This window comes from Mucilaginibacter gossypii, from assembly GCF_017569325.2.
Lineage (GTDB): Bacteria > Bacteroidota > Bacteroidia > Sphingobacteriales > Sphingobacteriaceae > Mucilaginibacter > Mucilaginibacter gossypii.
Genome location: NZ_CP071878.2, coordinates 6,107,916 through 6,165,586 on the forward strand (window position 1 = coordinate 6,107,916; position 57,671 = coordinate 6,165,586).

Sequence of the window (57,671 nt, forward strand, 5' to 3'; positions counted from 1 at the left end):
ATCACCGAAAAAGTGACCACTAATGCCCCAAGCGTTGTAAAGTAATTAGCGGTTTTACCGGTTATATTGAAATTTCCAGGATACAACATCCACCACAACCCTATAGCTGTGCACAACAGTAAACTCCAGGGCAGGTTCATTCCCCAGCCCATAGCCGGAAGTGTTTTGGAAATCGAATCCGTAAATAGCGGAGTGCGCACATCTTTACTGCCGCCTTTAACCGTGTCGCCCATCCAAAAAGTACGCCAAAAAGGCTTGCCTTCTTTTACCCGTCTGGTTAAAAATTGGATCATAGCTACCACTTCATCCAGTGTAAGGGGTATCATTACGACCATAGCGACAGCAGTTGTAAGACAAATAGTACACCAGTGTCCAACGGAAACCGGCTGCAATGTAATCAACACGATGCTGATCACACCGAGCGGAATGACCAGTATACCAAAAAAGCTGACCATCCATGGCATCGTACGCCACCGGTTCGACATACCCATATAGCCCATCAGCGCTTCTATGGTATAGGAAAGGTTACCCAGACCGGCATCAGATATAGGGAAAGATTTAGAAACCGAGGAGGTTAAAACCTTTTCAGTTCCCATGCTAAAAAAAGGGTCCCAGGCGTGATGGATATAGCCTAATTGATAAGCGGTTAAATAGCGGGAACAAAAAAAACCGATCCAGCCCAGTATGATAATGGGAGTGCGTTGCAGCCAGGTTGAAGGATTGTACGACCAGCCCGGCGGCGTATCTGGCCCCGGAGGCATCGTCATCATCATCTGCATCATACCAGGCATTTCCGGAATAAGCACCGATAAACCGATGGCAAAGACACCGGCTATACTATCAGTTATGTAAGCTGTCGCGTCGGGTGACCAAAAAATCAGCGGAGCGAACAGGAGCCATACACCAACAAACGCAGAAGCCCATGGTGCCCAAAGGCGGAAAGGGTTAGCCGAAAGTAAACTAAAGATAACCAGAAGCACCCCGCTGATAAGATCGCTATAGGTCATTGCGGCACTTTTATAACCAAACGTAAAAGGTGCTGCCATAAGAAAAAAACCGAGCAGGACATTCGTAACGTGTGTCCAATACAAGTTATTGTAATGTTCAACGATCATTTTTGTTTGATCTGCCAGCTGCTTTTGGGAAAATGGTTCACCTTGCGGCGACATGGAAGAATCATCGTGCTGCTTCATATAATTAGAATTTGGTTAAACCATAGTGGGGTTATTTTTTTAGTTTATTTACCTTATAGAACTTCTCTGGGTTTGCTTTTAGATTTTTAACAATTTCTGGCAAGGTATCGCTTAGCGCATGTTTTGGCCTCCAGTCGATCACCTGTTTTGCTTTCGTACTGTCCAGCTCGAAATGATCATCCGCCAAATCGATCATCCAGGGCTTTATAAATGCCTTGCCAAAAAGATTTAACATAAATGCGCCGGTTTTGGCAAACCACTTCGGTATCCGAATGATGTCTGATTTTTTGCCATTAATTGCTTTAGTGATGATATCCTGTAGTTCCTGATAAGCTAAGGTTTCGTTATCTCCGATATTCAAGATCACTTTTGGAGGCAACTCTTTCCTTTTGTCTATGACTTTAACAATAGAATCTACCAGATCATCAAGGTGAACATACGTACTGCCATGAGATATATCGCCAGGGTAAAGCCTTGCACTGATCTGCTCTTCATAAATACGCTGTATCTGGTTAGTAATGGGTATTGAATTGCCCTGTTCGTCATAAACGCCTGCTATACGCATTATCACGACCGGAATTTTACCTCTTTTCTCGTTCAGAACTTTTTCAGTTGCCACTTTTGACTTAGGGTAGTCCCACTTAGGCTTCAGCGGCCATTCCTCGTCCATTTTTACGCCCGGCGATGATGGTTTATATACAAGCATACTACTCGAAAATAAAAACTGGTCTACCTTAAATTTCTGAAGATTTTTTAATAACCTTTCCGTCCCTTTGACCGTTACTTTATCATATAAGTCAGAAGGCTTTCCTAAAAAATCGTAATAAGCTGCCAGATGTACTACAGATGCAATTTGGTTTCCGTAAGCATACCGAATCCGTTCAAAAGCAAATTCGACGCTTTGATCAGAGGTAAGGTCAACACAAATGCATTCAGCTTCGGCAGGTGGAAAAGGATAACCGGCGTTGTCTAATCCTGCAATAAGAAATCTTGAAGCCAGCTTTTCAATAAGCGCGGTACCTATCAACCCGCTGGCACCTGATACAACGATCAGTTCCTTCTGTATTGCACGGGGTTTGTTTGTCCTCTCTGTTTGTTCTTTTTCCATCTGTTCTACCAATTTAAATAGGTGGTTTTTTAATTTAAGCAATTCAGCCGCGAAAGTATATACTGACAGGCTTGCGCACATTCCGCGCAAGCCTGACTGCATTCACTGCTATGTTCAATTCCCATGCCGCAGAGCCTTTCGAGTTCTTCTCCGCAGGAAGTACAAATAAATGCACAAACCTGGCATAAATGTGGGGTAGTGATGTCATCCATTGTCAGCTCTAACGCCATTGCCCGGCAAACAGACGCACAATCCAAAGTCATGCGTATTCCCGTTTCCAACTCAGGTAAGGAAGCCTGTTGCATATTTTGAGCGGAACAGTATCCACAAATCTCAGCACACCGCTCAAACTTGTGGATAAGTTCCTGTTGATATAGATTGGACATCGTTTACTTTAAAATAATAATCGGCATAATCTCACCTTGATTTCTTTTTGACGAAACATTTGCTGCAATAATGTCAAGCGTACCAAAAGTGTCATTTCATAATCAAACACTAGTAGCCATTTGTTCACAGGCTTCAGCGCATTTGCGGCATGTTTCCGCACATTCGCTACAGTGTTCCATGCCCATCTGCGCATGTTTTTCGCATTCTTCCGCACATGCTTTGCAAACATCGGCACAGATACGGCACATATGCGCGCTATACTCACTGCCTAAACTCATCAACTCCGCCGCTGAACGGCAAACGGTCGCACACTCCAAATCAAGTTGAATACACCTTGCCATCATTTTGACTTCTTCCTCATTTAAGCATTCTGTAGCGCAATGGCTACAAGCAACCGCACATGCTACACAAGCATCAATGCAATCTTTGAATTTTTGATGTGACATAATTTTTCGATTATATGGTTAGAATTAATGAATGATGAAGTTATTTATTACCATTTGCCAGCAGCCAATCCTGAAACTGACCGATCTCTTTGGTTTGGCTGTCTATAATACTTTGGGCCATCGTTTTCATCGCATTTTCCGAACCCTTCAAAAGTTCTAAGCGTGAATTTTCAGTTGCCGTTTGGTGATGCCCAATCATAAGTATGGCGAAATCGTGATCGATCCTTCCATCGATAATCTGTAGATCGGCTTGTTTCATGCCTTTTTGCATATCCATCATCTGTTGCATGTCGAAATCCGGGTCGTTGCCGTGTGCCGGATGTGATTTTAAAAACGATGTCAACTGGGCAATCTCTGTCTGCTGAGCTGTAATGATGGATTGAGCCATTTGCTTCATGGTTGCATCAGTTCCGCTTTTTAGTTCAAGGTTGGCCATGTCAATTGCCCCCTGGTGATGGATGCGCATCATCAGCGCGAAGTCGTTATCCGGATCCTTGGTCATTTTTAACGTATCCATTTTCGCCATGGTAGCGTGCATGATCGCCATCATTTGATTTTGGTCATGCGCCTGTAATTGCAATTGGTTGCTGTTGTCTTTCTTACATGCACTGCATATCGCCATAAAAGCAGTTAAGATTGAAAGTTTAAATAGAATTTTCATGGTAATGTGTTTATATTAAATTATCGATTTTATCCTTTATGATTGGTCTTCCATTGCTGGAACGCTTTGATATCCTGGCTTTGCTGCGGAATGGATTTTTGTGCCATTGAACGAAGTTTGTCTGTTTTGCTGTAGGCTATTATACTTTTTGCCATTTGAATGCCGTCGGTATGATGTTTAATCATCATGTCAGCAAATTCATGATCCACCGAGGACATCGACATATGGCCCGGTTTTATCATAGACATCATATCATCTTGCATCGCTTTTGCCGGTCCTGAATTTTTTTTCATGGGATCATAGTTTTTCGGGGCGCTTTGCAAAGAAGCGATCAACTTATCCAAGTCTGAAACTTCCTTCGTTTGGTCATCAATGATCTTTTGGGCCAGTGTTTTCAACTTGGCGTCTTTGCCGTCCTGAAGTTCGATTTTGGCCATATTAATGGCTCCCTGGTGGTGGATTTTTAACATCGACGCGAAATCGAGGTCGACGATGCCTTTCATTGGCTGCGACTCCATATCTTTCATCATCTTATTCATTACCTCCATTAATTCGTCACCATGGAGCGCTTTTTTAATTTCAGAGCTTGAAATATTAAGCACTGCATTTGCCGGTAACCGGCCAGTCCCGATAACTGATCCATTAGCGTTGTTTAAGCTTATTGCATTAATTGTCAAAAATGGGATGATTAAAATTGCTGTTTTCATAGTTTTAGTTTTAGTTTTATTTGTTTTATGATTACATGATAGATTTTATAAGATGATGGTCAGACCTCCGCCAAAACCATATTGGTTATCGTAGCTTGCCGAAACCGCAAAATTTTTGGTAAGGATATAACGCGTGTCGACCTGGAACTCATTATCTGTATTATAAGAGGAGCCCATGTACAGCCTCGTAGTAAGTGGTATGTCCTCCCGGCTAATCGTGAAGCGAAACTGCCCTTTACTGCTGATACGCGCATCTGTTTGTAAGAAAAGCGGAAGAAGGTAGCGCAAACCAACTACCGCGCTGTTATCGCCGTTACGACGAAACAGCCTCCCCTTTTCTGTCTGCTCAAAGTTGCCCCCCACATAAGCAGCCAAATACTGGTTATTATCCAGGTACCGCTGGAAACGCGGGTCAATTTCATAACGTCCGTCGTAGCTGAACCTGTAATTAGCGTTGAATTCATACCGCGTATTCGATATGAAAATGGACCCGACACTGGTTTGTGAATGAAAGGAGGCCATGCCCCAGGTATACCACCGGCGATCATCTTTTAAAAGGGGGTTATTTTTCTGATAGGGCGCAACCTCGGCATTGCTGGGGTTATCTTCATAACGGACTACTCTGGCCATACCGGACATCATATGATATAAGGTATGACAGTGAAAAAACCAATCATGCGCTTCATCTGCTAAAAATTCAATCGTCTTAACCTGCATAGGTTCGATACTGACGGTATGCTTCAGCGGCGCGGAATCACCCATAGCATTCAGAACCCGGAAAAAGTGCCCATGCAAGTGCATAGGATGCTCCATCATCGTGGTATTATGTAAAACAAACCGTACAACCTCGCCTTTTCTGATCAATAATTTGTCTGCTTCCGATAGAGCTTTATTGTTGATCAGCCACGTGTAGCGAATCATACTGCCGGTAAGATAAAGGTGGTAAGTCCTGACCGTATGGTTCCCTTCTATGGCTGTGGAACTGTTGGCCTGAAGCATATCGTAGGTCAGTATTTTCCCTTCACCACCTAATCCAAGCAGCATAGAACCACCCGGCCCCATCTTTGTGCCCTTACCGTCATCGGTCATATTCATGCTTCCCATGTCTCCCATATCCATGTTACCCATGTCTTTCTGCTGGCCGCCCATACCTGGTTTCGTGTCTTTCATGGGCATTTTTTTCCCTTTTTCGCCGACCATTTTTTTCATGCTTGAATCGCCCTTCATGTCCATGCCGTTCATCTTCATTTCAGGCATAGGCTTAGCTGCTTTATCATCCATTTTCATGTCACCCATATCCATGCCATCCATTTTCATTTTGCCGGTACTTTTGCTGAATTCCAGGCCGTCGTTTTTTACTTTTGAGTTGGGCACGGAATTCATAGACATATTCATCTGGCTCATCATCCGGTTAAAGGTGTGCGTCAATTTATAATACGGCACGGGAGGAATGTCTTTCACTTTAACTTCGGCACCAGAACCAAACCAGGCCGACACTTTCCCTGAGACATCCTGATAGGTCGCACGGAATTCATATTTGCCTTTTAAGGGTATTTTGACAAGTACGTCATAAGTTTCTGCCGTTCCGATCAGGATCTTGTCAACCGTCACAGGTTTTACAGCCAGGCCATCAGCCGCGATCACCGTCATCTGGCTTCCGGCGTAATTCAACCAAAAGTAACTGGAAGATGAACCGTTGATAATGCGCAACCTAACGATCTCGCCCGGTTTGAATTTCGACAACTGCTGATCAGTATAGCCATTGACCAGAAACCGGTCGTATTTGACATCCGCCAGATCCATGGCCGGCATACGCCTCCAGTCCAGCTTTAATTTATCGCCCAGGTAACCTTTTGTGATCGCTCCGCCGTAACTGAGTACGCTTCCTTTCTGAATGGAGAACCAGTCGGTTCCACGTTTTAACATCCTTTGCACTTCTTTCGGTTTATAATCCGTCCAGTCGGAAAAAAGCATCACTTGTTCGGGGTATTCTTTGCTTTTCATTTGAGGATGTATCACAATGGAGCCGTAAAGACCAGACTGTTCGTCCAAATCTGTATGTGAATGATACCAGAAAGTACCGGTTTGCCTGAGAGGTATAATAAACAGATGGGTGGAATCCGGCATGATCGGCACTGTGGTCAGATAAGGCACACCGTCGTACTGATTGGGCACCAAAACACCATGCCAGTGAATAGACGTTTCTGTTTTCATCCGGTTGTGAACACGAATATAAGCAGTGTCTCCTTCCGTAAATGATAGCGTGGGGCCTGGTATATGGCCGTTTATCGCCATTGCTTTTACCGGTTTTCCGGTATAGTTAGCAATAGTATCCGTGATATAGAGGTCGTAGTTTATCCGTTTGCCGGCATGAATAAAATGATCATTCAGGGTAGAGGACATACTGGCTATAGTGTCCTTTCCCTGTTTAGTCATCGCTTTCATAGGCATACCCGGCATCCCGTCACCCATTTTCATTTGTTTCTGCATATCCATTTGCTTCATGCCAGTATCTTGCATCTTCATTCCGGGCATTGCCGTTTTGTCCTTCATATTCATTCCGGGCATACGTTCCTTGCTCATTTTCATCCCTGGCATTCCCGTCTTTTCCTTCATATTCATTCCGGGCATACTTTCCTTGCTCATATTCATCCCTGGCATGGCCTTACTTCTTTTTTTAATGCCCGAACGCTTACCTGAACTGCCCTCCATTTTCATCCCTGGCATCCCCGAAGTATTTTTTGAAGGCACATGATGAGTCACCGCAGTCGACTTTGCAGGTTTTTTTATGACATTTTTTGAGGCAGGCATCGGCATTTTCATGTGCATGGTGGTGTCGCCCATACGCATTTTTTTTTGTTGACATTGGGCTGAATGACCAAATCCAAGCAGTAAGATGATTATTAAGTTAATGGTGATTTTCATGAGCTTAAATTTTATCCAGTGGTTTCCTGTCGCTTTTATTGATTGATTTATATTCACTTGGAGTCAAACCAGTGATGCTTTTAAATTGATTAGACAAATGTGCATTGCTGCTATAACCCATAACATTAGCTATTTCATTCATATTCAGCTCACCATATTGCAGCAATTCCTTCACCTTTGCTATCTTTTGCTGAATGATGAACTTTTCGATAGTTACATCCTCGTGATCGGAGAATATACGACTCAGATATGAATATTCCATTTGCAGGGATTCGGCAAGCATACTGCTGAGGGTTTGATGAACATCGGTCAGGTCGGAATGGTGAATCAGCTTGATAACGGTATTTTTGATCTTTTCTACCAGCCGGTCACGTTCCTTATCGATGATCTCAAAACCCAGGATCTTTAACGAGGAAGCTATCTGCTGCATCTGTGCCTCGTTAGGTTCGGGATGGAACTGAACCTCACCAAGGCTGATGTCAGAGATCAGAAAATTATGATTATCAATTTGTTGTTTGACGACCATAATGCAACGGTCGCAAACCATATTTTTTATATGAAGAAGCATATTCGATTTTCAAGTGGTTAATGATTGAACATTAAAATACCAGCCGCGTGGGGTGCGGCAGCTAAAAATCAAATGAGGATGGAACGATTTAGAATGTATATAAATGGCTTCGAGGCATCAGGCGGTGCTTTAGAAATAGGCCATTTGAATTGATCTGTGCGTGTCTGAACAACAATATCCTGGCAATATGAGACGCCGTGAAGTGGAGGTTGATACACCTCCAAATGTAATTCTGATGATCCGGCAATATTTTCCTTGATCACCGATAAGTTCTGCTGGTTGCAGCAAGTACAATGTTGACTTCTTATTTGATAAGCGGAGTCTTCCGATGGCTCGTCACAGCAATGATCGTCGTCACAAGAATCAGTTTTAGACAATGCGGCCCCCTTGTTAACATAGCCGGGGCCTGCATCGGCACAACAATGAAAAAAGCAGGCTGATACCCCTGATGTTAACATCAGGTATAAGGCCGCCAAGATCAGTGCACTAAACTTCTTCATTCCTTATTACTACACAAAAAAGTTACAATTGTTCTTGGCTATATATTTTTCTTTTAAATTAAAATCCCGCTGACATCGCAGCAGGATTTCTGTCTGCTAGTTTGCTAATCAATTCTTTGTGCAAAATAGCCTTTTGCCGTCACGCTTTCGATGATCTGTTCGGCAGTCAATCCTTCTGCCTGCACGGTAAGCACCTTGTCGCGATTGGCTGTATCTACCTCCCATTTATCTATACCCTTTAAATTGTCTAATGATGGGGTTACAGCTGCTATGCAGCCACCACAGTTGATATTCGTTTTGAATTTGAAAGTTTCCATGTTATTGATTTATATTAAATGTTAATTTTTGACAATTTCAGCCGGAGGCTATTGCTCACCACAGATACGGAGCTTAGTGCCATAGCCGCCCCGGCGATCATCGGATTCAATAGGAATCCATTAAAAGGATATAACAATCCCGCCGCAATAGGTATGCCGATCAGGTTGTAAACAAATGCCCAAAACAAATTCTGTCTTATGGTACGGACCGTCAGCCGCGAAAGCTTTAACGCTTTGGCGATCTGCGTAAGATCGGGCGATATTAGCGTGATCTTAGCAACATCCATTGCGATATCTGAACCCTGTCCCATCGCGATGGAAAGATTAGCTTGCGCGAGCGCCTGGCTGTCATTGATACCGTCGCCGACCATAGCTACGACCTTTCCATCGGCTTGCAGTTGTTTAACAAAGTCTGCTTTATCTGAAGGCAACGCTTCTGCTATGACATGATCAATTCCTGCTGCAGCTGCAATGTTGTTCGCCGTTTGCCGGTTGTCACCTGTGACCATATAAACTTCGATGCCTTGTTTTTTTAAATCTTCTACCGCCTGCGCGGAATTGCTTTTAATCTTGTCTTGAATGCCGACGATCCCCAGTACCGATGTATGATCTGCAAAATAGATAACAGTCTTAGCGGAATTCAGCCACAGATCCTGTTGCTTTTTCAAATCATCCGGTATTTTGATGTTAATGCTGTTAACCAGTTTTGGGCTACCGGCCAAATAAGGCTTTCCGTCACGCAAACCTTCAACCCCACGTCCGGTTAGGCTTTTAAAATAACTCATGGAAACAGGTTTTATAGCGAGATTTTTAAGATGTTCTACAATGGCCGCCGCCAAAGGATGTTCTGATTGCTGTTCTAACGACAGCAAAATCCCTGCAAGAAATGATCGGTCCTCTTCGGCCTCTTTTGTCCAGGCCAGATCTGTGACTTTTGGCTTGCCCTCGGTTAATGTTCCGGTTTTATCAAGAATAACAGCATTAACACGATAACCAAGTTCCAGTGCTTCAGCATCTTTAACAAGAATGCCGTTTTCAGCACCTTTACCGATTCCGACCATAACTGCGGTGGGCGTTGCCAGTCCTAAAGCGCAGGGGCAGGCGATCACCATCACCGTCACCATCGCTAATAGCCCCTGGGTGAGGGCGTGCTGCCCGCCAAACAGTATCCATGCCCCGAAACTCAGCAACGCAATTAACATGACAACCGGCACAAAAATGCCAGCAATTTTATCGACAAGTTTTTGCACCGGCGCTTTTGAACCCTGCGCCTCCTGAACCAAGTGGATGATCTGGGCCAGCATCGTTGCGCTTCCTACTTTTTCGGCCGTAAAACGAAAACTGCCTTTTTGATTTATTGTTCCTGCAAATACCTTATCACCTGCCTTTTTTTCAACGGGAACTGGTTCACCGCTGATCATACTCTCGTCAATAAAAGAGTTCCCTTCAAATAGGACGCCGTCAACGGGGATTTTTTCACCTGGTCGAACCTGCAAACGGTTACCAACCTGAACATCTGCAATGGGCGTTTCTATTTCTCCCTGTTCAGTAATTAGTAATACGGTTTTTGGTTGCAGCCCGATCAATTTTTTGATAGCGGAGGAAGTATTCGATTTGGCCCGCTCTTCCAGAAGCTTGCCCAACATAATAAAGACGATCACTACAGCTGCGGCTTCAAAATATACATGGGGCATCAGCCCTTGACGATACCAGAATTCGGGGTATACGGTATTAAAAACGCTAAATGCAAAAGCGATTCCTGTACTCATCGCGACAAGCGTATCCATATTGGCCCTGCCGTGACAGGCCTGTTTCCAGGCATTGATAAAAAAACTCCTGCCCGCAATAAATAATACAGGCGCTGTCAGTACCAACATGATGTAATTCCCATAAGGAACGTTCATGAAAAACATCCCAATCAATACAACGGGAACGGTTAATATTGAGGCCCAAATGATGTTCTTCTTTAGTTTTTCCAAATGGCTTTGCCGGGCTTCTTCTTGTTTTTTCCTCCCATTAACCGTATCAATGATCAAATCATACCCCACAGATTGTACAGCCTGTTGCAAGGTTGAGGGTTGTATCAAAGCTGGATGGAAGGCTACTTTTACCGACTGTGTAGCATAATTAACTTCCGCCTTTTCTACACCTTTTTGTGCATTGATCATTGATTCTACACTGGCCGCACATCCGGCGCAGGTCATGCCGGTCACAGGAAAAGTAAGTGTTTGAGTTGGTGCTGTCATTCTAAATTAAATATATCGTTACAAAGTTACGCCTCATCTTTTTATCACTATTACATAATTCAGGGAAAGAATTACATAATTATTTAAGTCCAAACTTTTTCTTGGTCAAAACGGGATTGTGCCGTCTTAACATAATTAGTTGCTGTTTAATGCAGGTGCGTATGGAATATCGCCCATAAAACAACAACAATTCCCGCCATGCTTAACAAGAACACAAGCGTATAGATAACTTCCTTAATTATTCTGGCGACTGTCCAGGGCCTTTTCTTTTCAGGGGCGGGCTTTTTAATTTTTTTCTTTTTAGGAATTGACATAGACAATAATTTACGGGATAGTGTAATCGAAAGGTCAATTTGTAAGCTCTTACTTAAAAGTTAACGCTCGGCAATGTTCTTGTCTGTTACTTTAACGAATGACGCAGCAATTAAAGATGTTCCGGTCTGTTTATGGCAGGTCTGCCACTTCGCTGATAATAGGCTGATAATTCGCCCATTTCCGTACGTAAACGCTTTATTAGCTTTTTAGAAAAAGCCCCCAGTTCCTTATCATGCCCATACTTCGATAATAGCTTGGCCATTTTTAAACCTTGCTGGTCGAGGTCAATCATCAGCAGCACAAACTCCTCGTCGGTTGTTAGCCTACTTGGAAAAGTGTTTTTTGTATGCTGGGCAAACGAATCTATTTGGCGGCTTATGCCGGTTTCTTTATGTCCGGAATCATAGTTTACATGGAAATTCACTTTAACCAGGAAATTATTCAATTCTAAAGTTTCATGAATACGGTCAGTTATCATTTTCCGGACATTCCGGACCAACAGGTTGTTTTTTCCCTTTTGCATCTCCAGCATTTCCATATCGACAGCACCAAGATTGCTTACGATAATTAACATGACAATATCCCGGTCAGTATTACCCGTCATGAGCAACTGACCGAATTGCACATTCATCTTGTCAATAATACTATTGAAACTAACTGTGGTATCCTGATTATCGAAACCGGACGAGACGTATCTATTCCTGCCATGACCATGAACGGTCACGGCATAAAATAAAAATAACGCAAAAAATCCAAGTGTCTTGTGCCTCATCGGAATTGATCGTATTAGTTGGCCGCATGCTGCCTGATTAGCGGGAAAGCCGGTTATTTCATGGTGGAATCCATCTTCATCAGACTATCTTGTTTGCCGGATTTCGCATGTTCTTTACCCATATCATCCTCTTTCATCAAATATCTGCCCATTGGCCCTACACCGGCGATATGCGTTAACCGTGCACCGTGATGGCCAGCAATGGACAAACAAATAGCAGCAAGTGTAGCTGATACCAGAACGACTGCATTATATGACCTGGAATAAAATTTTGCAAAAACACCTATTGCTTTTAAAAGCAACGTGATGCCCGATAACCATAAAGTGTACTTTGCATACTTCTCGTGCGCTGCAAATATTGCCATAGCAGCCTTAGGCGTATTATCAGCTGGATCAGCATGGAACAAAGTGCTGGCCGCTAATGCGGAAAGAAAAGCCGCGGCCATGATCGCCAATGTGGCCCACCTAATTTGATGCCATTGCGGCTTCGCAACAATAATGACCTGGAAAGCAAATGCCATTAAAATCAATACAATAGGAAAGTGTATAATTAATGGATGTAACGAGGGAAATCCTGAAAACATAGTTTTAATATTTAAGATTTGATATTTGACCGGTTCAAAGCGATACCGGACTCCATAATGAAATAAGCAGGCATTGCTAAAAACAATGGCGCTTAGCAATAACCATTTTCAAGGCATTCCACCAAACATTAACTTTGACTGATGGACGATAAAATGGCCAAAAAAGTCACGGGTCAATTATTCCTTCGAATGATGAAAAGGAAAATTATTGGAGTTTATCAAATCTGGAAACGCTGGATAGCTATCCGCATCGTCCAAGAGGGCGGCCATTGGGAAACCTTTTTACTAGTTTTAATCCGGGGCAATAAACTGGTAATCTTGACGATATGTGGGACACAAGAAAAAAATATTTTCTGAGGTGCGTCAAATGAAATCCTGTTACCTTGGGGTGTTTCTTTGGCCAACGAGTTGAATCGGGACGTGCCGTTCTGACAGCATGCATCTTCCTCGTTTTGAAAACTAGGAGGATGATTATTTTTTTCGTTTAAGGAGCGGTAAACATTAACCTTATTAACTATGGTATGAAAACCATTCTGATGTTCATGATGATCAGGCAGATCCTGAAAAGTCTGGTGCAAAGTACAACCAAGCCCAATAATAGAGTTGAGCAAAAAGATAAATAACAGAAGCGCCGCTTTTTTTCTCATTAACTATCTAAGTTAACATTTTTATTGTTATTTTGTTTCGTAAACCTATACTTTATTGGCCTTTGCTGTAATTGCTGCTTATCAGTTGTTAAAGTGGGGCAATTTATATCCGTGTTCACTTATTACTCCACGCAAATTTGCTCAAGGTCAGCCAAGTTTGTACAGGTCTGCCTGGTTAAAGTTAAAAACATTATTACGGCGAGCTATACAGAAAACTTTTACAGTAAGCTAATACTTGCATTTGTAAAGTGGCAGAGTCGTTACTTTAGAACAGCCTTGGTACAGGTGCGCTTCAGTGGATAAATAAATATATTACGTTTAATGTTTATTTCAACAAAATGAAGAAAAAGTCCGTGTTATAGTGCAGAATCCGGTCATTGTCGAATTGTTTTCCTGATATGCGAAGATGAAGGTTATGAGGTAAAGGTTTTAGAATAGATACGCAGAGCCAAATATGACAAGCGATTATTGACTATAATTTGATGTCATCATCCTGGATATCATCAGCCAAAGTGAAGAAGGTACATTATTATGCTTTACGCTAAAAGAAAACCCAAAAACGAAACACATCCCGGTAATCGTACCTTCGACGCATCCAAAGGTCCTGACTGCCCTTAAAGCAGTTTGCGCAGATGACTCCTGCAAAACGCTTTCACTTTGCCAATTGATACTAAATCCATACGGATTCGGTTCATGTTTTCATAGAATTCAATTAGGACAGCTGCAAGCAGATTGCTGGATTTTATGTTTGGCCGGTGATTAACTTGCTGAAATGTTGTAAAAGAGGCCTCAACTGTTAAATTAATGCGTGCGTCTACAGTTTTTTCTTTGGATTTAACCGACATAAAACAGACAAAATGGTTGCTTATTTGACTATGAAAGCGATGAAACAGTGCCGATTGTTGTGAAACGCTGTTTGATTGTCCATTTCTTATTTGGTATTGTACGATTTCATTTGCTCCATCGTACAATGCCAGCATGAGCTTAACATAGTAATTGTCGGAACCGCTTTCCACTGGTATCGCTTTGGAATTTAGCGACGCGGGCAGCAAGCAATTTGCTCAGTGGGAAGTGACTGTCTGAAAGTTATTATTTTTATGGGAATTGAATGGCCTTGAACACCTTGGTTACGCCAATGCTTCCGTAAACCAATAAAGTTATGATAGTGAATGCAGCAAGTTTAAGCTTTGTGAAAGACAGTTCATCCATGTTTTTAAATTAACTGAAGCAACTGGATATTAAGATCGGCTGTAAAATAGTCGTTGAGCAATTTATTGACTTCGACCAATCTGCTGGTATCAAGATCGATAACGGCGACACGGTCAGCGTTTCAAGAAAATTCTTGGAAAGTATCCTGATCAGCTAAATCTCTATGCAACGTCGTAAAAAGAGGGTACCGCAGAACCATACTACGCATTATACACGCAATGTATCGCCACGCCTTGTGTGGATCAAAATTATCCGTATCATTGATCATACTAAGGTATATTAATGTCACTGATGATCATTGAAGGGATTATACAGTATGTCCATGTAATGAGGAAGCACTAACTTATTGTTTTATCAGTACTCCTGCAAAAAGAATTGTGTTTGTGGGTTGAAAATAGGTGTTACCTGAAAGTGTAAAATGATTTCGGGCGAAAGAAACCAGGAGAGAAACGCTATGTGTTATTTCAAATGCACCCGAAAGGCCATAAATAAAATAGTTTGCCTGTCCTTTTTCATTTTCTTTCTTCTCATTGATTGTTAATAGATTGTATCCAAAATAGGGGGCGAGTGTAATAGAGTGTGCATCTTTGTTTAAAACAATGTCATTCGACAAATGAAAAGCATATTGGGAAAAATTAATTTTATCTGTACCGGTGTTCCCCGATCCTTCAAATTGAAAAAACAAGGATCTATATAGGCGAAAATACGTCCCTATCTGAAATCCGTATTTTACAAAACTTGAAATGTGCGTTGATGAGTTTGCAATATTGACAGGGAATTTTATAAAAGTTAACGAATAATGAAAATTATCCTTCGTAAAATAATTTAACCAACTGCTTTTTTGCTTTACTGAGTTCCTGTTTGTTCGTATGGTATCAGTTATATCAGCAGATAATTTACTCAAATAATTGTATCGCTCAGAATGGCTAAGTAGTGTGTCAGCTTTAAGCCAAATTGAAGAATCGCCTTGTTTTGAAATGTTTTGAGTTACATCATTTTCTTGAATTATATCCCCATAGGCAAATGGCCCGATGTTAGATGTGTCTGTTTTTGAGGTAATATAATTGGTTGTTGTAGTGGGATTTTCCTTTTTATAAATGGTATTACCTTTCATATAGGCCTCTTGTACGTACCAGCGGTTACCTAAAAGACGGTAAGCAATATGGTACTGAAGCTTTGACTTGGGCAAAGTGCCATAACGCGTGACGTTAAAGTAACTGATGTCAGCGCCAACAAAAGCATAAGTGGCTGTATCTATATATAATGTTCCACTGGTTGCCTTTTGCTTTTTAGTAGAATCTCTTTGCGAGAAGTTGATGACATAAACATTCCTATCATGATACAATCTTTTTTGCATCAACTGATATTGAAATTCTTTTACTTTCGACGCTGTAATAAAAGGCGCACGGTTATGGATGATGTCAGCATGAGGCACTGTTAAATATCCTCCAATCCATTTGATGAAAATTAAAGATTTGTCAGTAATTGTATCGATTTTATTTTGAATCAGTTTTACTTCTTCATGCTTATTTTCATAATATGAGGGAACATATATTTGTACAATTGCATCGCTATTGAATAAATCTGACCGATTTTTTAAATATTGTAGCCGCATCGCGCCTGTTAATATATAAGGTTTTTGTGGATAATTATCCGGAATACGACTTATTGCCTTTTTTAAAATAGCAGACCCTGTACCCATAATTCTAACTTCAGCAAGTTCAACATAGCTTGCCCGCAATTCTATGTCAAAAGCGTAATTACCAGTAAAGTTTAGAAACAACTGTTTGTACCCGACACTTGTAAAACGAATACCCACTTGTTTAAATTGCGAAAGCTCAATCGTAATTTTGAATTTCCCTAATGAGTCAGTGGCGATACTAGTCTCGCCAACCCGAACTGTAACACCCTGTAAAAAGTTTTTAGAATCAAAGTCCCGGACAATTCCACTTAAGACAATGTTTTGAGCGTTGCAATATATAGTTATAAAGAGTGGCAAGACAAAGACTAAACATTTCTTCATTTTATGAACCAATAAAAGATGATTTGAATCGACATCTATTAAACCAGCGCTGAAATAAGCTTTTTGATATTCAATTGTTTTCTACTCTCCAGAATCTGTTGTCCGTAACCAGTATGATACCGGTGTTTGCTCATCATCCCAATATTCTGTAAATCCCAATCCCGATCAGTAAACCTTTGAGCAAGATTGACGACCATTCTGCCCGGAGGCGAACGGCATAATCATTGTAGTTCTTCTTCGATAAGTGATAGAGATCTGCATCGCAAATGATCTGTTCCAAAAGACCATTGGGTTGTTGCGGGAAGCGGGTTGACCTTATACATTTTATTACTTTTTCAACGAAATCCCTGCTACATGCTTCGGAGCTTAAAAAACCATCGGCAATATTAATACTTGAGTTTTCATGTCCGTCATATTCAAAGCAATAGCCGGTATCGTGAAACCATCCGGCTACCTCCAGAACAACTATATCCTCGTGAGTAACAGCGCTAACCCTGCCAATTTCCTTCACCGCCTCAGCGACATCCTGAGCATGAATTTCGTTATGAAAGTATATATTATTCGGAAGATTTTCAGAGATAAATTTCCTGACGAACCTTTCAGATCTTGCTACAATATTCATTGTCGTTTATTTAGCAGGTCAATCAATGCGTTTTGCTTTTTAATACTATCCCAAGCTAATTTTTTTAAACGCTCGCTTTCACCCATTGATATAAACGCAACACTGATCTGATCCATGTTTTCATAAAATTCGATTAACAGTGCTGTGAGAAGGCTACTTGACGTTTGGTTTTGTTGAAACTCAAACCGGCTGAAATGCTGTAATGCAACATCGGCCATAGCTTTAAAACGCGGATTGACCCGGCTCTCATGTGATTTAACCGCCAGAAAAGCTACATATCGATTGCTCATTTGATCATGAAATCTTTGAAATAATAAGGATTGTTGCGAAACATTGGTATCCGATATTTTGCCAGCCTGCATTTTTATCATGTCGTTTGCGCCGTCATATAAGGCGAGCATCAGCTTGACATAATAATTATCCGTTCCGTTCTCCACCGGTATCGCTTTAAACGTGGATATACGTGTTTGCAGCAATTTGCTAATGGAAGTATCTGATGGAAAACAATAATGTAGCGTTTTTACAGCAGCCCGGACTTTATCAATCGGCCCACAAGCGGAATAGCAAATCAAAAAGGCAACAAATATACTTTTCATGATAAATAATTAAATGATCAGCCGGGCAATGTCAATGTAACATACATAGATAGCGAGAAGCACAATTATGATTAACCCGCTAATCTGAACATAGGCCAGGACCGTCGTGTTCATCGGTTTTCCACGGACTGCTTCGATCCCAATAAACAAAGCTTGACCGCCATCCAGAACCGGCAAGGGCAGTAGATTAAAAAAAGCAATGGCTGTTGAAATCAAAGCAAGCAACCGCCAGAATCGTAGCCAGTCCAGCTTTCCTCCAAAAAGCATTGCGATCCCTATTGGGCCGGTAATTGCGTCGGCGACCTTAACCTTACCCTCCATAATATCCTTTAATCCCTTGGCATTATCGGAAAACGAAGACCAGGTGCGTGTCGCCCCGACACCTAAGGATTGCGGCAAAGTTACCTTTACGGATTTTAATTTGGGGTGAACCGCCTTTAGCGAAAACCCAATATGGCCGTCCTTATCTTTATGGGCAAGTACCTGGCTGGTCTTGCCATCATGAATTACGGTAAGCAATATCTGCTTTTGCTTATTCTCCTGCAGTCTTACCATGAAGTCATCGTACTGATGCAGTGGTTTTCCGTCAAGCGCTACCACGCGGTCATTTTTCTTGATGCCCGCGTTGCGAAGCTCACTGTTGGTATAAATGGAATCGAATTTAAAAATGGTACTCATACGAAAGAATTCCGTTGGCGCTTTATCTGCCAGCAAACGCATGATCTCCGGCGAGATCTTCAGGTGCATATGTACCTTTTCATCCGCTTTACTTCTGATGACCGTTAATATGGTATTTCTTTTAAGGATGCGCGTGCTCAATAATTCATCCTGATAAAAGACGGAGTCGCCGTCAATGGCGACGATCTTGTCGCCGGGCAATAACCCTGCCTTTAACCCAATTTCACCAGGCGTTATTCCGTAATCTGATTTAAGGCGTTGAATGTATCCTTTACCATAGATCGCCGTTTGCACGGAAAAGATGGAAAACGCCAATAACAAATTTAGTATAATACCCCCGGACATGACAATTAACCGCTGCCAGGCGGGCTTAGTCTTATACGATCCGGCTTCCGTTTCAAAATCAGGGACGCTGCCCGGGTCTTCATCTTCAGGCTCGTGAAGTCCAGCCATTTTAATATAGCCTCCCAAGGGGAGCCAGCCTATGCCATACAACGTTCCTTTATACTCAAATTTGAATAAGCTGTAGCCCCAGGCATCAAAAAACAGGTAGAACTTTTCTACTTTTATCCCAAATGCCCTGGCGGCAATAAAATGTCCTAACTCGTGTACCGTCACCAATAAAGAAATACCCAGCATGAACTGAGCTATCATAATCACTACTTGCATACCTACCTATTCATAAATTCTGTCGACCGCACTGCATAGGACATGCCCGATCAGGATATGCATTTCCTGAATACGGGCTGTAGTTTTGGAATTCACATTCAGTAACACATCTGATAATGTAGCTATTTTGCCGCCACCGTTACCTGTCAGGCCAAGTGTATGGCAATCAAGGCCTTTCGCTGTGATCAAACCTTGTAGTACATTTTCGCTGTTGCCGCTTGTTGATATTCCGATAGCCAGATCGCCGGGTTGTGCCAACGCCTCCACCTGACGGGCGAAAACTCTGGCAAATCCATAATCATTGCTGATCGCGGTTAGGGCCGATGTATCGGTTGTTAACGCTATGGCGGGAAGGCCACGCCTTTCTTTAACATATCGGCCGGTAAATTCTGCGGCAATATGTTGCGCGTCACTGGCTGATCCGCCATTGCCGAAAACCAGTATTTTTTTCCCTGCCGCAATTACACTCGTAACCAATCTGGCAGCCGCTGTTATGGAACTTAGTAGTTCCGGATCGGTAAGCGTTGCTACGGTGTCCTGATGTTCGCGGATCTCCGCCAGTATTAAATCATTATTTTCCATATTATTCCTCATCATTTTTTTCAGCGCCGTGTTTGGCTTGCATTTCTTTCTTCCATCTGGTGTACCATGACTGATGGTGCAAAGCCAGCAGCGCATAAAGCGCACCTGTTGCAACAAAAGCAATGATCAGCATATTCAGTCCTATTGCCACGCCTATACCAGCCGTGCACCAGATCGTGGCCGCCATTGTCAATCCGCTGGAGCTATTGGTGACGTCATTTTTATAAATAATTCCCGCCCCTAAAAAGCCGATACCAACCAGGATATTGGCAATGATCCGTGACGCTGCCGCCAGGTCGCCCATGTGCTCACCGATAGCCGTGAATAAAGCGGCGCCCAGACAAACGGCGGCATAAGTCCTGATGCCTGCGCTTCGGCCATGCTTTTCGCGATCCAGCCCAATCACGCCGCCGAGGATGACTGCCAATAATAGTTTGAGCACTATTGTCCATTCACTTTCATCATTTATTATCATACTATTTCCCCTGTTCATTGTGATTAACCACGGTTATCTTATGTGCTATATCCCGGATCGATTTTATTAATACTGTATCATAATAACCGGAACATTTTCCGCAGAGAATATGAATAAAAAGTTCCTTTTCGAGTAAAAGTTCCGGCAGGTAAGGCGTTCGCTGGGTTGACAAAAAAGCGTGGAGATCTTGTTCCGAACCTGGTTTAAGCGCGAATATTGTGATCGGCGTAGCGGTATCGCCAAAAGTATCCTCGGGAAAACTTTGCAGTGTCAGCAGGTCGTTAAGCGGAAAATAAGCACTTTGTTCTTTAACGATATTGCCGTTACCCGATCTGTTGGACTGACTGAATCCAAGATCCTTACCTAATCCCTCAAAATCATCTGACTGTAAATGATAATGCCAATCTGTTGTGTGTACGAGCTTCAAAACATCCGTTAAGAAAGGAGAATAACGGGTAAGTATGTAACAGTTTAGCCCTGATGTTAATTGCTTAGCAAGGGACAGGTAATGGTGCAAATGCCTGAAATACCGCGCCGAATCATTATCGGTGGCCGCCTGTTTAACGAATAAATAACTGAAAAGTCCTTCACTCGCTGTTTGTTTAAAGGTAATTTCCATTTTAACCCTCCATATCTAAAAACCATTCCTGTGCCTGCTTGATCGCTTCCGGTACAATAGATAATTCCGACACTGTCCGCTCTTCTTTCATTTTGTTGGCGATCTGGATCGCTTTTTCTCTTACGTGAGGTTCCAGGTCATTCATTTCAAAGGGATAGTGCTCATTATTCCAAACCATAGCTGTTGTTTTTAATTGTTACTATTCATTCTATTTTTGCATTAAACCGGCAACCACATTAATACTCAATGCAACAATAACGGTGTTAAAGCTAAACGATAACAAACCGTGCATGAGCGCAAGCCGTCTGATCTTTTTGGAGGTGATCTGTACATCGGAGACCTGAAAGGTCATGCCGATCACAAAAGAAAAATAACTGAAGTCAAGATAGTCGGGTTTGTCTTCATCCGGGAACTGTAAGCCGCCAGGTTTAAGGTTTTTACCGTCAGCATCCTGGTCTATATCGCAATAATAAAAATGGGCATAACGGAAAGTAAATATTGTATGTACCAGTACCCAGGAACTGACCACGCAGGCCAAAGAAAGCAAGACATGCAGGGTTAGCCGCTGGGTAGTATCACCGCCCGTTGACCTCAATAGTACTAATATGGCCAACAGGCTGGCCAAAGAGGCGAACACGGCAAAAACAAAAACGATCGTACGGCTGGAATCCTGTGCATGAGCTTCCCGGTGCACATCGGCAGGATGGATGTTAAAGATCGTCAAACCTGATAATGTCAATGAAGCGACCGCATAGGTAAGCCAGGTCACCATGAAATGGACGGAACCGGAGATGCTGCCGAGCGTCGAAAAGAAACATATTGCAGCCAGACCTAAAGAAACATAGACCTTATGGTTGGCATCCACGCGGTTGATATTGAATTTTTTAGTTGTGATCATATTGTTGATAGGTGTTTTTGCTCCTGGTTAAATACCATTCCCAGGATCATAAAAATTAAAAAGCCGCCAAAAAAGGCAGCGGTGTAGAAAGGCGAATCCTTTTCTTCATGCGCTTCAACCAGTAGTTCTTCAGTAACGAGAAACAAAAGTGCGGCCGAACCAAACGATAAAATCAATTCCAATACTTTATCACCTGCGGCGTGTAGTAACAGTAAGCCGATCAAAGCGCCAACAATAAACAGCGAGCTCAATCCAGCTAAGATGCCGATGACTGTTTTTTTCGATAAGGAAGACTCCAGCAAAGTAGTTACGGTAGCCATCCCTAAAGAAAAGCATTCCAGGGCGAGCGCTAAAGCGAGCAGCACACCTTCTTTTGCACCGGCTGCAAAGCCAATACCCAACAAAATGCCATCCAGTAAAAGGTCAACGCCGATAGCGGTAAGTATTCCCCAGGGTAGTGCTTTACTTTTCTTTACATCGCTTTCTTTATTCGCTAGTTTCTCGGTATTATGTTTGATCAACAGCATTGCCGTGATACCTAAGGTAAAGCCGATAATAATAGACTTCGCATCATGTATCTTAATCATATCCGGCAAAAGCTCAACAGCTACGACCGAGAACACCACACCAGCAGCAAAGTGAAGCACAAAACTTTTTAACGCAGCACCGGGCGGACGGTATAAAGCAATTAAGCCGCCGGTGAAAAGCAGCAAGACCGGGATTATCGAAAATAAGATCTCCTTAGCGTTCATATTTATATTTTAAATTCTTTCATCTGCTTCTAACTTTTTGAACCCAACCCGGCAGGCAAATGCACAGAGTAGCCCGGTGATCATACCAAGCGCTAAACTGGCTGGCAGGTCATCACCAGCATAGATCAGATTGTAAATAATGATCAGCGCAAAAAGCAATAACAAAACTTTAATTATAACGAATTTTTTGCCGAGGTAAAGGCTTACGAAAATAGCTGCGCCAAACGCAAGGGTAGCATTAAGGCAAACCAGTGAACAATCCATAGGAATAAGAGCTGTATATTTATAATGGAAGCCAGCACAGTTTTGCAAAAAAAGCCTTTCGCCGATGCTGTCCAAACCGTAGGCTGTCACACCGGCAATGACAAGATAGACAGTGATCAAAACGCAGGTCTTCAAAAACTTTACGCGATCAAACCCGATCAGCAGGAGGATCACGGAACAATAGAAGGGTATCCAAAAGGAATAACTACCAAAGTGCGGCGAAAGCGAGTCCATAAAGGTAAACCTTGTACTGTTGATCGTTTGACCGACCTCCCGGTTGATCGAGGTCAATTGAATTAAGAGCGCGGTATTGGCCATACAGGTAAAAGCGATCAGTCCGAAGAAGACCAAGCCAACCAAGATCACCGGAAATCGCATATCTATCGCCTTTATCATCATTTCCAGAATTGCAGGTAAACCAGGAAGACAGCGCCCGCTGTCATGACGAGCAGGCAAAGACCGCCCAGGGTATTAGACAGCCATTTATTGGTATAATCCCCCATTACCTTTTTATTGTTCGCAATGTGAAGTACAATAGCAATAATTACGGGGCAGGTGATCCCATACAGGATAGCCGTATACAGCAGCGCATTAATCGGATTGATCCCGAAATAGTTGATGCTTAGGCCGAGTAAGACCGAAACGATAAGTATACCGTAAAATGCTTTGGCCTTTTGAAACTTCTTATCAAGGCTGCCTTTCAAGCCAAAGGTTTCTGTTACGATATAAGACAATGATCCGCTCAGAACCGGGATAGCCAGGAAACCCGTGCCAATAATACCGACCGCAAAAAGCAGATAGGATAATTTCCCGGCTACAGGCTCCAAGGCCTTTGCGGCCTGTTCGACAGTGTTGATATCCCTTATCCCGTGGCTGTACAGCGCAGTTCCTGTTGCCAGGATCGTAAAAAACATGATCATATTAGACAAGAACATGCCCAGGTTCACATCAATGCCCATTTTTTGGATGAGCATGGATAGCAACTTTGCCTCACGTTTTTTTCCGTCATCAGGAAAATCATCGCTGAGTGTCAGTAAGCGTTTATTGATCATCACCTGTCTTTTTAGTGCCCTTACATCTTCGGCTTCCATAGCGGTTTGCCAGAAAAAAAGATAGGGTGATATCGTGGTTCCCAATATGGCGACCAGGACACCAACAAAATCCTTATTCCATTTAATGGTCGGCATCAGTGTTTGCTTTAGCACTATACCCCAGTCCGGTTTTGTAAAAAACGGAACCGCTATATATAATAACAATGTAAGGCACAGATACTTCAGTACTGCAACGAACTTTTGATAAGGCAGGTAAATAATAAAAAATAACAGCAAACCGGTAAACAGAACACTGAAATAAAATGACGGCACTGCAGGAACGAGCAGGTTCGCAACGGCACCCATGGCGGCAATATCTGCGCCTATATTCAAAATGATCGCCGGAACGCTGAAAAGCACCATGAGGTACAACACCGGTTTGCCATAATGCTGTTTTAAGGTTGTCGTGAGCCCGGCCGAGGTGATCAGACCGATCCTGGCGCACATTTCCTGGATAGCGGCCATCAGGGGGAATGTAATGAGCACTGTCCATAAAGTGGCAATGCCGTACTTTGCACCTGCCTGTGAATAGGTCGCTATACCTGATGGGTCATCATCGCTCGCACCTGTTACGATCCCGGGGCCTAACGCGCCGAAGAACTTTTTGACTTTTTTAAACATCCTTTTTGGTTTTCGATTTAGCTATATTTTTATGGTCATTGTCATAGGCCAGCAAGCGGAGGGCATTAAAGACGACCAGTAAGGTGGAACCTTCATGAGCAATCACAGCAGGTCCTATTGAAGCGATGCCCAAAACAGTGAGCGGAATAAGCACTGCCACCATTCCCAGGCTGATCCAGAGGTTTTGTTTGATGATACCTTTCGCTTTACGGCTCAGTCCGATAGCAAATGGCAGGCTTTCCAATTTGTCGCCCATCAAGGCGATATCAGCAGTTTCTAATGCTACATCAGAACCTGCGGCTCCCATAGCGATGCCCACCGTACTTTTAGCCATGGCTGGTGCATCATTTACACCATCTCCGATCATGGCCACCATTTTTTCAGCTTTGTCCAGCTTTTGAACTGACTTTACCTTGTCCTCAGGCATCAGGTCGCCCCAGGCTTCGGTTATGCCTATTTGTTTTGCCACGGCATCTGCCACCTGCTGGTTGTCACCGGTGAGCATGACCATTTTTTTAATGCCGAGATTGCTTAGCTCTGAAAGTACATGTTTAGCTTCTTTGCGGGGCACATCCATCAATGATAACAGCCCGATGAAATCCTTTTCCCTTTTAACCAGCATGGTGGTATGCCCTTGCTTTTCCAGTTCTTCAACCTGTTTAAGAACCTCAACGGGTATGCTTTTTTCAAATAACGCTTTGTTCCCGATCAGCACTTTTTTCCCGCCGACCTCGGCCTGAACGCCGCGCCCCGTAATGCCTTTGACATTATGGGCCTCGGGTATATGGGCTTTCTTGAGTTTTTCCATTGCGCCTTTAACAATTGCTTCAGCAAGCGGGTGGTCGCTGAGTTTTTCCACGGCTACGGCAAGGGTAAGCAATTCTTCTTCTGTGATCTTCTCGAAAGGTATGGCGTTGGTCAGTTGTGGCTTGCCTTCGGTTAGTGTTCCAGTTTTGTCGAATGCGATAGCATTCAGGGAACCCAGATCCTCCAAGGGTCTCCCGCCTTTGATCAGCACTCCACCGCGGGCGGCCCTGGCTACACCAGCAAGGACGGCACTCGGTGTAGATATGGCCAGCGCGCAAGGGCTGGCTGCTACCAGTACGGACATCGCCCGGTAGAAGCTTTTACTGAACGGTTCATCGATCACCAGGTATGCGAAGCATAAGGCAACTACCAGGATCAATACGGCCGGTACAAAGTATTTTTCGAACTTATCCGTAAACAGCTGCGTCGGCGATTTTTGTTTTTCAGCTTCATTGACCATCTTGACAAGTCTGGAGATGGTAGAATCTTTAGCTTCTTTAATGACTTTTACTTCCAATGCCGATGCGCCGTTGATCGTTCCGGCAAATACCCTGTACTGCGGTTTGATCGTCGCTTCATTGGCGAAGTCTTTGCTGGCATCGGGAACGGGGGACTTATCGACCGGTATGCTTTCGCCGGTAATCGGTGCCTGGTTAACGCTGCCTTCACCTTTGACCACTACGCCGTCAGCAGGTATTTTGCTGTTGGGTTTAATGATAATGATGTCACCCAATATCAATTCCTCGATACGCACTTCTTCCTCCTTTCCGTCCCTGGAAACAAGGGCTGTGGGCGGGGCGAGACTGGTAAGCGCCGCAATCGACTTCCGGGCTTTACCCATCGCATAATGCTCCAGGGAATGGCCGAGGCTAAACAGGAAAAGCAATAACGCTCCTTCAACCCACGCGCCGAGGATCGCCGCACCGATGGCAGCTACAAGCATCAGGAAGTCAATTTCAAATCCACCTTTTAGTATGGTTTCGACAGCTTCTTTAGCCGTAAAAAAGCCGCCGAAGAAATAAGCGACAATGTATAAGGACAAACTTACCCATGAAGGCAAGCCGGTAACAAAAGACAATCCCCAACCTGCGCCAAGCGCCGCGCCACATATGATCGCAAAGATCATTTCCGTGTTCTTTCCAAAAATGCCGCCATGCTCGTGGTCGTGGCCTTCGCCTTCCTCATGGTCATGACCTTTCTCTGCATGGTCATGGTCATGCTTTTTATCAGGATGGCCGTCTTTTAACTTTTCTTTTTCGTCAGGTTGCCGTTTTTTTGTGTTTTCCGCGGTAGGGCCTGCTTTTTTCTTGACCGGCTGTTCATTTTTAACCGGCTGTTCATCATTCTTATTTTTCATAGTTTGAGATATTAAATATTTAAACAGGCCCGTCATACGGACTATTCTTCTTCGCTGTTTTTCATTTTAGATAAAAGGTCATATGCACCTTTTAATACGATCCTGCCTTTCAAAGACTGGTCGGCTGGCAATTGAACTTCAGTAAACCCTCCATCGGATATACCGGTGGTGACTTCTGCCATTTCAAAATGAAAAGATTCGCCTGCCGCCTCTTTAACACTCTCTGCTTCGCTTTGTTCATGCTGGTGGCTACTGCTTTGCTTCACCTCAGTGTGTACAAAAACGTATTTTTTCCCCTGAAAATCAACAATCGCGGTTTCCGGTAATGCGGTGACCTGACTGCTGCCGGTTTCTATATAGGCTTTCAGATAAGTTCCCGGGATAAATTTGATACTGCCTTCGGCAATAGCATGTACCGTTATTGTTTTATCCGTATTGACCTCTCGTCCCACCAACTGAACAGTGGCTACCCGATCCGTCGAATCATTAGAGAGGTTAAAGCGCACCTTTTGTCCGGGTTTAACTTTTTCGGCATCCTTTTCAAAAACATTCAGTTCGACATGGAGATTTGAACTATTGACGATCTCAAACATCACGTCGTTCGGTGCAACGAATTTTCCGGTGTTCACGTTCACTTTGGTCACATAGCCGCTGATGGGGGCATAAATATTGACTGAGCTTCGGATATTCCCTGCCGAAAGTCTTTCAGGGCTGATGTTGATCAGCCGGAGGCGTTGCGTCAGCGCATTTTCCCGGGCCAGCATGGTTTGATATTGTGCTTTGGCTTGCTGTAACACCTTTTGTGAATTCACGTTTTGCTGGGCTAAAGTTTGCTGCCGTCTGTATTCGGCATCACTTAGTTCCAGCTGGCTTTTGCTTTCCAGATAATCTTGCTGTAGCTGCACGTAGTCTTGATTTTGCAGGACGGCAATAACCTGGCCTTTGCTGACACTGCTTCCCTGCAATAAGGGGGTAGATTTGACAATTCCCCCCATTTGGGTGGTTATGCTAACCAAATTCTGTGGCGGGACATCGATAAAGCCGTTAACTTTCAGTAATCCGGCAAGATTCTTAGGTTCAGCTGAACCCAAACTGATCCCGATCGCTTTATATTGCGCGGCGGTCACCTCTACAGTATTTTTATCTTCTTTATGAGCCGTATCCGGCTTGGCTTCGCCCGTTGAGGTCTCGGCCGGTTTGCTGCCGCAAGAACTAATGACAAATGGGATGGCTATCATAACAGCCAATTTTCCTATGGATTGAGTGGTAAATTTCATATATTTAATTAAAAGCCGCTAAGGTATTGGAGCGTGTAAACGGATTGGTTGTATTGATTAATTGCTTGCAGGTAATTAAACCTGATCTCAGAATAAGTGCGGAGCGCCTGAGAAAATTCAACATAGCCAATATCACCACTTTGGAAAGCGATCTGGCCTTGTCGCAGGATCAGGTTCGTATTAGGCAACGCACTTTTTTCGTAGTATTCAATGCTGCGCGCGTTCTTCAGTACGTCCTGATAGGCTTGCTGGTACTGGCTTTGCAGGTTGACCTGGTAAAGATTATACTGGGATTCGGAAACCTGTTTGTCAATCTTCGCTGCCTTGATCCGTGCCGCGTAGGGTTTGAAAAATAACGGTACCGAAATACCGGCTTGTATTCCCTGGAAGCGGTTCGCGCCAGTAAAGTTCCGGTCCTGACCGTTGATACTTTGTACGCCAATTATGGACTGGTTAAAATAACCTACAGTAAAATCCGGCCCGGACCGTGATTTTTCCAGGTTGATATTCTTGTCGGCAATGACGATTTGCTGCTTTTGATAGGCGAGCGATGGATTCCTTACAATGCTACTGTCTGCATAGGGGACTGCATCCGTTGTCTTAACAAACTGTACCGGTGTTACAAGTATGCTGTCCGTCGTATTCATCAAGCGCCTTAATTCAGACTTAGCAGCCACTATATCAGACTGATTTTTCATCATCTGGTTTTTAACCTCGTTATATTGCGTTTCCGCAGTGGTCTTTTCCAGCAGGTTCGTTTCACCGGTCTTATAGCGCAGATCCGCGGCCTTTAAAAACGCGCTGTAAATAGAATCCTGGCTGAAGTACAACTTTTGCAAGGCAACGAAATAGGCTAGTTGTGTGTACGCTTGCCTGACCTCGTAGGTAAGCTGGTTTTTGGTAACATTAAGACCGATCTCGGCAGCTCCGATTCTCGCATTGTACACCTCACGTTGGTTTTTATATAAGCCGGGGAAAGGGATATTTTGCTGAATGCTGATATTATTATCCCTTTTTACACTATTAATCTGGCCATATTGGATATTAAAATCCGTCTTACCAAGTTCAGTAGCGCTACCTCTAAGTGCTTGCTGCTGCGTGATCTGCAGTCGCGATGATTGCACGTTTTGGTTATTTATAACAGCCGTACTGATCGCCTGTTGAATATTGAGTGGCTGAGACGGCACATTCTGCGCCCTGGCGGGCACTCCGAATAAAACCAATACCGCAATGATGGCAGCCGGGATAGCTTTGACTTTTTTATCACGCCATTTTTCAAAATAAGTATATAACACGGGTAAAACAATTAAAGTTAAAATAGTAGAAGTGATCAGTCCGCCGATAACAACGGTTGCCAATGGCTTTTGGACTTCCGCACCTGCGGCGGTAGATATGGCCATTGGCAGGAAACCCAGTGAGGCGACTGTGGCGGTCATTAACACCGGCCGCAACCGGACTTCAGTGCCTTCCAGAACAATAGCCTTCAAATCGTTCTTGCCCGATTTTTTCAGGCGGTTAAACTCCGTGATCAGTACGATACCATTCAATACAGCCACACCGAACAAGGCAATAAAACCAACGCCTGCTGAGATGCTGAACGGCATCCCCCTGATAAGCAGGGCAAAGATACCGCCGATGGCAGCCATTGGAATAGCCGAGAAAATAAGCAAAGACTGGTTGAATGAACCGAATGAAAAATAAAGCAGCAAAACGATCAGTAATAACGCCACTGGTACAGCTACCGAAAGGCGCTTGGTCGCTTCTTTAAGGTTCTCAAACTGGCCGCCGTAAGTAACATAATATCCAGGGGGTAATTTGATCTGCTGATCTATCTTCTGTTGGATCTCGGTAACGACACTTTGAATATCGCGGCCACGGACATTCAGCCCGACGATAATGCGTCTTTTCGTATCTTCCCGCTGGATTTGGTTAGGCCCGATCTCAAACGATACATCCGCTAATTGTTCCATGGGTACCTGATTCCCGTTCGGAGCACTTACGTATAAGTTCTTGACATCATCGATACCCTGGCGATTGGCCAGGGAAAGGCGAACCACCATATCATAGCGTTTTTCACCTTCATAGACCAAACCGGCCGACTGACCGGCAAAGGCGGTATTAAGTGCCTGGTTAACGGTGCCAATGCTCAGGCCGTATTGGGCGACCTTATCCCGGTTAATTTTAACTACGATCTGTGGCAGGCCGGTTGCCTGTTCCAAATAAACATCTTTAGCTCCCTGAACAGAACTTACGATCTTGCCAATTTTCCTGGAAAGGTCAGTTAGCCCGTCAAGGTCATCACCAAATATTTTAATGCCGATGTCCTGCCGCACACCTGAGATGAGCTCGTTGGAACGTAACTGGATAGGTTGTGAAAAGCCGAACGTGACACCCGGAACCTGCTCTAAAGACTCTGCCATAAGATTAGCTAATTCTTCCCGGCTGTGGGTTGTGGTCCATTCTTTTTTATCCTTCAGAATAACGGTAAGATCGCAGGCATCCATGGGCATGGGATCAGTCGGGATCTCTGCTGCTCCGATCTTTCCGATCACCTCTTTAACTTCTGGGAATTTTTTTACCAGTATCTGCGAAGCCTGGTTTACTTTGTCAATCGTTTGCGTCAGTGAGCTGCCGGTCAATAACCGTGTCTCTACTGCAAAATCCCCTTCCTCCAGTGTTGGAATAAACTCACCGCCCATACGGGTAAAGATGAATATGCTGACGATGAGCAAAGCAACCGAGCTGCCGACAACGATCAACCGTTTGTTAAGCGCGCCTTTGATCAATGGCAAATAACGGCGGTGAATAGCGTCCATCATCCGGTCGGAAAAATTCTTTTTATGGCTTTGCTTTTTACTTAACGCCAATGACGAAACCATGGGCACGTAGGTCAACGAAAGCAAGAATGCGCCAAGGATGGCAAACGATACGGTTTGCGCCATAGGCCCAAACATTTTGCCTTCAATTCCTACAAGGGCCAGGATAGGAAGATAGACGATCAGAATAATGATCTGACCAAATGCAGCTGCGCTCATCATTCTTCCGGCAGACTGCTCCACCTGCTCGTCCATTTCCTTTTGTGTAAAAGGGCGTCCGGGATTGTTTATCGCCAGCATATGCATCGTCGCTTCGACAATGATCACCGCCCCGTCAACGATCAAACCAAAGTCGATCGCACCGAGGCTCATCAGGTTTCCTGAGACCCCAAAGACGTTCATCAGACAGATGGCAAAAAGCATGGCCAGGGGAATGACGGAGGCAACGACCAATCCTGCCCTGATGTTTCCCAGGAATATCACCAGCACGAAAATAACGATCAGTGCTCCTTCGATAAGATTTCTTGCGACGGTGCCTATCGCACGATCAACCAATGCGCTACGGTCAAGAAACGGCTCTACGGTCACGCCCTCCGGCAGGGTTTTGTTAATACGCGCGATCTTTTCTTTAACCTGCTTAACTACATTATTGGCGTTAGCGCCCTTCAGCATCATGACAATGCCGCCGACAGCTTCTCCTTCACTATTAGCTGTAGACCGGGTTAATGCACCATAACGTATGGAATTGCTGATCCCGACGGTAGCGATATTTCTAATGAGTACAGGTAAACCATTTGCATTGTTCCTGACTACGATCTTATTGATATCATCAATCGTACCAACCAGCCCTTCACTCCGAATAAAGTAAGCATTTGGTTTTTTGTCTATATAAGCTCCGCCTGTATTTTGGTTATTTTGTTCCAGGGCATTGAATACGTCGCTGATGCTTAAGTTAAGACTGCGCAGTTTATCCGGATCAAGAGCGATTTCATATTGCTTCAATAAACCGCCAAAACTGTTCACTTCTGCAATTCCGGGCGTTCCAAGCAGCTGCCGGCGGACGATCCAGTCCTGGATACTGCGCAGCTCACGCGCGTCATACTTCTTTTCATAACCCGGCTTGGCATGGATCACGTATTGGTAGATCTCCCCGAGTCCGGTAGAGATCGGTGATATTTCCGGATTACCTAAACCTGCCGGAATATTGTTTTTCGCTTCGGACAGTTTTTCATTAACCTGCTGCCGGGCCCAATAAATATCGACCTTATCGTGAAAAACGATGGTCACCACCGAAAGGCCGAACCGGGATAGCGAACGTACCTGCTCAATTTCGGGGATCGTCGCCATGGTCTGTTCGACAGGGTAAGATATAAGTCGTTCAACTTCCTGCGTAGCCAGCGAGGGGCTGAGGGTGATAACCTGGACCTGGTTATTGGTGATATCCGGAACGGCATCTATGGGAAGTTGCTTGAGGGAATAAATACCCCATCCGATCAGGGCGAGCGTAAATAGCCCGATGACCAGCTTATTGTTGATGGAAAAATTAATTATTTTATTTAACATGAGAATTTTTAATGCTTAGTTACCATATGGTAATATTTCATAGCAATGCCTATAATGGCCAGAACCATCACGATCACAATAATGATCAGTGAAATAATTCTGATAACGCGCATCCAAGTCGGTTTAGGTCTAGTCTTTCGACCGTAGTAAACTACACGGTGCTTGTTTGGCATTGCTCTTTTTTTTCGAGCCATACCTGATTAATAAATTGAAAAATAGGAATCTCATGTATTTTGCATGAGAAAGAAGCGAAATTTTAAGAAATCAATTTGGGCGGTTGCCAAATATCTATGTTCCTGGTTTTGATCTTAGATGTCGGCAAATGAGGATAAAAATGCAACACCTCTCCTGGTATAGAAAATAGTAAGGGCGTGACAGCAGTTAGTGATGGTGTATTGCAGCAGGAACACTGACAAAATGGGGAACAATGATCTTGCAGCGGGTTTGATTCTCCGTGGCCTTGTTCAAGAGTTATTTTGGCTGAGATTTTAGACGCGGCATTAGAATCTTTGCAAGGCATCAAGCCCAGCACAAGTATAACAACGCACATAACTAAACTCCCAAATTTCATTGTTGGCAAAAATACACAACTAAATTAGTAAATACAAATTCGACTTAAAGAGCAAATAGTGTGCTAAACTCATATCATCCCGCCACTTGCTAACATAAAATAGATGTACTTCGATCCTAAAATTGATACAAAGATTAAAATCAACCAAATAAAGTAGATTAGAACTGTAACATAGTTAGTGAAGCGATGGTTAATATGGCTTCTCGAAGTTTCAACTGATGATGTTTGATCTTAAGAAAGGTCCCCTCTATTTGCTATGACAAATATTTTCCTACAATAGGCATCCGCCTGCCTACCCCGAAAGCTTTTCGGCTAACGCGCAGAATCGGGCAAAATTGATTCCTTTTAAATTCCGCTGTATTGACTAACTTCAGAATACGGTCGACGACAGGTATTTCAAATCCCAGATTGATAATATCCTTCGGTCCTCTTCTACGTTCAATGTACTCATACAGAACACGATCCAATACATCGTATTCCGGAAGCGCATCCGTATCTTTCTGGCCTTCACGCAACTCCGCCGACGGCGCTTTTGTTAAAATGTTTTCAGGAATGATGTTATCCCCGCGGTTGATAAATTTTGCCAGCGCGAAAATCTGCGTTTTATAAAGGTCGCCTAAAATTGATATGCCCCCAGCCATGTCCCCATATAAGGTTCCGTACCCCACAGCCAGTTCGCTCTTGTTAGACGTATTTAAAAGAATATAGCTAAACTTATTCGCAAAGGCCATCAAAAGGTTGCCCCGTATCCGGCTCTGGAGATTTTCCTCTGCAATACTGAAAGGCAGGTCTTCAAATACCGGTAGCAGTGTCGTAAGATATTGATCAAAAATATCCTTTATGGCCAGTACCTCGTACGCATTGCCCAGGTTTTGGCTCAGCTGCTCGGCATCGGCTATAGAATGGCCGGATGAATATTGGGAAGGCATGAGGAGTACGTGTACATTTTCCTTTCCTAAGGCTGCTACAGCTAATGCCTGTACCACTGCACTGTCGATACCGCCACTTGCACCGAGTGTAGCTTTCGAGAAACCCATTTTGGTGAAGTAATCGCGGATGCCCAAAATAAGAGCGTTATAGATCTGTGAAATATTCTTGTCGGTGGTTAAGTAAGTGAGCACTTTATTGCTTTCTTTCAGCCTGGCTACCCGCTCATCGACAAACTTATATTTATCTGCTTCGCCAGCTGGAGCATCGGTGATGTTTTCCGTTACGGCCAGGTAGTAATCTTCCTCAAAATACTTGAGTTCTTTGCAGAGCTTGCCTGATCTGTCAAAAACCAAACTACCGCCATCAAAAATAAGCTCAGTCTGCGCTCCGACAGTATTGCAGTAAATGATGGGAATATGATATTTTTGGATATTTGCCAGGATGATCTCTTTTCGGTCATCATCATGGTCATAGTCAAAGGGGGAAGCGGTGACATTTATCAATAGCGTGGGATTTTCCCTGATCAACAGCTCCATTGGGGAAACCCGGTATAACGGATTTTCAGTGAGATTCCAGATATCTTCGCAGATCGTTAGGGCAATTCGCTCTCCTTTAAATTCAATGACCTTCCACTCGTTGGACGGTTCAAAATACCGATATTCATCAAAGACGTCATAGGTTGGTAACAAGGATTTGTTCGCCACACCGATGATCTGCTTGTCATGTAGGAAAACAGCCGAGTTAAACAAGTCTTTTCCTTCGGGTATAAGGTTTCGCTGAGGAGAACCGATTATTACACCAATGCCATTAGAATGCGCTTTGATCAGTTCAATGCTCTCATAACAATTTGCGATAAAGTCATCGAATTCCAAAAAGTCCCTCGGTGGGTAACCACAAACACATAATTCCGAAAAGACGACGAGGTCTGCCTGATCGCTTTTTGCTTTTTCAATGGCCTTTACTATCTTATTCCTATTATGCTCGAAATTACCAATGTGGTAGTTTTGCTGTACTATTGCTATTTTCATAAAGCAGGTAAATTGAAGTCAGCACTCATTAATTTGATTGCCAATACTCAGGGTTTCGCAAGTTTCAATATCCGGAAAGCGCCGAAACCAACAATGACGAATACAATGGTGCCGATCACAAGATCTGGGATTCTGGAGTGAACCAGATATACCAGGATACCTGCCACTATCACACCGGCGTTGATAACAACATCGTTTGATATAAAAATCGAACCGGCTTGAATATGGGCTTCCTTGTTTTTCGCCTTGTGTAACAGATACAGGGTTAAGGCGTTGCCTGCAAGTGCAAAAGCAGACACAGCAATCATGATCTGATAGTTGGGCGTTTCGTCATGGCCGGCAAACCGTCGTATGACCTCGATCATCCCATAGACGGCCAGGGCCAGCTGCAAATAACCGCTTACTGCGGCCACCTTCTTTTTACTGCTTACTGCTTTACCTACAACAAATAAACTCATTGCAAAGATGAAAGCATCAGCGAGCATATCCAGGCTATCGGCAACCAAGCCCATAGAATCGGCAATAAAGCCAGTTACGATTTCTAGCACAAAAAATCCAAAATTGATTGCAAATACGATCCATAACAGCCGTCTTTCAGCAGCCGTATCTCCTGGTAGCGAAAGTTCGACGTCGACTTCGCCCAAATCTGTTGTCTGCAAGAGCTTCGCACCTAGATTCAGTTCCCTCAGCTGTTGATCAATAGCACCTGTATCGCCCTCGTGAAAAACAGTAAGCTGGCGTCCGGACAGGTCAAAATCAAGTTTTTTGACAGCTTCGTCGCCGTCAAGCTTCATGCGGACAAGTTGCTCTTCGGCAGAGCAATCCATTTTGGGTATTGAAAAAATAGCTTTTTCCATAGCAGATAAACATTAAGGATTAAAAAATCGTTTACTAATTAATGAGACCAATTTTTTTTGAATGTAAGATTGCTTCGCTATTTTCTTTAAAAAAACAAGTGTCTATTCCAAGATTTTTGATTTCTGATAATAAATCCATTGTAAATTTTTCTTTAGCGGGATTAATATTTCTAATATACACTGCAATGATGCGTTTCGGGTGTTTCTTTACGATAGCAGCGTAAATCATAGGGTCCTTTTGAGAATTGTCCCCCAAGAGGACAAACTTTTGATTTGCGAAATCATTTAATATCCTTATTATCCATATCAATTTTCCATCGTGCTTAGCTTTGCGTTTGTTTAAAAGGCGGTGCCATGAAGTAAGATTGTTTAACAGGAGGATACCTTGCGGCAGTTTATTGATAGCAAAAAAATGTTTCAGGTCGTCATATAAGTTCCACTCACTACTTGAGATATAAAAAAAAGGATTTGTTAGGTAACCATCGGTGTGCGACAAAGACAATAAACGGTAATGTTCAACTGCATCGTCAAATACTTTCCTTGAATAGGGGTTCTTAGTCAACAGCGTCTTTAGCTTCTTCAAAAGGTAGGAAGAATGAGAAACCAGTATAGTGTCGTCTATATCAGATATAAAAGCATATTGGGTTGAATGAGGTACATAAATCCTACCTTCACCTGTTACCTGCTTGTTTTCATTTTCATCTAAAACACTAATTTTAACTTTATGCCAGCCGGAAGTCACTTTAGCAATTGATTGCCATTCAAACAGAAAGAAACCATCATTTCTGGTTATTGCGTACAGCTCGTGATGCTTCCATATTAATTGAACCCTCACATTCGCTAAGGGTTTAACGGAGAACAATTTTAGCATTTGAAAAGCATTTGAAAACGGATTGTTGGTAAAAGGACGAAGTGCGGTTTTGTTTTTTACTAGAACATGACCAGATATAAAAAACTTATCAGTGTAGCCATACCCATCATAAATTCGAACACTTCTTTCATTTTTACCTGTTTTCATTTTTCTACCAATTGTGTGCTGTTTTAAATTACCGGTTTATTAAGGTCTTTTTAAACTTAAAACGTAGTTAATCACTTCTTTTCGCTGCTGAACGCCCGTAGCTAACGCTAAAATCAAATATAACCAGGAGAGATAGGTTAACGAATGGATCGTGGTAATTTCGTCGTTCCGGTAAATAAAAGCAATTAAGAGTTGGACGGCAAAAAGAAAAAGCAGTAATAGCGCTTTCTTAAGGGAAAATTTCAAATTCAATAAAAGAGAGAGGGCAAATAGCGATTGGCTTGCGGTTAAAAAAAACTCCTCCCTTTGCCGGGCATCCAAGGGTAAATGCCCCCATGTTCCACCGCCTATAGAATAAGCAAGCGGAATCATTCCAACGAGCAAAGTCCATTGATTAATCTTATCACTGATCAGTGCAGATAGGGCGGATTCCGGTTTGAGGGCGAGGGTTAGTAGAATCGCTATTATAATTGTTGGCGCCTCGCTAGCCAGCGGAGCCAGCCACTGGATCAGCAAAAATTTATTTAGCCCCAACTGCCCGCCTGTAGCGATCAACGATTCAGCAAATGGTTCTGCTGATAACAAAATAACAAATGCGGCATAAACACCCAGAACGGTGATAATTATATACTGCTTTTGCTTTGACAAATTAGTTAAAGCGGCGGCTGGCCCGATTTCTTTTTCCGCTTCTTGCTCTTCATTAGATCCCTTACCGGTTTGCCATAAGTAGATAAAGTAGATAATAATGAGAATAAGGGTGTCCCAAAGATCAATTTTATTTTTCAGGACGATGAAAAATGAATATATACTTGCAAGAAATAAGAACCCTATTTCCTTGAAATTCGAGTTGCCCAGTGTTACACTGTTTTTCTTATTTTGCCACCAGTAGAGTAGAACAATTACAGGCCAGGCCAATCCTACTAAAAGCCGGTTGGCACCGGTCATATTCGCAGCGGCAAAGCCCACGTATTCTGACCCTGGATGACGGCCTGCCTGAAAACTATAATAGATATCTACTGCATATTCGGGAAGTACTGTGATCAGGGCTAATACTGCAATGGCCAGGCCTTTCGCGACAAACTTCTCGGCGGATTCCAATCCCCACGATAGCAGGAAGCCCGCACCCAACAATGCGAAAAAAAAAACAACAGTAGCTATAATCGAAGGAGGGTGCAGATCTGCCAATCGCACAACCACCCCTAATAAGGTAGCTGCGATAGCAAACGCAACAGACAAATAAAATTTTTTCATAATGTGGAAATAATAATAACATGTTTAAAATGATTTGTTTTGGAAATGGCAAACTTTTCGTACAACACTAACTCTGTTTCTTTTGCCGCAATCCGGAAACGATACAGCATTTAGTGCGACAATAATCGCGTTAAAATAAATCCAAATACCAGCATTCGGTTGGAATCCTGACTTTTAGAACACCTACCTATATCGCCTTGTGCCATTGTCATGATCGGGAGCCAGGAAAGCGCCAAACTGCTAATGGAATACCCCAGCCAGGTAATCCTAAAAAGAACTGGGCCATGACAGTTTGTATTGACTCATCAAAAAAACAAACGCGATTAATAAGGAAATATAAAGCTTGTAATGGGCAATTAATTTAAGTATGTTCATATCATTTTTAATTTTTACTAGTAACATGAATTGTTTAAAAATACGCTTAAGGGATGATCACCGTCAAAGCATTTGGCAATATATGTGCCCTGATTTGATTTAAGACCCCTAAATATTCCCCGTCAACTTGAAAATGAGCGGTTTTCTCCATTTGAATAAACAATGTTTTGGTTTGCAGGATCTCCGTTTTTCTATAATCATAGGGCGTGTGTGTGATCATCATTTTAAAGATCTCAGCTATTGAAATCCTTTTGAGAATGATCACCTCAAAAACCTCATCATCCAGCCTGCCGATTGGGTTGATCAACGCCCCTGTACCATATCGGGTCGCGTTTGCGATCACAATCATTGCTGCATACCTTTTGATAGAGGTGCTATCGGTCTGAATGGTTACGCGAACGGTGGGCTTATTCCAAAAGACTTTCCACGATGCTTTCACATAGCCCCACATTCCGCGGTCGTTACCGGTGTCGAACTTTTTTATCATGTATGCATTGAATCCTATATCGCTTAAATGGATACACAGATGATCATTGATTCTGACAAGGTGTACGCGCTTCGTTCCGCCTGTTACAATGACGTCAAGGGCTTGGATGGGATCTTCCGGTATCATCAGTTCTTTCGCCAGGCCGTTAGCAGAGCCTGCCGGTATAATACCCAGCGGGATTTGCGTTTCTTGTAAATATTGCGCCACCATTTTAACCGTTCCGTCGCCACCCACAGCGACAACTTTATCCGGTAGGTAACTCTTAATCTTTTCCTGAATGCTTTCGGGATGACAGGGGACGGTTAGCTGAAATAATTCAATGGCATGATCGGAAGTTTTAAAAAAGTTTTTAATAATGGTATGCCAGTCTATGTCCTTGCACCCAGACCCGGGATTGATTATAAATAATATTTTGAAACCTAAGAGGCTATTCATAAGTCGTATCTAATTAATGTACCGTCAATACTCACCGATAAGTGGGGGTTTTAACTAAAATGAAATTATACCCGGAAATCTTTCCGGGTATAGGATATCAGTTAGCGGCTTTAATTTTTATTTTTTCCTTCCATCGTTTATACCATAATTGCCTGTCCAGAGACAGCAGAAAGTATAGCATGCACGAGGCTACCACGGCAATGATAAACATGTCCAATCCCACAGTAACACCAACTGCTGCTGTACACCAAACTGTTGCTGCGGAAGTTAAGCCATACGCCCCGTTAGCACCTTCGTTTTTGGAAATAATACCAGCGCCTAAAAAACCAATACCGATAATGATGTTGGCAATGATCCGGGAGGCAGAAGTAATGTCATTAAAACTGTCTGCTATAGCGGTAAACAGGGTAGAACCGAAACAGATGGCGGCGTAAGTACGGATACCCGCATCGGCTCCTTGTTTTTCCCGGTCATAACCTATGAAAGCGCCAAAAATAAAGGCTACAAAAAGTTTACCCACCATGACGAGTTCGAAATTCATATCCATATCTAAAATTTTCATGGTAGTTATTCGCCCTCCTCGCCCGCGTTGGTCATTTTGCCTAAGGCAAAAAATGCCCCTTTGGTAATAACTTTCGCAGTTGGTGATATTTCTTCCAGCAGCTTTATTTCTGTATAGCCCATATTACTTGCACCCTTCACCACCTTCACCCTTTTGAAGGACAATCTGGGTTCTTTCCGTTCATTTGCTTCCGCCGCTGTCACGGAACTTTTTGCCGGTTTTCCTTTGGATTCGCTTGACGTCTTTTCATTATTGCCCTGTTCGCTCACTTGAACAAAAATGTAGTCCTGGCCCTGATAGGTCACAATGGCTTCATCCGGCAGCGAAGGCACCACAGCATTACCCACATTCACCATTGCATTGATGCTCATGCCTTCAATCATGCCCTTTTTGTCCCCTAGCACACCTGCCCTTACTGCAATGGTCGTGGAGCCGTCTTCAAAGGCCGTCCCAATGGCGTTGATAACGGCCTGCTGTTCCCTGGCAGGGTTATTCGTTATATTAAAACGGATAGTTTGATTTAGGTGGATCTTAGGCAGGTCTTTTTCATACATAAACAATTTTGCCTGTAAGCGGTCATTATTAACTATTTCCGCTATGACGGTGTTCGCATCCGTGTAGGTACCGATCTCTGCGCTTACCTTGCTGACGGTGCCGGTTACCGGTGCCCTGACAGCTAAGCTGGAAGTGATCTTGCCGCTTGCGACGCTCTCCGGCGAAATGCCCAAGGTTGACAACTGAGTATACAGCGCATCTTTTTCTGTATCCAATGTTTTAAGATCACTCTCCGCCTGCTGCAGGTTCTTTCGGGCACCGGCATTTCCGGTAACGAGAGTCTTTTGCCGGTCATATTCCAGTTTAGCCAGGTTGAGCTTAGTATTGACGGTTAAATATTGTTGCTGCATATTGACCAGATCCGGGTTGACAATAGTGCCGATAGATTGGCCTTTTCGGACAAGGCTACCCGGTACTATCGTGAGGGTACGAACGATACCGTTGAAGGATGAGGTGACTTTAGCTTTAAATTGATTTGGGACTTCTAAAACACCGTTCACTTTAAAAGAGGAAGTTATCCCCCGCGGTTCGATATGGCCCAGTTCGATACCGATGGCTTTCATCTGCTCGTCGGTAAGTTCAACGTTGTCCGGGTTATCCGCAACAGGTGCAGCGGTGTCCTTTGCCGCTTCAGTTTTCTCCGGAGAGCCGCCTTTATCTTTGCTATTGGTACAGGCCGTGAAAAGGGTCAAGGCCAGCAGAAAATATACTATAGTAATTGCTTTCATGTTTCTATTGATTGATATAATAATTTACTTCGATAACCGCTTGATTGTAGTCATTCAAAACATCCAAATAATTTCGTTGAATGTCTATCGCCTGGGTAATAAACTGCGATAGTTCGGCAAAGCCTATTTCGCCTGAACGGTAGGCCAACGTTGCCGCCGCTACAATCGCATTGGCCTGCTTCAGGCCGGTAGTTTCATAAAAAGTCAAGCTTGCTTTTGATCGCTCAAGCTTTTGTACAGCCTGTAAGTAAGCCGTATTCAGATTAAGCCTTTCCAGGTTTAATTGCTGCTCCTGAACATTTTTCTCAATTTCTGCCGCTTTGATCATCGTACGGTAACCCCTGGTGAAAATGGGAATCCGGGCAGTTACAGAAAATCCTGAATAAGGGTTTTGTATACCATAAAGCCGCTGAGAGAAAAACCGTCCTTCAAAATCCGGGTAGCGCGATTGTTTTTGCAGTCGTAATCCCGCATCCGCGATGGCAACATTTTGCTGTTGCAGTTGTATTTGAGGATGACTTTCGATTGCGGCGGCATAAGCACTTATCGGCAGCTTTTCCAAGGGCCCCTGTTCCGAAAATAAGTCGCTTTCACTGCCGGTAAGCTGCCTTAAGGACTGTTGCTGAATGCGGATGTCATTGTTAAATTGTTTTATCTGCGATTCCAGTTCTCTTAAACGCGCTTCAGCGGCTATGCTATCCAGACCTGCGACATCACCGACTCTTACTTTTAACCTCGTGGCCTGATAGGTTGTCGTGTAGATACTGTCCAGCTTTGTATAAAGATTTTTACGCTCCTGTAAATACCAGATCGTATAATATACTTTTCTGATATCCCGGCGAATTTCCAGACGTGACCGATTGATCGTGAGCTGGTCGTATTTAGACTGTTCTTCAAGTAAGTTTCTCCTCGCTTTATAAACGCCCGGCCATTCCAAAGCCTGGGATAAGCCTATTTTTAAAACGCCGTTTGGATTGTCGACATTTTTTCCGGACCGCAGATCTTCATTTTCGGCAAATATGCCTGTTTTGGGAAGTTGATTGGCGGTTCCAATTAAGGTTTGAGATTTGTTCAATTGCAGTTGGTATACTTTTAATTGAAGGTTACCCCGCATAGAAGTGTCAATACCTCTTACAGGTATTTGCTGCGCATATGTTTTTTGGCTCATGCCAAAAAATGAGAGGAAAATAACCGCGGTGGCAACAACACCTTTGCCAGGCAAATTCTTCGTTTTCTTTGCAAAAAGCAGATACAATAAAGGCAGCACGACCAAGGTTAAAAAAGTAGCAGTTATTAATCCTCCGATCACTACTGTAGCTAATGGTTTTTGTACCTCTCCACCTGCACCTGTTGAAAGCGCCATAGGTAAAAATCCGAGCGAAGCCACGGTAGCAGTCATTAGCACCGGTCGCAACCGTAAACTGGTGCCAACTAACACCCGCTTAAGAACATCAGCTACGCCTTCTTTCTCCAGTTGATTAAATGTGCCGATAAGCACAATACCGTTCAATACCGCAACCCCAAAAAGCGCTATGAAGCCTACACCCGCCGAGATACTAAAAGGCATGCCACGAACGAGCAGGGCTGCGACACCACCAATGGCAGACATTGGTATTGCCGTAAAGATCAGTGTAGCCTGCTTAAAGGAATTGAAAGCAAAGAACAACAACAGATAAATTAAAAATAGGGCCAATGGAACCGCGATCTTTAATCTTGCGGACGCTTTCTGCAAATTTTCAAACGCTCCTCCATAGGTCAGATAATAGCCCTGGGGTAGTTTCATTCCATTTAATTTTACCTGAATGTCCTTCACTACGCTTTCAACGTCCCTGCCCTGAACATTAAAACTAATGACGACCCTCCGTTTACCGGATTCCCGGCTTATTTGGGCAGGGCCTTCTTTTAAATTAATACTGGCAATTTGGCTCAGGGGAATTTGCATTCCGGAAGGAGTGGCAACATACAAGTTCCCTACGTCTTCTATTGAGGTTCTAAATGTAGTATCTAAACGGATAACCATGTCAAATCGCCGTTCATTTTCAAATACTACTCCTGCTGATTTACCAGCAAATGCTGAACTGATGACGGTATTAACATCTTCAATATTTAAACCGTAATTGGCGATCTTAGTTCTATCCAGGAGGATGTTGATCTGCGGGAGACCGCCGGTGCGCTCTATTTGCGGCGCGGTTGCACCTTGTACAGAACTGATTATTTTACCTACTTTAGGTGCTAAAGAAGCCAACGTGTCCATATTTTCACCAAATATTTTAATGGCGACATCTTGTTTCACCCCAGTCATCAGTTCATTAAAACGCATCTGAATAGGCTGGCTTCCTTCTACAAAAACCCCGGGAATCACATTCAATTTTTTTTCAATAGCTTCCCTTAGTTCAATAAAATCCATCTTTGATTTCCATTCATCCTCGGGTCTCATCTTGACGATCATATCGGTCATTTCAGGTGGCATTGGGTCCGTTGGGATTTCAGAACTTCCGGTTTTTCCAACAACAGATTCTACTTCAGGAAAACTTTTAATAATACGTTCTACCTGCATAGACGTTTTAATGCTTTGGGTAAGTGACGTGCCCTGGGGCATTAAAACGTTAAATGAATAATCGCCTTCTTTTAACTGGGGAATAAATTCGCCGCCCATTTTACTGAATATGAAAAAGGCTATTAGCATCAAAGCGCCAGCAACGGATACAACCGCAATCTTTCTTTTTATGGCCCAATTCAGTAACGGATCATATCGCTTTTGGATCCATATCATCATTTTATCCGCAAAAGTCGCCTTATGCACTTTATTTTTAGAAAGAAATAACGCAGACATCATTGGAATATAGGTTAGGGAAAGTAACAGCGCGCCAACTATAGCAAATCCTACGGTCATGGCCATTGGTCTGAACATCTTCCCTTCAATTCCCTGTAAGGATAGTATAGGAAGATAAACAATGAGGATGATGATCTGGCCAAATGCTGCAGAGTTCATTAACTGTTTGGCGCTTCCTTCTACCGTCTGGTCCATCTCTTTTTGACTATATTTCAATTGCTTAGACTCCCCCTGATGTGAAGCTAATTTATGCAGGACGCTTTCCACAATAATAACAGCGCCATCTACAATAAGGCCAAAATCTATTGCCCCCAAGCTCATTAGATTTGCAGAAACGCCAAAAACATTCATTAAAGAGAGTGCAAACAGCATGGATAACGGAATGGCGGATGCTACGATCAGTCCAGCCCGGAAATTGCCTAAAAATAAAACCAGTACAATAATGACGATCAGCGCTCCTTCGGCCAAGTTATGTTCAACCGTCGATATCGCACGATCAATCAAACTTGTCCTATCTAAGAACGGTTCAATCTCTATATCGGGGGGCAATGTTTTTTTGATAGTCTCCAGTTTTTCCTTTACCTGTTTCACCACTGAAAAACTGTTGGAACCTTTTAACAGCAGGACGATCCCAACTACCGCCTCTTCTTTACCATTGAATGTCGCAGCCCCGTAGCGAATAGCATTTCCTATCCGAACATTCGCTACATCTTTAACAAGCACAGGTGTGCCTGTATTTTTGACAACTATATTGCGGACATCCTCTAAAGAATTGACCAGCCCTATCCCCCGGATAAAATATGCATTGGGACTTTTGTCGATATAGGCTCCACCTGTATTCTGGTTGTTCTTCTCAAGTGCCGTGAATATTTCCGGTATACTGATGTTGAGTGCTTTTAACCTGGACGGATCAATAGCCACTTCGTATTGCTTTAATAATCCTCCGAAACTGTTAACTTCGGCTACACCGGGTGTACCATAAAGCTGGCGCACAACAACCCAATCCTGCAAAGTGCGCAGGTCCATAGCTGTGTATTTATGTTCACTTCCCTTTTTGGGCCGGATGATGTATTGGTATATTTCGCCAAGGCCTGTACTTACCGGTGCTAATTCCGGGCTGCCTACGCCCTGGGGCATCCTGCTTTCCGCCTCCTTAAGCTTCTCACTAACTAACTGCCTTGCGAAATAGACATTGACATCGTCGTGGAACACAATCGTAATTACAGACAGGCCAAACCGAGAAATGGACCTCATTTCTTCCACGTCCGGCAAATTGGCCAGACTTTGTTCTATAGGGTAAGTGACAAATTGCTCCACTTCCTGGGAAGCAAGGGTTGGTGTGACCGTTATAACCTGTACCTGGTTATTGGTAATATCGGGCACCGCATCTATAGGCAACTGCATTGCGCTCCATATTCCCCAAAGAATGAGGCCGAGCGTCATCAGGCCTATGATAAATTTATTTTTTATCGAAAATTCTATTATTTTGTTTAACATAGTAATTTAATGCTTTGAAACCATGTGGTAATATCTGATGGCAATACCGATCATCGCTAAAATCAATACGATAGATACAATGATCATCGAAATGATTCGTAATACACGCATCCATTTCGGGCGGGCATAACTTTTTTTGTTATAATAAATAACACGATTTTTATTCGGCAATGCTCTTTTTTTTCGAGCCATACCTTTCTAATAAAGTTTAATAAATAGACATTCCATGCGGACAGGCATGGGTTCACGGATCTACGAACGGGATTTAGGCGGCTGCCATATGGCTAATGCCCTATAGGACACTTCTTCGGTCGAAAGCCGAGTGTAAAGTTTTTTTATTCTTGGTAAAATTATGATACTCAGGAAACAAGTTTTGGCAATAATCGGGGCCTGGCAAGTTGAACACGGCCAAAAGGGAGAGCACTGTTCGTTATTGGTTTGTTTACGTTCCTGACCGTTTAATGTACTTTTAATTTTCACAGCGATGCCCCGAGTAATTGGTGAGCTTTTATCCTTACACGGAAAAAAGCTCATTACCAATACAATGACGCTTAATATGTAACAAGCAGCTTTCAATTCACAAATATATAATATTTATATTCCTTATTGTAATTATCTGTCCTTGACTAGTATTAAATCATTTAAGAAGCTGGTAAACACCAAAACTTAGCAGATAGGCCAAGCCTGTCATGTACAAAAATTGAATTACCGGCCATTTTAATGCGTTGGTTTCCTTGTAAACAACGACCATAGTACTCATACACTGCATAGCAAATGCGTAAAAGATCAAAAGCGAGAAACCTACAGCCGTAGTGAAAACAGGCAAACCGGTATCGGGGTTTTTGGCTTTTTTTATTTTTTGCAGGATCGCTTCCTGATGGTGGGCGTCACCATCGGCACTGTAAATAGTTGCCATGGTACCAACAAATACCTCTCTTGCTGCAAAAGAGGTGATCAAGGCGATGCCAATTTTCCAGTCATAACCCAACGGCCTGATGACAGGTTCAATCGTCTTACCCAGTATCCCTGCATAAGACGCTTCTAATTTCGCTGAAGCGACCAGCTTGTCACTTTCTAAGGCAGGGACTTTTTTACTGGACCGCTGTGTTTGATAATAATGTTCTATTGCGGCAAACCGGCCTGGAGGAGCATAACTGGCGAGCACCCAGAGAATGATGGAGACAGCAATAATCACCTTCCCAGCCTGGAAAGCAAACGCCTTTACTTTCTGTAGCATTGTTAAGCCGACATTTTTCCATCTCGGCCACTGGTAAACCGGCAATTCCATAATAAAATAGCCTTTTTGCCCGGATTTAATGATCTTTTTCATCACCCAGGCTACGATAAACGCTGAAAAGAAACCCAACAAGTACATCATCATCAATGCGATGCCCTGCAAACTGATAAAACCCCATACCATACGCTGCGGCACGATCAAAGAGATTAGCAATGTGTATACGGGTAACCTAGCGGAACATGTGATTAAAGGGGTCACCAAAATGGTAATGATGCGATCTTTCCAATTCTCAATACTACGTGTGCTCATGATGGATGGAACGGCGCAGGCCAGCCCACCGATAATCGGAATAACGGATTTTCCGTTTAGCCCAACTTTCCGCATGATCTTATCCATCATGAAAGTTACCCTGGCCATGTAACCGGTATCTTCTAATATCGAGATGAAAATGAAAAGGATAGCGATCTGTGGTATGAATACCAACACACCGCTTAAGCCGGGCAATACCCCGTTGGTGATCAATTGCGTTAACGGCCCCGGGGGTAAATGATCACTTAACAGGTTTGTCAGGGTAACAAAAAAAGAAGAGATCAGGTCCATGGGGACTTTGGCCCAGGTAAAAATAGCCTGAAAGATCAGGAATAAAATCAGTAAAAAAATTGCAAAGCCTCCAAATTTATGCGTCAAAATTTTATCGATCCGATTGCTGTAGTTCTCCTGCGAGGGTTTGCTGTCTCGTTGAACCGTATCATATAAAACATCGTTGATAAATTCATACCTGGCAATAGTTTCCTTTGCCTGTGCTTTGGAGGGATTGATGTCGTATTCTTTTTCTAATTGCTTAAGTTTTTCTATTTCTTCAGATTTCAGGTAGCTGATATAAGGGTATTGATAAACTAATTGTAATGCCAGGTAAGGATTGCTGACATTGACATCCTGAATTATTCGCGTAATTAAACCGGGATATAAACTATCCAGATCAATCGTATCCGCTTGTAAAGGTATATGGTTTGCTTCTGCAATCGCTTGTTTCAATTCCATAATTCCTTTGCCGTTTCTTGCTGATATCGGAATAATTCTCACGCCGAGTTTGTTTGCAAGTGCGTCAATGTCTATTCTTATGCCATTACGATCAGCCATATCCATCATGTTCAAGGCAATGATCACCGGAATCTTTAAATCGGCGACCTGTGTGTACAATAGGAGGTTCCGTTTTAAATTGGAAGCATCCGCGATGAATATCAGGAGATCAGGGTGTCCGCTGTTTTGCGTATCTGCTAATACCTCTAATACGATGGCTTCATCTTTACTCTTTGGGTATAGGCTATAGGTTCCAGGAAGATCGATAATCTGTGCGGTCCGGCCTTCAGGCAATTTTGCAAGTCCTGTTTTTTTTTCAACGGTAACTCCTGGAAAGTTTCCCACTTTTTGATTCATGCCGGTCAAAGCATTAAATAAGGACGATTTTCCGGTATTCGGGTTGCCGATCAAGGCAACTTTAAGATCAATTTTCACCACCTTTTAGATTTATAGAATAAATAATTTAATCAGTCGCACTCGCTATTAATTAACAATTTTGAAGTATTGCCAAGCTTTATAAATGATCACAATGATCATTAAACCACCGATTATGAACATGGCTATAATCCTTACAATTCGCATCCACAGCGGCTTTTTATAGCTTTTACCCGAGTAAACCCCGGTTGGTGTTCGTCTGACTCTTTTTCTTTTTTTGGCCATCATTATTTGTTTTACATTCCCGTTTGGATATGCTTATTTAGCAATAATGTTAAGGTGATTGATTGAAAACGAGATGATCTTGTCAAACATGAAGAATAGATAAGTTAAATACTTTTATAAAGGCACGACGTGCCATTGCCGGTCATAGACCAGCTATTAAGAAAGTACGCTTATCTGTGGTGGCTGCCAGATGGCTAAGACAATTTTGGATAGACCGGGATGATGGTAAGGAGCGTAATCCTTGTTCTCATTTTCGGTTGCTAAAACAACAACGTGGAACAGCGTTTTGGTTACTATAAAACCCCCACAGGTATTGCAGGAAAAAAAGGGTGAACAACCCTGGCACTCCTTTTTTGTGGAGTGTTTCTTTGCAAGTAGGTTTTTGATGTTAGCGCGAACTTCGCATTCCCTGTCCGAACAGCACGGCCGGGCTGCTGCGAACAGCACGAGCATTGCAAATAGCAGACAGAGTGATTTCATACTGCAAATATAGAATAATTCTAAATAAGCAATAATATAAATTAAAAGACGATGTAAGTTACAACGTTTACAGTTGTTGCAACCGTTAAAGTTGAAGTAATGAGGGCTGGTGCCCTTATATGAGTTCTTCGAAGCGCCCCTGTTTAACCCAGATCATTAAACAATGAGAAAACAGTGAGCATAGCTTCAGTGTTGAATAAATCAGATCGATTTCTCAGATATTGTAACCGCATCGCCCCTGTTAAAATATAAGGTCTTTGGGATAGTTAACAGGAATACGACTTATAGCCTTTTTTAAAATGGTTAAGCCAGTACCCATAATTCTGACTTCTGGAAGTTCTATATAGCTTGCTCACAATTCAATATCAAAGTTGTAATAAGAAGTATAATTGATAAATGATTCCTTATACCCGACACTTGTAAAACGAATACCCTGTTGCTTAACTTGCGCAAGTTCAATGGTAATTTTGAATTACCTAACAAATCGGTTGAGGTCCTTTTTTTTCAACACGAACAGTAACACCCTGTAAAAAGTTTTTAGAATCAAAATCCCTAACACTTCCAGTTAAGTCAATATTTGGGGTCTTGCAGCATGTAATACCAGAGATTAGCAAGAAAAAAAGTAAATATTTCTTCATTTTAATCAATAGCAGGATAACAAAAAGCCCAGTCAAAATTCAACAACCATAACTGGGCTTAAATGGACAATGGATTTACTAAATCTTCGATACTATCGCCAACACTTAAAATAGCTCCTGTGACAAATCGTGCTCTCCTGGTGAAAATTGAACATATTCCGTTAAATCTTTAACCATTTTCCTGGCAAAAACGGCACTTTCTGAATTACTTTTCACTATGTCATCGTCCCCTAAATCAACGTTTTTCCCATAAATTGCTTGCTTTATTCCCTTCGATTGTTCAATTCGTCCATCTTTCCCCTTAATTTTTCGACCATGGTGAAATCCGGCCGACCATGCTTTACCAAATCCGTAAAATCATTAAAAGGTGCAAGATTGACTTTGATTACTTTTTGCATCACTTCTCCCCATTGCAATACCTCCCGCACTGAAAATACTTTATTATTTCTCGACTGCATTTCCATAACCATCGCCAGGAACATTTCCGGCGTTCCGTTCCAGCACGGCTTAACCTTGAACATCTTTAGAAAGAATGATAATACGCCCATAGCCTCTAATTGATGGTAAATAAATCTCCGCTATTGTAAATATAACCATTGTATCTACTTGTTGTCACGTCTGAATGCGGCTCGTCTAGTCACTATGGCATCCCCTTCGGGCCGGGCTTTCCGCTATATCTTCTATCGAAGGATACGCTTCCAATCCCTGATGCAGAAAAGGGAATGGTATTTCTTTTTTGCGAGGCTCCAGATTTCAAAATACTCGCTGACAGGTTTCCTTTTTACTGTCGGCTGAGGTTTATCGCCTTCGGCTCCAATGGCATTTTTTTATTTAATCAATAATTATTTTAAACGAAACGGGTAAAAAGCGCAGCTAAAATCAAGCCCGGAGTTGTCGTGGGGTTTGCAAAAGATTTCCGGCATAAACGGCTGCCTCCCCAGAGGGTCCCCTCCAATTATTCCATTTCCTTTTGCCCGCTGCCGGGCTTTACGATTTGCTTTCTTTTTTCCCTTTTTCTTTTAAAAATAATCAATCAGGGCAAGGCGGCGAAAGGAAAAGCAAACAAATAATTATTCATTAAAAACATTTAAAAATTATGCTATTCACAGGAAGATTAACCGCAAACGCAGCAGTAAATGCGGTCAAAGGGGACAAACAGGTCATCAATTTTACCGTAGCCATTAACCAAAGATGGAAAAACAAAGCGGGTGAAAAAAAGGAAAAAACCGCATTCGTTGACTGCGCCTACTGGCGCAATTCGGGCGTAGCCGAATACCTCACCAAGGGCGCAGTAGTGGAAATTTCGGGCTGGATGGAAGCACAGGGCTACCAAAGCAAAAAGGACGGCATCAAGGCAAGGCTGATTTGCACCTGCGACACCATCAAGCTTTTTTCATTGGTGGCCAAAGCCGAGCCAAAAGCCGAAAAAAAGGAAACCGCACCTTATACCACGGGCGCAGGGGCAGACGAGGACGATTTGCCATTCTAAGACCATCCACACCACTTAAAAATCTATTTCAGAAACGAACATTAAAAATTAAACATCATGGCACATAATATCAATTTCAACGAGCAAACAGGACAGCATAGTTTTTTCAGCGTAAAGCAAAAGGCATGGCACGGGTTAGGGCAAATCGTACAGGATTACCCCACCAGTAAGGAAGCATTGCAATTTGCAGGGCTTGATTACGAGGTTATCAAATCTCCCTTGTTTACCCAAAGCAGGGGAATGACCGTAGGCAACGGGGGCGAATTAATTTCAGGGATGGACATTGCCGTTCCTAACTACTATGCCACCATGCGCACCGATAACAATGCCGTATTGGGGGTAGTTGGCAGGGATTACAGCATTGTACAAAACCGGGACGCATTCAGCTTTTTTGATGCCATTGTTGGCGGGGACGGGATGCAATACGAAACCGCAGGGGCATTAGGCAACGGTGAACGCATTTTTATTACCGCCAAACTCCCCGGCTATATCAAAGTCGGTAGCGATGATTATATTGAAAAATATCTTTTCCTCACCACTTCGCACGATGGTTCGGGCAGTATCACCGCAGCTTTTACCCCCGTTAGAATTGTCTGCCAAAATACCCTCGGCGCTGCACTCCGTAACAGCTCCAATACGATTAAGATACGGCACACCGCCAATGCAGAGGACAGGCTGAAAGAAGCCCACAAGGTTATGGGCATATCCAACAAAATGGCCGATGAACTGGACGGCATCTTTAACCAATGGACAAAGGTGCGCATCACCGATAAGGACGTCATGAAGCTGATACAGCAGGCAATGGCACCGAGCAAGGAAGTACTAAAAAGCCTGAAAACAGGGGAGGAACTTTCAACCGTTCTTAAAAACATCTGCGATAACGCCTTTATGTACGCAATGGCAAGCCCCACCCAACAGACCGAAACGACCAAAGGGACTTTGTTCGGGGCATTCAACGCCATCACAGGCTACTTCCAAAATGTCAAGGAATACAAGGACGATGAAGCCAAAGTAAAATCCATCATAGGCGGTACAGGACAACTGCGCACACAGGCTGCATTCGACCTATGCCTCGGCTATGCCAAAAACGGGGCAGAAGCATTAACCCTCAATTAGTAATCAGGAGGGGGAGCAATCCCCCTCATTTTAAAACCATAAAAAACAACGTCATGCAAGCATTACATAAATTCAATAATGTAGAAAAAGCGAAGCTTTTACATGCGCTTTTTATCCATCAAATTCCCGGCTTTTTAACCTATGTACAGGAACTGTCAGCCTTTATGAAAGACCATCCCGACGAGGTACGCAAGGTTTGGAAAAACCAGTTGTTCGGGGTAGACTTTTGGTTTCAGCTATCCGAACAGGCAGACCGTAAAATCAAACAATACGGTAAGCAACTGGAGAAAAGCAGCAACCTGTTTGCCGACCAGCTTTTTGACGGCTATAGTGCCTTGTACCTGCATCACTGCCTGACCACCTACACCGAAAAGGGCAAGCATACCGACCCGAAATTCAGAACAGCAGTTGACCTTTTCTTTAACCCTTAACCATTCAAACTATGGCAAATATGTGCAGAAATATGGCGGTGTTCACAGGTGAACAAAGCCAGTTACAAAAAATAGCGATGCTGTTTACCCACATGGCAATCAAGGAAAAACAGGAAGAAAAAGGACAGCTACCCGACTTTGTCACACCTGATAAGGATTGGTTCTTTAACATCGAGTGGGACGGCGATACCCTGTTTTATGATACCCGGTGGTCACCAAATTTTAGTGCGATGCAACAGGTAGCAGACCACTATCAGGTCGGTTTCATACTGGACTATACAGAAACGGGCAACCTGATTTATGGTCAGGCAAGCTACGAACAGGGCGAACTAAACGACATCTTTTTGAAGCCGTCAGACTTTGACCTTTACGAGTTTGACGAGGAAACGGATACCTACACTTTTGAAAATAACACCTACGAAAACAACGAGGAAATACTGGAAATCCTTTTGGAAAGGAAGAAAGGGGAACGGTTATGAAAACGATAACGCTCAAACTATACAGCTTTAACGAACTGGACAAGGAAGCCAAAGGGAAAGCACTAACCACCTACAGGGATTTGAACATCAACTTTGATTGGTGGGACGATGAATTTGAGGATTTTATAGCACTGTGTTCCTATATGGGCATAGCCGTTATTAAAGATAAAATCACATTCAGGGGTTTCTATTCGCAGGGGGACGGTAGTGGTTTCTCTGCAATGGTAGACATACCCAAACTGCTAATGGCAGTAGCTAACCAATCGTGGAAAGACTATGCCCCGATGCAGGAATTTCCGTTCAGCGTTCCACAGATTGACCGCAGGGTGATAGCACTGGTTGCGGATGGTATACTGCCAAGCGAACCGCAAATCATCAGCAGGTCAAGACAATACGGGATAGTCACGGATTTAGGCATTTCGGAAGTTATCAAAGACGGCAAAACACATGATAACATCTTTGAGGAACTGGACAAACTCGAAGAATGGCTGAGAGCGATTGCCGAAAGCCTGAACCGCTACCTGTACAAATCCCTCGAAAATCAATACGAATTTCTGACCAGTGATACTGCCATAAAGGAAAGCATTTTAACGAATGAGTACCTGTTTACCGCAGACGGAAGGTCGGCAAACCACTTAATTGAACTCAATAAAAAACGGACATCTAAAAATTAAAATCATGACAACGAACTTTTTTCAAAACATAAACGCAATGAACGTTCCCGGCAACTGGAAGTTGACGGTACATACAGATGAACAGGGGCAATTTACCGTATCCGCATTATTTACCGCCCTGCACAATGCGGACAATGCCACCAAAGCTATTCCGCCCATGCTTTTTAAGGGGACGGCAACCGAACTGGACGAGGGCTTTTTTGAAGCCATTACCCAACCTGTGCAACAAACAGCAGGGTTATACCACAATCTCAATGCCTACCATAAGGAACTGGAAAAAGCACGGGTAGCCTCCAAAATGGAACAGGACAAGAAAAACAAGAACAACTCCAAACCGAAACCCGCTACTGGTGAAACAGATGAAAATATCGAGTTAAGGGAACCACAACCCAATAAGGAGGAAAAAAGAAAGGCTTATGTCCAGACCATGATTAAGATTAATGAACTGAATGCCGCCTGTAAATATGAGGAAGCAATCGCCATTCTGCCATCAGCCACCGACTATCCTGAAAAGGAAGCCGAACTCAAAACCAAATTAGCCGACCTGACCCGCAAACGGGATCAGATGGCACAGGCATTATCATTATTTAACGCTTAAACGAAGAAGCTATGTTAGCGACAACCACATTAGAAAGAGTTTTCCTGCATAAGGAAAACGGCATAGAAATCATATTGACAGACCCCGGAGAGGGCTTCGCGCCCGAAGCGGTCATGACCTTTTATTCGGCAACCTATCCCGTTTTGACCAACGCCAAAATAGTTGGCCCCGAAATCAAAAACGACCAGATACAGTACCGCTTTGAAAGTACAATGGGCACAAAAGGATAACAGCCATGAAACAACAAATCAAACGGAAAGTACCCATCAATAAAGAAAACGACCAATGGAAACTGCATCAGCTATTCAGAAATTTCACCCAAAAACTCGACCAGCTGCCGGACGCCGGAGAGGTACAGCGCAACCGGGGGCGGAGCGCACCGCAGGGCATCGTACCAATGGTTTTCTAAAGACCCGTTTTCTGCCTTTTTGGGCAATTCAGTCGAGGAATTACAGGCAAGTGGAAGCGGAATTTTTCCGCTCCCTTGCTAACCTGTGTGCCGTTTATGAAATCCCCGAGCCGGATGTTTCAGCCATTGATTTTCCGCAGAATGTCACCATTGCTTATATGCAGGTTAAGGAAACTTTAAAGCTAAAGGATAAAACAGCGGACTGTATCATTATCAAAGATGAGAGCCACAGCGCAACATTAGCCGTACTGAAAAGATTTGATACGGGCATGTGCCTGTATTATATCCCGGTGAGGCCATTGTGGAACTTGGTACAGACCGCACAGCAACAGCCTTTGGCAGAAATGCTCCTGTCGGTTTATGCCTACCTGTATCAAATCGTTAAAGTGTCCTACTATACCGAAAATGACAGCTACCTGTTCGGTGAGTACGATATGTTACAGCAATGGATAGACGAGGCAGACGACGAGGACGAGGAAGAACAGCAATACCGGGATGAACAAACCGAGGTCATGGACACGCTAAATCATGCGGGTAACCGCTTGGTGACGCTTATCAGGGATAATAATTACCTCCTCAAATGGGAAGCAAATATAAAAGCATACAGGCAGACCGAAGATTGGGATTTGGAAACGGAATGTTTGGCTGACCAGTTCCTGACCCTGTTTAAGGAATACCCCGACCGCACCCTTTTTGACAATATCCACGATGAGTTGATAGAACCCGAAGAAACCGACCGCATCAGGATGGAGCAATATGTCAGCTTTTATTGGAGCAGCAACGACTGTTTTTACGATATGCTTTTCGATACGGTCAATAACGAGTTTGGGGAGTGCGGGATAATGGACGAACCAACCTCAGTACAGCTTTTTGACACACCGCAAACGGGTATAATCAACGATTTAGATTTTGAAAAAAGGCTCTTTGAACTAATAGACAAACTATGTGGAATACTAAATAAATACGACCATGACTAACGTAACGAACGATTTTAACGATAAATACATACCCTACAAAGCCTTATTGATATATAACTGCGAAAGGGAAAATGATAATAATATCAATACCGATGAAGCCAATTCGGTATATGTGGAAAGCTATGATATTGGCTTATTGGGCAACCCGATAAACGCCCACCCCTTATCCTTAAAGGAAAGCATCGCTTTAGCGGAATTGCTGCAAAGCAGTGCCGAAATGCAGAACGGCTTTTTGAAATCAAAGGGCTTGTTACCGGGAAACCTCCTGTATGTCAATCCTGACAGTAACGGCTATGCAGTATGGTATACCCCACCGCAGAAAAGGGATTTATTCTTTGTGGAAAATTTGGGCATACCCTGTGGTAAGGGCTATGTCCCGGCAATGGTATGGAAGGCTACAAGGGACAAACTCCGTGTTTTTGCGCTGAAAGGCAAAACAAAGCCAACAGGTAAAACGGAACTATACCATGCACCCTATTTTAACACCTATCAGGATGGCGGTGTGTGTATGGGAAATGTGAACATCAACATCGACCGCACCACCCACTTGGAGAATTTCATGATACAATGGGAGCAGTATTTCTTTGGCAGTTATTTCAGCCACATGCTTGGCGGTATTGACCGTACAAGACAAAACATCGTTCATCTCTGGAAAAATCAAACCACCACAGAAAGCAGGTTTCCTGATGACACGCTGTTTACCTGTGGCTTAAACCTTAATCAGTTAATCCGATGAAAAAGATAAAAATAAGACAAGCCCTGACAGCCGTTCACGTAGTAGAAAAGGAATGGCTAAATCCCTATAACCCCATTGTGGTTAACCTGATCGGCGCAGGTGGTACGGGAAGCCAGGTACTGACCGCTTTGGGCAGAATGAACCATGCCCTGATTGAACTGAACCACCCCGGTTTATTTGTCCGCCTGTTTGATGATGACAAGGTGGAACGTGCCAATCTCGGCAGACAATTGTTCGCCACTGCTGAACTGAAACAGTATAAAGCCGTTGCCCTGATCAACCGGGTAAACCTATTTTTTGGTACGAACTGGAAAGCGGTAACCGCGCGTTACGACAAGGCAAGTTTAAAACAACAGCCCGAACTCGCGCAAGCAGGGCTGACCATTTCCTGTGTGGATACCGTACAGGCAAGGCTTGAAATAGCCGACATCCTGAAAACCTTGCATAAACATTCCGGGCATAGCCGTAACAAGCCTTTGTATTGTATGGATTTTGGTAACAGCCGTTTTACAGGACAGGTGATTCTTTCCACCATTGGTAAAGTGCCACAGCCTGAAATGAAAAAGTACCAAACCGTTGATACCCTGCCGATGGTCACCGATGAATTTAGGGAACTGCTTTTGGCCTCGGAAAGTGCCGATAAAACCCCAAGCTGTTCCTTAGCGGAAGCCCTCACCAAACAGGATTTATTTATCAATTCTGCATTGGCCAATGCTGGCGCATCCCTGTTATGGCAACTGTTCCGGGAGGGCATGTTGGTCAACCGTGGCTTTTTCTTGAACCTGAAAGATTTCAGGATGCAGCCTATTAAGGTTACACAGCCCGTTGCTGTAATCGTTCCGCTGAAACCAAAAAAGAAAAATAAGAAAGTAGCTTAATTTATATTGAAAAAGGTATGAAAATTATTGATTTAGAGGGAAAGGAAATAGCGGTGACGGATTTGTCACTGGCTATTTTGCAGGCGGACGATTACCGCCATTACCGGCACATCAACACTGAATTTGCGGAATTTGACGAAAAACAACGGCGGTATTGGGAGGACATCTATCAAAAATTGTTAAAGCTGAAAAACGAATAAAATTCGCGCCGTCCGGCCACTTGCTGCTTTCATCCGCAACAGGCCGGACGGCGTGTTGGGTCGCCAGACTTTCAAAAAATCAATCCTGCCCCCGGCTATGCTTGCTTTTCTGAAACACTGGCCTATTTCTAAAATCAAGCATATGGTAAAGATCAAAGAGGGCTACG

55 protein-coding genes (2 of these 55 cut by a window edge) are annotated in these 57,671 nt (G+C 43.3%); 14 read left to right on the forward strand and 41 right to left on the reverse strand.

Features of this window, described 5'->3' with window-relative positions:
• From J3L18_RS26080 to J3L18_RS26130, 13 genes are all read right to left on the reverse strand, one after another.
• Nucleotides 1–1,193, reverse strand: the 5' portion of a protein-coding gene (locus J3L18_RS26080; RefSeq protein ID WP_202985346.1) for a vitamin K epoxide reductase family protein. 205 nt of this gene lie to the left of the window's left edge; only the first 1,193 of its 1,398 coding nucleotides appear in the window; the start codon lies at nt 1,191–1,193; its stop codon lies off the left edge, out of view.
• Nucleotides 1,194–1,224: 31 nt separating this feature from the next.
• On the reverse strand, nt 1,225–2,301 hold the full coding sequence (locus J3L18_RS26085; RefSeq protein WP_112658277.1) for an NAD-dependent epimerase/dehydratase family protein: 1,077 nt from the start codon (nt 2,299–2,301) through the stop codon (nt 1,225–1,227).
• A 29-nt stretch (nt 2,302–2,330) separates the two neighbouring features.
• Nucleotides 2,331–2,687, reverse strand: coding sequence for a four-helix bundle copper-binding protein (locus tag J3L18_RS31155; RefSeq protein WP_498366045.1), 357 nt, complete (start codon nt 2,685–2,687; stop codon nt 2,331–2,333).
• Between the two features lie 102 nt (nt 2,688–2,789).
• Entirely contained in the window at nt 2,790–3,134 is a 345-nt protein-coding gene (locus tag J3L18_RS26090; protein WP_112658193.1) for a four-helix bundle copper-binding protein, read from the reverse strand.
• Between the two features lie 40 nt (nt 3,135–3,174).
• A complete protein-coding gene (locus tag J3L18_RS26095) occupies nt 3,175–3,795 on the reverse strand; it encodes a DUF305 domain-containing protein (protein ID WP_112658191.1) in 621 nt (206 codons plus the stop codon).
• Nucleotides 3,796–3,824: 29 nt separating this feature from the next.
• Entirely contained in the window at nt 3,825–4,502 is a 678-nt protein-coding gene (locus J3L18_RS26100; protein WP_112658189.1) for a DUF305 domain-containing protein, read from the reverse strand.
• A gap of 45 nt (nt 4,503–4,547) precedes the next feature.
• On the reverse strand, nt 4,548–7,427 hold the full coding sequence (locus J3L18_RS26105; RefSeq protein ID WP_112658187.1) for a multicopper oxidase domain-containing protein: 2,880 nt from the start codon (nt 7,425–7,427) through the stop codon (nt 4,548–4,550).
• A gap of 4 nt (nt 7,428–7,431) precedes the next feature.
• Nucleotides 7,432–7,995, reverse strand: a complete 564-nt coding sequence (locus tag J3L18_RS26110; RefSeq protein ID WP_112658185.1) for a helix-turn-helix domain-containing protein — start codon at nt 7,993–7,995, stop codon at nt 7,432–7,434.
• 68 nt (nt 7,996–8,063) lie between these two features.
• Nucleotides 8,064–8,495 (reverse strand): HYC_CC_PP family protein, encoded by a 432-nt coding sequence (locus J3L18_RS31160; protein WP_112658183.1) that lies wholly within the window; start codon nt 8,493–8,495, stop codon nt 8,064–8,066.
• A gap of 104 nt (nt 8,496–8,599) precedes the next feature.
• On the reverse strand, nt 8,600–8,812 hold the full coding sequence (locus J3L18_RS26115; RefSeq protein WP_129568229.1) for a heavy-metal-associated domain-containing protein: 213 nt from the start codon (nt 8,810–8,812) through the stop codon (nt 8,600–8,602).
• A gap of 14 nt (nt 8,813–8,826) precedes the next feature.
• Nucleotides 8,827–11,058 carry a heavy metal translocating P-type ATPase gene (locus tag J3L18_RS26120; RefSeq protein ID WP_129568230.1) on the reverse strand — a complete coding sequence of 744 codons (2,232 nt, stop codon included), beginning with the start codon at nt 11,056–11,058 and terminating at the stop codon, nt 8,827–8,829.
• Between the two features lie 424 nt (nt 11,059–11,482).
• Complete coding sequence (locus J3L18_RS26125; protein WP_129568231.1) at nt 11,483–12,145, reverse strand: DUF305 domain-containing protein; 663 nt, start codon at nt 12,143–12,145, stop codon at nt 11,483–11,485.
• Between the two features lie 53 nt (nt 12,146–12,198).
• Nucleotides 12,199–12,729: a DUF2231 domain-containing protein gene (locus J3L18_RS26130; RefSeq protein ID WP_112658175.1), complete on the reverse strand. Its 531-nt coding sequence runs from the start codon at nt 12,727–12,729 to the stop codon at nt 12,199–12,201.
• Nucleotides 12,730–12,870: 141 nt separating this feature from the next.
• On the opposite strand from J3L18_RS26130, the gene J3L18_RS26135 reads away from it, so the two are divergent.
• Nucleotides 12,871–13,086, forward strand: a complete 216-nt coding sequence (locus J3L18_RS26135) for a hypothetical protein (RefSeq protein WP_112658173.1) — start codon at nt 12,871–12,873, stop codon at nt 13,084–13,086.
• Nucleotides 13,087–13,990: 904 nt separating this feature from the next.
• Here the strand turns inward: J3L18_RS26135 and J3L18_RS26140 are convergent.
• From J3L18_RS26140 to J3L18_RS26270, 28 genes are all read right to left on the reverse strand, one after another.
• Nucleotides 13,991–14,392: a hypothetical protein gene (locus tag J3L18_RS26140; protein ID WP_129568232.1), complete on the reverse strand. Its 402-nt coding sequence runs from the start codon at nt 14,390–14,392 to the stop codon at nt 13,991–13,993.
• A gap of 536 nt (nt 14,393–14,928) precedes the next feature.
• Entirely contained in the window at nt 14,929–16,608 is a 1,680-nt protein-coding gene (locus J3L18_RS26145; RefSeq protein WP_129568233.1) for a peptidase associated/transthyretin-like domain-containing protein, read from the reverse strand.
• A gap of 133 nt (nt 16,609–16,741) precedes the next feature.
• Nucleotides 16,742–17,230 carry an HD domain-containing protein gene (locus J3L18_RS26150; protein WP_129568234.1) on the reverse strand — a complete coding sequence of 163 codons (489 nt, stop codon included), beginning with the start codon at nt 17,228–17,230 and terminating at the stop codon, nt 16,742–16,744.
• Nucleotides 17,227–17,826, reverse strand: coding sequence for a hypothetical protein (locus J3L18_RS26155; RefSeq protein ID WP_129568235.1), 600 nt, complete (start codon nt 17,824–17,826; stop codon nt 17,227–17,229). The genes J3L18_RS26150 and J3L18_RS26155 overlap by 4 nt, the downstream gene beginning before the upstream one ends.
• A gap of 9 nt (nt 17,827–17,835) precedes the next feature.
• Nucleotides 17,836–19,173, reverse strand: a complete 1,338-nt coding sequence (gene rseP / locus J3L18_RS26160) for an RIP metalloprotease RseP (protein WP_129568236.1) — start codon at nt 19,171–19,173, stop codon at nt 17,836–17,838.
• 6 nt (nt 19,174–19,179) lie between these two features.
• Nucleotides 19,180–19,755, reverse strand: a complete 576-nt coding sequence (locus tag J3L18_RS26165; RefSeq protein WP_129568237.1) for a D-sedoheptulose 7-phosphate isomerase — start codon at nt 19,753–19,755, stop codon at nt 19,180–19,182.
• Nucleotide 19,756: 1 nt separating this feature from the next.
• A complete protein-coding gene (locus tag J3L18_RS26170; protein WP_223266104.1) occupies nt 19,757–20,248 on the reverse strand; it encodes an MgtC/SapB family protein in 492 nt (163 codons plus the stop codon).
• Entirely contained in the window at nt 20,232–20,849 is a 618-nt protein-coding gene (locus tag J3L18_RS26175; protein WP_129568238.1) for a hypothetical protein, read from the reverse strand. Before J3L18_RS26175 ends, J3L18_RS26170 begins: the two co-directional genes overlap by 17 nt.
• Before the next feature lies 1 nt (nt 20,850).
• Nucleotides 20,851–21,027, reverse strand: coding sequence for a DUF2188 domain-containing protein (locus J3L18_RS26180; RefSeq protein ID WP_166091207.1), 177 nt, complete (start codon nt 21,025–21,027; stop codon nt 20,851–20,853).
• 30 nt (nt 21,028–21,057) lie between these two features.
• Nucleotides 21,058–21,747 carry a DUF1345 domain-containing protein gene (locus J3L18_RS26185; protein ID WP_129568239.1) on the reverse strand — a complete coding sequence of 230 codons (690 nt, stop codon included), beginning with the start codon at nt 21,745–21,747 and terminating at the stop codon, nt 21,058–21,060.
• Nucleotides 21,744–22,499 carry a ZIP family metal transporter gene (locus tag J3L18_RS26190; RefSeq protein WP_129568240.1) on the reverse strand — a complete coding sequence of 252 codons (756 nt, stop codon included), beginning with the start codon at nt 22,497–22,499 and terminating at the stop codon, nt 21,744–21,746. Before J3L18_RS26190 ends, J3L18_RS26185 begins: the two co-directional genes overlap by 4 nt.
• A 9-nt stretch (nt 22,500–22,508) precedes the next feature.
• A complete protein-coding gene (locus J3L18_RS26195) occupies nt 22,509–23,162 on the reverse strand; it encodes a hypothetical protein (protein WP_166091206.1) in 654 nt (217 codons plus the stop codon).
• Complete coding sequence (locus J3L18_RS26200; RefSeq protein ID WP_129568242.1) at nt 23,159–24,475, reverse strand: Nramp family divalent metal transporter; 1,317 nt, start codon at nt 24,473–24,475, stop codon at nt 23,159–23,161. Before J3L18_RS26200 ends, J3L18_RS26195 begins: the two co-directional genes overlap by 4 nt.
• Nucleotides 24,468–26,675 carry a heavy metal translocating P-type ATPase gene (locus tag J3L18_RS26205; RefSeq protein WP_223266105.1) on the reverse strand — a complete coding sequence of 736 codons (2,208 nt, stop codon included), beginning with the start codon at nt 26,673–26,675 and terminating at the stop codon, nt 24,468–24,470. Before J3L18_RS26205 ends, J3L18_RS26200 begins: the two co-directional genes overlap by 8 nt.
• A gap of 5 nt (nt 26,676–26,680) precedes the next feature.
• Nucleotides 26,681–27,916 (reverse strand): efflux RND transporter periplasmic adaptor subunit, encoded by a 1,236-nt coding sequence (locus tag J3L18_RS26210; protein WP_129568243.1) that lies wholly within the window; start codon nt 27,914–27,916, stop codon nt 26,681–26,683.
• A gap of 8 nt (nt 27,917–27,924) precedes the next feature.
• On the reverse strand, nt 27,925–32,295 hold the full coding sequence (locus J3L18_RS26215; RefSeq protein ID WP_129568244.1) for a CusA/CzcA family heavy metal efflux RND transporter: 4,371 nt from the start codon (nt 32,293–32,295) through the stop codon (nt 27,925–27,927).
• Nucleotides 32,296–32,551: 256 nt separating this feature from the next.
• A complete protein-coding gene (locus tag J3L18_RS31130; RefSeq protein ID WP_369074294.1) occupies nt 32,552–32,866 on the reverse strand; it encodes a DUF6660 family protein in 315 nt (104 codons plus the stop codon).
• A 254-nt stretch (nt 32,867–33,120) separates the two neighbouring features.
• Entirely contained in the window at nt 33,121–34,824 is a 1,704-nt protein-coding gene (locus J3L18_RS26220) for an NAD+ synthase (protein ID WP_129568245.1), read from the reverse strand.
• 47 nt (nt 34,825–34,871) lie between these two features.
• On the reverse strand, nt 34,872–35,681 hold the full coding sequence (locus tag J3L18_RS26225) for a cation efflux transmembrane domain-containing protein (protein WP_129568246.1): 810 nt from the start codon (nt 35,679–35,681) through the stop codon (nt 34,872–34,874).
• A 34-nt stretch (nt 35,682–35,715) separates the two neighbouring features.
• On the reverse strand, nt 35,716–36,699 hold the full coding sequence (locus tag J3L18_RS26230) for an App1 family protein phosphatidate phosphatase (RefSeq protein ID WP_129568247.1): 984 nt from the start codon (nt 36,697–36,699) through the stop codon (nt 35,716–35,718).
• 39 nt (nt 36,700–36,738) lie between these two features.
• Nucleotides 36,739–37,950 carry a calcium:cation antiporter family protein gene (locus J3L18_RS26235; protein WP_129568248.1) on the reverse strand — a complete coding sequence of 404 codons (1,212 nt, stop codon included), beginning with the start codon at nt 37,948–37,950 and terminating at the stop codon, nt 36,739–36,741.
• Between the two features lie 421 nt (nt 37,951–38,371).
• The gene (locus J3L18_RS26240) at nt 38,372–39,247 is read right to left on the reverse strand and encodes a diacylglycerol/lipid kinase family protein (RefSeq protein ID WP_129568249.1); all 876 of its coding nucleotides are present in this window, start codon (nt 39,245–39,247) and stop codon (nt 38,372–38,374) included.
• A gap of 97 nt (nt 39,248–39,344) precedes the next feature.
• A complete protein-coding gene (locus J3L18_RS26245; RefSeq protein WP_223266106.1) occupies nt 39,345–39,809 on the reverse strand; it encodes an MgtC/SapB family protein in 465 nt (154 codons plus the stop codon).
• Between the two features lie 5 nt (nt 39,810–39,814).
• Nucleotides 39,815–41,092: an efflux RND transporter periplasmic adaptor subunit gene (locus J3L18_RS26250; protein WP_129568250.1), complete on the reverse strand. Its 1,278-nt coding sequence runs from the start codon at nt 41,090–41,092 to the stop codon at nt 39,815–39,817.
• A 4-nt stretch (nt 41,093–41,096) separates the two neighbouring features.
• Complete coding sequence (locus tag J3L18_RS26255) at nt 41,097–45,422, reverse strand: CusA/CzcA family heavy metal efflux RND transporter (RefSeq protein ID WP_129568251.1); 4,326 nt, start codon at nt 45,420–45,422, stop codon at nt 41,097–41,099.
• A 6-nt stretch (nt 45,423–45,428) separates the two neighbouring features.
• Nucleotides 45,429–45,614, reverse strand: coding sequence for a hypothetical protein (locus tag J3L18_RS26260; RefSeq protein ID WP_129568252.1), 186 nt, complete (start codon nt 45,612–45,614; stop codon nt 45,429–45,431).
• Nucleotides 45,615–46,059: 445 nt separating this feature from the next.
• Entirely contained in the window at nt 46,060–48,174 is a 2,115-nt protein-coding gene (feoB, locus tag J3L18_RS26265) for a ferrous iron transport protein B (protein WP_129568253.1), read from the reverse strand.
• Between the two features lie 1,606 nt (nt 48,175–49,780).
• The gene (locus J3L18_RS26270) at nt 49,781–50,065 is read right to left on the reverse strand and encodes a hypothetical protein (RefSeq protein ID WP_129568254.1); all 285 of its coding nucleotides are present in this window, start codon (nt 50,063–50,065) and stop codon (nt 49,781–49,783) included.
• Nucleotides 50,066–50,613: 548 nt separating this feature from the next.
• On the opposite strand from J3L18_RS26270, the gene J3L18_RS26275 reads away from it, so the two are divergent.
• The 13 genes from J3L18_RS26275 to J3L18_RS26335 form a co-directional block, all read left to right on the forward strand.
• Nucleotides 50,614–51,006, forward strand: coding sequence for a single-stranded DNA-binding protein (locus J3L18_RS26275; RefSeq protein ID WP_129568255.1), 393 nt, complete (start codon nt 50,614–50,616; stop codon nt 51,004–51,006).
• A 57-nt stretch (nt 51,007–51,063) separates the two neighbouring features.
• A complete protein-coding gene (locus J3L18_RS26280) occupies nt 51,064–52,122 on the forward strand; it encodes a DUF932 domain-containing protein (RefSeq protein WP_129568256.1) in 1,059 nt (352 codons plus the stop codon).
• Nucleotides 52,123–52,175: 53 nt separating this feature from the next.
• Nucleotides 52,176–52,553 (forward strand): hypothetical protein, encoded by a 378-nt coding sequence (locus J3L18_RS26285; RefSeq protein ID WP_129568257.1) that lies wholly within the window; start codon nt 52,176–52,178, stop codon nt 52,551–52,553.
• An 11-nt stretch (nt 52,554–52,564) separates the two neighbouring features.
• Entirely contained in the window at nt 52,565–53,032 is a 468-nt protein-coding gene (locus J3L18_RS26290; RefSeq protein WP_129568258.1) for a DUF1281 family ferredoxin-like fold protein, read from the forward strand.
• On the forward strand, nt 53,029–53,706 hold the full coding sequence (locus J3L18_RS26295; protein ID WP_129568259.1) for a DUF8835 domain-containing pootine: 678 nt from the start codon (nt 53,029–53,031) through the stop codon (nt 53,704–53,706). The genes J3L18_RS26290 and J3L18_RS26295 overlap by 4 nt, the downstream gene beginning before the upstream one ends.
• Before the next feature lie 4 nt (nt 53,707–53,710).
• Nucleotides 53,711–54,304 (forward strand): PRTRC system protein E, encoded by a 594-nt coding sequence (locus J3L18_RS26300; protein ID WP_112658700.1) that lies wholly within the window; start codon nt 53,711–53,713, stop codon nt 54,302–54,304.
• Nucleotides 54,305–54,315: 11 nt separating this feature from the next.
• Complete coding sequence (locus J3L18_RS26305) at nt 54,316–54,534, forward strand: PRTRC system protein C (RefSeq protein ID WP_112658702.1); 219 nt, start codon at nt 54,316–54,318, stop codon at nt 54,532–54,534.
• A gap of 5 nt (nt 54,535–54,539) precedes the next feature.
• The gene (locus J3L18_RS26310) at nt 54,540–54,713 is read left to right on the forward strand and encodes a hypothetical protein (RefSeq protein ID WP_166091205.1); all 174 of its coding nucleotides are present in this window, start codon (nt 54,540–54,542) and stop codon (nt 54,711–54,713) included.
• A 50-nt stretch (nt 54,714–54,763) separates the two neighbouring features.
• On the forward strand, nt 54,764–55,690 hold the full coding sequence (locus J3L18_RS26315; protein ID WP_129568260.1) for a hypothetical protein: 927 nt from the start codon (nt 54,764–54,766) through the stop codon (nt 55,688–55,690).
• On the forward strand, nt 55,683–56,426 hold the full coding sequence (locus tag J3L18_RS26320; RefSeq protein ID WP_129568261.1) for a PRTRC system protein B: 744 nt from the start codon (nt 55,683–55,685) through the stop codon (nt 56,424–56,426). The genes J3L18_RS26315 and J3L18_RS26320 overlap by 8 nt, the downstream gene beginning before the upstream one ends.
• Nucleotides 56,423–57,304: a PRTRC system ThiF family protein gene (locus tag J3L18_RS26325; RefSeq protein WP_129568262.1), complete on the forward strand. Its 882-nt coding sequence runs from the start codon at nt 56,423–56,425 to the stop codon at nt 57,302–57,304. Before J3L18_RS26320 ends, J3L18_RS26325 begins: the two co-directional genes overlap by 4 nt.
• 17 nt (nt 57,305–57,321) lie before the next feature.
• A complete protein-coding gene (locus J3L18_RS26330; protein ID WP_129568263.1) occupies nt 57,322–57,504 on the forward strand; it encodes a hypothetical protein in 183 nt (60 codons plus the stop codon).
• Nucleotides 57,505–57,646: 142 nt separating this feature from the next.
• Nucleotides 57,647–57,671, forward strand: partial view of a hypothetical protein gene (locus J3L18_RS26335; protein ID WP_129568264.1) — the start only. Its footprint extends 1,112 nt past the window's final position; 25 of the gene's 1,137 nt are visible here — the first part of the coding sequence; its start codon is at nt 57,647–57,649; the stop codon falls past the right edge of the window.

Excerpts from the sequence above, each read along its gene's own strand:
- J3L18_RS26120 (WP_129568230.1), bottom strand. The coding sequence starts at position 11,058 with ATGACAGCACCAACTCAAACACTTACTTTTCCTGTGACCGGCATGACC.
- J3L18_RS26320 (WP_129568261.1), top strand. The coding sequence starts at position 55,683 with ATGACTAACGTAACGAACGATTTTAACGATAAATACATACCCTACAAA.
- J3L18_RS26215 (WP_129568244.1), bottom strand. The coding sequence starts at position 32,295 with ATGTTAAATAAAATAATTAATTTTTCCATCAACAATAAGCTGGTCATC.
- J3L18_RS26170 (WP_223266104.1), bottom strand. The coding sequence starts at position 20,248 with ATGAACAGGGGAAATAGTATGATAATAAATGATGAAAGTGAATGGACA.
- J3L18_RS31155 (WP_498366045.1), bottom strand. The coding sequence starts at position 2,687 with ATGTCCAATCTATATCAACAGGAACTTATCCACAAGTTTGAGCGGTGT.
- J3L18_RS26245 (WP_223266106.1), bottom strand. The coding sequence starts at position 39,809 with ATGAAAATTTTAGATATGGATATGAATTTCGAACTCGTCATGGTGGGT.
- J3L18_RS26165 (WP_129568237.1), bottom strand. The coding sequence starts at position 19,755 with ATGGAAAATAATGATTTAATACTGGCGGAGATCCGCGAACATCAGGAC.
- rseP (WP_129568236.1), bottom strand. The coding sequence starts at position 19,173 with ATGCAAGTAGTGATTATGATAGCTCAGTTCATGCTGGGTATTTCTTTA.
- J3L18_RS26115 (WP_129568229.1), bottom strand. The coding sequence starts at position 8,812 with ATGGAAACTTTCAAATTCAAAACGAATATCAACTGTGGTGGCTGCATA.
- J3L18_RS26190 (WP_129568240.1), bottom strand. The coding sequence starts at position 22,499 with ATGAACGCTAAGGAGATCTTATTTTCGATAATCCCGGTCTTGCTGCTT.
- J3L18_RS26110 (WP_112658185.1), bottom strand. The coding sequence starts at position 7,995 with ATGCTTCTTCATATAAAAAATATGGTTTGCGACCGTTGCATTATGGTC.
- J3L18_RS26260 (WP_129568252.1), bottom strand. The coding sequence starts at position 45,614 with ATGGCTCGAAAAAAAAGAGCATTGCCGAATAAAAATCGTGTTATTTAT.
- J3L18_RS26105 (WP_112658187.1), bottom strand. The coding sequence starts at position 7,427 with ATGAAAATCACCATTAACTTAATAATCATCTTACTGCTTGGATTTGGT.
- J3L18_RS26325 (WP_129568262.1), top strand. The coding sequence starts at position 56,423 with ATGAAAAAGATAAAAATAAGACAAGCCCTGACAGCCGTTCACGTAGTA.
- J3L18_RS26210 (WP_129568243.1), bottom strand. The coding sequence starts at position 27,916 with ATGAAATTTACCACTCAATCCATAGGAAAATTGGCTGTTATGATAGCC.
- J3L18_RS26145 (WP_129568233.1), bottom strand. The coding sequence starts at position 16,608 with ATGAAGAAATGTTTAGTCTTTGTCTTGCCACTCTTTATAACTATATAT.
- J3L18_RS26225 (WP_129568246.1), bottom strand. The coding sequence starts at position 35,681 with ATGGAAAAAGCTATTTTTTCAATACCCAAAATGGATTGCTCTGCCGAA.
- J3L18_RS26095 (WP_112658191.1), bottom strand. The coding sequence starts at position 3,795 with ATGAAAATTCTATTTAAACTTTCAATCTTAACTGCTTTTATGGCGATA.
- J3L18_RS26330 (WP_129568263.1), top strand. The coding sequence starts at position 57,322 with ATGAAAATTATTGATTTAGAGGGAAAGGAAATAGCGGTGACGGATTTG.
- J3L18_RS26295 (WP_129568259.1), top strand. The coding sequence starts at position 53,029 with ATGAAAACGATAACGCTCAAACTATACAGCTTTAACGAACTGGACAAG.
- J3L18_RS26195 (WP_166091206.1), bottom strand. The coding sequence starts at position 23,162 with ATGATGATAAAGGCGATAGATATGCGATTTCCGGTGATCTTGGTTGGC.
- J3L18_RS26085 (WP_112658277.1), bottom strand. The coding sequence starts at position 2,301 with ATGGAAAAAGAACAAACAGAGAGGACAAACAAACCCCGTGCAATACAG.
- J3L18_RS31130 (WP_369074294.1), bottom strand. The coding sequence starts at position 32,866 with ATGAAATTTGGGAGTTTAGTTATGTGCGTTGTTATACTTGTGCTGGGC.
- J3L18_RS26125 (WP_129568231.1), bottom strand. The coding sequence starts at position 12,145 with ATGAGGCACAAGACACTTGGATTTTTTGCGTTATTTTTATTTTATGCC.
- J3L18_RS26255 (WP_129568251.1), bottom strand. The coding sequence starts at position 45,422 with ATGTTAAACAAAATAATAGAATTTTCGATAAAAAATAAATTTATCATA.
- J3L18_RS26275 (WP_129568255.1), top strand. The coding sequence starts at position 50,614 with ATGCTATTCACAGGAAGATTAACCGCAAACGCAGCAGTAAATGCGGTC.
- J3L18_RS26300 (WP_112658700.1), top strand. The coding sequence starts at position 53,711 with ATGACAACGAACTTTTTTCAAAACATAAACGCAATGAACGTTCCCGGC.
- J3L18_RS26290 (WP_129568258.1), top strand. The coding sequence starts at position 52,565 with ATGGCAAATATGTGCAGAAATATGGCGGTGTTCACAGGTGAACAAAGC.
- J3L18_RS26185 (WP_129568239.1), bottom strand. The coding sequence starts at position 21,747 with ATGATCACAACTAAAAAATTCAATATCAACCGCGTGGATGCCAACCAT.
- J3L18_RS26100 (WP_112658189.1), bottom strand. The coding sequence starts at position 4,502 with ATGAAAACAGCAATTTTAATCATCCCATTTTTGACAATTAATGCAATA.
- J3L18_RS26155 (WP_129568235.1), bottom strand. The coding sequence starts at position 17,826 with ATGAAAAGTATATTTGTTGCCTTTTTGATTTGCTATTCCGCTTGTGGG.
- J3L18_RS26240 (WP_129568249.1), bottom strand. The coding sequence starts at position 39,247 with ATGAATAGCCTCTTAGGTTTCAAAATATTATTTATAATCAATCCCGGG.
- J3L18_RS26305 (WP_112658702.1), top strand. The coding sequence starts at position 54,316 with ATGTTAGCGACAACCACATTAGAAAGAGTTTTCCTGCATAAGGAAAAC.
- J3L18_RS31160 (WP_112658183.1), bottom strand. The coding sequence starts at position 8,495 with ATGAAGAAGTTTAGTGCACTGATCTTGGCGGCCTTATACCTGATGTTA.
- J3L18_RS26310 (WP_166091205.1), top strand. The coding sequence starts at position 54,540 with ATGAAACAACAAATCAAACGGAAAGTACCCATCAATAAAGAAAACGAC.
- J3L18_RS26220 (WP_129568245.1), bottom strand. The coding sequence starts at position 34,824 with ATGAAAATAGCAATAGTACAGCAAAACTACCACATTGGTAATTTCGAG.
- J3L18_RS26175 (WP_129568238.1), bottom strand. The coding sequence starts at position 20,849 with ATGGAAATTACCTTTAAACAAACAGCGAGTGAAGGACTTTTCAGTTAT.
- J3L18_RS26135 (WP_112658173.1), top strand. The coding sequence starts at position 12,871 with ATGGACGATAAAATGGCCAAAAAAGTCACGGGTCAATTATTCCTTCGA.
- J3L18_RS26150 (WP_129568234.1), bottom strand. The coding sequence starts at position 17,230 with ATGAATATTGTAGCAAGATCTGAAAGGTTCGTCAGGAAATTTATCTCT.
- J3L18_RS26250 (WP_129568250.1), bottom strand. The coding sequence starts at position 41,092 with ATGAAAGCAATTACTATAGTATATTTTCTGCTGGCCTTGACCCTTTTC.
- J3L18_RS26270 (WP_129568254.1), bottom strand. The coding sequence starts at position 50,065 with ATGGGCGTATTATCATTCTTTCTAAAGATGTTCAAGGTTAAGCCGTGC.
- J3L18_RS26180 (WP_166091207.1), bottom strand. The coding sequence starts at position 21,027 with ATGGTTTGGAATAATGAGCACTATCCCTTTGAAATGAATGACCTGGAA.
- J3L18_RS26280 (WP_129568256.1), top strand. The coding sequence starts at position 51,064 with ATGGCACATAATATCAATTTCAACGAGCAAACAGGACAGCATAGTTTT.
- J3L18_RS26285 (WP_129568257.1), top strand. The coding sequence starts at position 52,176 with ATGCAAGCATTACATAAATTCAATAATGTAGAAAAAGCGAAGCTTTTA.
- J3L18_RS26200 (WP_129568242.1), bottom strand. The coding sequence starts at position 24,475 with ATGTTTAAAAAAGTCAAAAAGTTCTTCGGCGCGTTAGGCCCCGGGATC.
- J3L18_RS26235 (WP_129568248.1), bottom strand. The coding sequence starts at position 37,950 with ATGAAAAAATTTTATTTGTCTGTTGCGTTTGCTATCGCAGCTACCTTA.
- J3L18_RS26130 (WP_112658175.1), bottom strand. The coding sequence starts at position 12,729 with ATGTTTTCAGGATTTCCCTCGTTACATCCATTAATTATACACTTTCCT.
- J3L18_RS26205 (WP_223266105.1), bottom strand. The coding sequence starts at position 26,675 with ATGACGGGCCTGTTTAAATATTTAATATCTCAAACTATGAAAAATAAG.
- J3L18_RS26090 (WP_112658193.1), bottom strand. The coding sequence starts at position 3,134 with ATGTCACATCAAAAATTCAAAGATTGCATTGATGCTTGTGTAGCATGT.
- J3L18_RS26230 (WP_129568247.1), bottom strand. The coding sequence starts at position 36,699 with ATGAAAACAGGTAAAAATGAAAGAAGTGTTCGAATTTATGATGGGTAT.